Source organism: Xanthobacter variabilis, from assembly GCF_043831965.2.
GTDB lineage: Bacteria > Pseudomonadota > Alphaproteobacteria > Rhizobiales > Xanthobacteraceae > Xanthobacter.
Window position 1 is genome coordinate 2,212,313 of the sequence record NZ_CM195533.1, and the last position, 57,671, is coordinate 2,269,983.

Below are 57,671 nucleotides of genomic sequence, written 5' to 3' on the forward strand. Positions count from 1 at the left end.
AACAAACCGATGTATCAGCCCCGGGTGCCGAGCGCGCAAGGGGCGGGTGAAAGAGTGCCTGCGGCTGAGGGCGCCACCCCGCGCGCTGGCGCGGGGTGGCGGGCCGCCCGTCCCGGTCAGGGCTTGAGGCGGACGGCGTTCTGTGGCGCCTCGTTCACCGTCAGGGTGAACACGTCGGGCCGCGCATAGTGGCCGGCCACGTCGAAATCGAACTTGGCGCGGGCGAGGTCGTCGAGGTCGAGGGTGGCGGTGAGAAGGCCTTCCTCATCGAACAGCGGCCCCGCCAGCACCTGGCCCAGCGGATCGATGATGGCCGAGCCGCCGTGCATCAGCAGGGTGTCCGGATCATCCGATACCGCGCAGCGATAATCCTCCGGGAAGTCGCCGCGGCGCGCCACCTGGCACGAGGTGAGCACGAAGCAGCGGCCTTCCATGGCGATATGGCGCATGGTGGGCAGCCAGGTCTCGCGATCATCGGCGGTGGGGGCGCAATAGAGGGAGACGCCCTTGGCATACATGGTCATGCGCAACATGGGCATGTAGTTCTCCCAGCAGATCACCGCGCCGATCTTGCCGATGGGCGTGTCGATGACCGGCAAGGTGGAGCCGTCGCCGAAGCCCCAGGCTAGGCGCTCGCCGGCGGTGGGCATCAGCTTGCGGTGCTTGCCCAGAAGGGTGCCGTCGGGGCCGAAATAGAGGGCGGTGCAATACTGGGTGCCGAGCTCACGCTCCATCACCCCGATCACCACATAGGTGCCGGCGGCCGCGGCGGCTGCGCCCAGGCGCTCGGTTTCCGGGCCGGGCACGGTGATGGCGGCGTCCAGATAGCGGCGGAACTCGTCGCGCCCGCGGGTGGTGCGCACGCCGATGGAGATGTCGAAATCCGAGCCCTTGGGATAGCCGGACAGGAACGCCTCCGGGAACACCACGATCTGGCAGCCTGCCGCGCCGGCCTTGGCAATCCAGGCCTCGGCCTTGGCAAGGCTCGCTTCCACGTCATAGGGCACCGCACCCACCTGGGCGACGCCGGCTGTGATCTTCATCTTGTCTCTCCTTGGAAACGTTGCGGGCGGCTTGCGCGCTAGACCCCGAGATAGGCGCGGCGCACCGCCGGATCGGCCTTGAGGCTTTCGGAGCTGCCGGACAGCACCACGTGGCCGGCCTCCAGCACGTAGCCGCGATGGGCGACGTCGAGAGCCAGCACCGCGTTTTGCTCCACCAGCAGCACCGCCACGCCCTGCCGGTTGATCTCGCCGATGGCGGCATGCAGCTCGTCGACCACGATGGGCGCGAGGCCGTGGCTCGGCTCGTCGAGCAGCAGCAGCTTGGGATTGCCCATGAGCGCACGCCCGATGGACACCATCTGCTGCTCGCCGCCGGACATGGAGCCGGCCATCTGGGTGCGCCGCTCGCCGAGGCGCGGGAACAGCGTCAGCACCCGGTCGATGCGGGCCTGAAGGTCGCTGGCGCGGCGGTCGCCGAAGGCCCCCATCATCAGGTTGTCCATGGTGGACATGCGCGGGAACACGTGCCGGCCTTCCGGCACATGGCCGATGCCCAGGGCCGGGATGGTGTGGGCCGGCCGGCCGAGCAGGGGCGCGCCCTCGAACAGGATGGTGCCGCGCGCCTTGGCCACGAGGCCGGAGATGGTGCGCAAAAGCGTGGTCTTGCCGGCGGTGTTGGCGCCCAGCACCGCCACCGTCTCGCCCGCCTTCACCTCCAGCTCCACATGCTCCAGCACGTTGGGGCCGCCATAGGAGACGCTGAGATCACGCACCTCAAGCATGGCTGCCCTCCTGGCCTGCGGCGCCGTGGCCGAGATAGGCCTCGATGACGGTGGGGTGGGAGGCGACCTCCGCCGGGGTGCCGGCGGCGATGAGGCGGCCGAAATTCACGGCAATGAGCCGGTCGCACAGGGCCATGATGGCCCGCATGTGATGCTCCACCACCAGGAAGGTCAGGCCCTCGCCCTTGAGCGCGCGGATCACGTCCATCACCTCGTCCATCTCGCTGGGGGTCAGCGCCGCCATCACCTCGTCCAGCAGCACCACGCGGGGCTCGGTCGCGAGCGCGCGGGCCATCTCCACCATGGCCTTCTGGGGGAAGGTGAGGTCGGCCACGTCGGCGTCGGCGATGGGGCTGAGGTCGAGCCGCGCCAGCACCTCGGTGGCCTTGGCGCGGGCGCCCTTCAGGTCATGCCGCAGCAGGGCGGCGGTGGTGACGTTTTCCAGCACGCTCATGTCGGGGAACAAAGCCGCGTTCTGGAAGGTCTTGGTCATGCCCTTCGTGGCGATACGGTGGGGCTTGAGGCCCGATACCGTCTCGCCATCCAGGCGCACCGCGCCGCCGGAGAGCTTCTGCAGCCCCACGAGCGCGTTGAACAAGGTGGTCTTGCCGGCGCCGTTGGGGCCGATGAGGCCGACGATCTCGCCCTGATGCAGGCAGAAGGACACGCCATCCACCGCCTTCAGGCCGCCGAAGGTGACGCAGATATCGGCGGCTTCCAGCACCACTTTGGGGTTGGTGGGGGTCATCCGCGCGCTCCCTCGGTTGCCGGTTGCGCCTTGGGTGGCGTTTTCATTTTGGCCTTCGGGAAGAAGGCCATGATGCCACGCGGCTGGATCAGGATGGCGGCGATGAGGATGAGGCCGAACACCAGCTGCGAGAGGCCCGCCGCCCGCGACGACAGATAGGCATTGGCCACCTCCTCCAGCGGGATCAGGAACAGGGCACCGATGATGGGCCCGCCCAGCGTGCCCAGGCCGCCGACAATGGCGATCATGGCCATGCGCACCGAGATGCCGGACAAGGAGAAGATGGAGTCCGGATCGAAGAAGAAGGTGAACTGGGCGAACACCGTGCCGCACATGGCGGTGAGCGCCGCCGAGATCACGCTCGCCACCAGTTTCACCCGGAAGGTATTGACGCCGGCCACTTCCGCCGCCGCCTCATTCTCCCGCACCGCCCGCAGGCGATAGCCCATGGCGCCGTGGGCGAGCACGTAGAACACCACGCACACGATCACCAGCAAGGCGAGGATGATCCAGTAATAAGACGACACCGCGCGGAAGGCGAAGCTGAGCGGCTGGGTGCCGAGGAAGGGCACGGTGAGCCCCACCGGGCCACCGGACAGATCCGCCCAGCTGTTGGCGATCACCCGCAGCACTTCGGCGAAGGCGAGGGTCGCCAGCGCGAAATAATGGCCCTTCAGGCGGAAGGTGGGCACCGAGAGCAGCGCCGCAGCGATGCCCGCCACCATCGCCCCGGCCAGCATGCCGATCCACGGCGAGATGCCGAGCCGCAGGAACAGGAGGGTGGAGGTGTAGGCGCCGAGGCCGAAGAAGGCAGCATGGCCCAGCGAGATCTGGTTGGCGAGGCCGCCGACGATGTTCCACGACTGGGCCATGGCGGCGAAAAGCAAGGCCATGGCGGCCACCCGCAGCAGATGCCCGCGCGGGTCCACGAACAGCGGCAGGAGCGCCGCGGCGATGAAGAAGAGGAGCAGCACCACGTGCCCCGGCTTGAGTGCGAAGCGCAACGTTCAGGCCCCCTTGATGAGGCCCTGCGGGCGCAGGGCGAGCACGGCGATGAAGATGACGAACAGGAACAAATTCTGCAGCTGGATGGGGAAGAACAGCGCCGACATGGACTGGACGATGCCCACCACCAGGCCGCCCACCAAGGCGCCGGTGACGCTGCCGAGCCCGCCCAGCACCACCACCGTGAACATCAGCACCACGAACTGGCCGCCCACCGTGGGGCTGACCGTGATGTAGGGCAGGATGACGGCGCCCCCGAAGGCGGTGAGGCCGACGCCCAGGCCGAAGGCGAAGCCGTAGGTGCGCTTGGTATCCACGCCCACCAGCGTCGAGGCCATGGGGTCCTGCGCCACGGCGCGGATAGCCCGCCCGCTCCAGCTGCGCTCCAGGAACAGCCACAAGGCAAGGGAGAGCACCACGGCGGCGATGAAGGCGTAGAGATAGGGGGCGCTGATGAAGATGCCGGCGAGGCGATAGCCTTCCACCTGATAGGGCACGCTCACCGAGCGGAAATCAGAGCCGAAGGCGATGAGGGCGGCATTCTCGATGACGATCATGAGCCCCACGGTGAGGAACACCTGGGCCGCCGGCGGCGCTTTCAGCACCCGCTGGATGAGCAGGCGCTGCACGCCGTAGCCCACGGCGAACACGATGATGAAGGAGAGCACCGAGCCCAGCAGCGGATCGAGCCCCAGCATGCGCCAGGCGAACCACGCCACATACATGCCCAGCATGAGGAATTCCGCGTGGGCGAAGTTGACCACTCCGAGCACGCCGAACACCAGCGACAGTCCGGTGGAGATCACACCATAGACGCCGCCGAGCAGGATGCCGTCGACGAGAGCCTGAATCATGCCTTGATCCGTTGCTGGAGAAGAGGCCCTTCCCACGGAGCGGGAAGGGCGGGGATGTTCAATGGGGGATCAGCTGCCCCGCCTCACTCGACGGTCTTGCCGCGCCACATGGGCTTCTGCTTGGCGGCCTTGGGCGGGTAGACGGTGACCGGCTCATCGCCGCGCCACTGCACGAACACCGGGAAGGACGAGGTGTTGAGCCCGTTGGCGTCGAACTTGATGCAGCCGCCCGGCACGCCCTGGGCGAAGCCCTTGCAGTAATCGAGGGAGGCCAGCTCGGCGCGCACCTTCTCGGGGTCGGAAGACTTGGCCTTCTCCATGGCCTGCACCACCGCGTCCAGGGCGGCGGCGTGGATCAGAGCCTCATGGGTGATGAAGGTGCCGTACTTCTTCTTGTACTCGGCGGCCACCTCGGGGATCAGGTCGCCGGAAGCGGCGGCCACCGAGAGCACGCCTTCGGCATATTCACCGAGGCCCTTCTTGAAGTCGGGAATGATGTAGCCGGCCGCGCCGCCCACCACCGGAATGTCGATGTTCTGCTGGCGCAGGGCGCGGATGATCTGCAGGCCATCATTGAGGTAGGAGACCGGGAACGCCATCTGCGCGCCGGAGGCCTTCAGCTTGTTCACCAGCGGCGAGACGTCGGTGATGCCGAGCGGATAGGCCTCGTCCATCACCACCTCGACGCCGGCCGCCTTGGCCGCGTCGCGCAGGCCCTTGGCCTGGGCGGTGCCATAGGCGGTGTCTTCATAAAGGATGGCGATCTTGTCGATCTTCTCGCCGGCCGCCTTGGCGATCTCGGTGGCATAATCAAACTGCGCCTTGCCGAATACGGTGCCCTTGGGCGAGACCTGGAACACGTATTTGTAGCCGCGCCCGGTGATCTGGTCGGCGAAGGCGAAGGTCACCAGCGGAATGCCGGCGCGCTCGGTCACTTCAGAGGCCGCGAGCGTGGTGGAAGAGACGAAGGCGCCGATCACGGCGCTCACGCCGTTCTGAGAAATCAGCCGCTGGGTGGCGGCGGCGGCGGTGTTGGGGGTGGGCACGTCGGCCGTCACCAGCTTGATCTTGGCACCACCCAGGGCCTTGATGCCGCCCGCGGCATTGATGGTGTCGGCGGCAAGCTCGATGCCGCGCAGGGAGCCGATGCCGAACTGGGCGTTGGGCCCGCTCAAAGGCTGGATGACGCCAATCACCACATCATCCGCCGCCCGCGCCGCGATGGGCGCGCCCGCCGCGAAAAGTCCCGCTCCGAGAAGGGCCGCCAGAGCTCCGCGCCGGCCCAGGGTTGCCACAGTCATGTTTCCGCCTTTCCGCTCGTTTCCGGCTGAGATGACAGAACGCTACGACCTGTCACGATATTCCGTCAATCATAGCGATATGCGATATTTTGTGCAGCCGCCCAGATGGCTGCATGAAAATTGTATAATATGATGATTATATTATATTTTTTACGCACAAATTTCCGGCAAAAGGTCGCCATTGAGGTGCCGGTATGAAGTGTCGATAAAATCCGACGAGTGGTGTCTTGCGGCGGCGATGCAGCCTTGCGGGCATGGGCCGGAGAATGCTGCAGATGTCGGATATATCCGACGAATAGATGCCGTGGCATCGGCGCAACTTATAAGGGGTCTGTGGCAGTTTCTGCGGTTCGAGGGGGATTCGCGTCGGACAAGGCTGACGACAGTAGTTCCCTCGGGGATCGTTGCTGTCGTGGGGAACGGCACGCGGGCGCTTCGGGCCCGGGGGGCGTGGCCGGGGCGCTGGCTATGGTCGGGAGTGGTGCTGATCTCCGCACGCACCCATACGTCTACCGCCGAGCTCATGCGGCGCGGGGCGAGGGGCCTGTTTCTGTCGTCTGGGAGATGGAGCAGGGGCGGCCCCGCCGTGGGGCATGGCGCGAGCGGCGGATGTCCGTTGCCGTTCCGAGGGCGGCTTCCCACCTCGCAGCGCAGGGGCGTGGCGCGGCCGCTGGGTGGTTTCGCGCGCCGCGGTGCACGGTAACGCGCGCGCCGTCACGCGCACCGGCTGGCTGTCTGCGGCCTGTTCGTCCGGAGGTGCATCCCGCCGCCGTGGCCTTCAGCCCCTCCATGCCCTCTGGCTCGTTGCGGAGTCGCAAGTCACCAGGGGGCCGGAGGGGCTGGTTGCCATGGCTCTGTCAGCGGGGCCGCGCGTCGCCATTGCGGGCGAGCGCGTGCGGCGGGTGCCTCAGATGGCCGTCAGGGCGTTGCGCAGGTCGGCTTCCAGGTCGTCGGGATGCTCCAGGCCCACCGACAGGCGCAACAGGCCGTCGCTGATGCCCATTTCCGCGCGTGCCTCGGGCGTGAAGCGCTGGTGGGTGGTGGTGGCGGGATGGGTGATGAGGCTCTTAGCGTCGCCGAGATTGTTGGAGATGCGGATCACCCTGAGCGCATCCATGAAGCGGAAAGCGCCCTCCTTGCCGCCTTCCACCACGAAGGTCACGAGGGTGCCGCCGCCGCTCATCTGCCGGCGCGCGAGCGCCGCCTGCGGATGGTCGTCGCGGAAGGGATAAAGCGCCTTCTCCACGCCGGGCGCGCCGGCCAGCACGTCCGCCAGCCGCGCCGCGCTCGCCTGCATGCGCTCCACGCGGACGGACAGCGTCTCCAGCCCCTTCAGCATCACCCACGCATTGAAGGGGGAGATGGAAGGGCCGGTCTGGCGCAGGAACACCTGGAGCTCCTCATCGAGGAACTGGCGTGAGCACAGCACCATGCCGCCCAGGCAGCGGCCCTGGCCGTCCACATGCTTGGTGGTGGAATAAACCACCACGTCGGCGCCCAGCTTCAGCGGGTGCTGCAGGAGGGGGGTGGCGAACACATTGTCCACCACCAGCCGCGCGCCCACGGAATGGGCGATCTCGGCCACCGCCGCGATGTCGATGATGTCGAGGGTGGGGTTGGTGGGGCTTTCCAGCAGGCAGGCGCGGGTGTTGGAGCGGATGCCCCGGCGCCAGGCCTCGATGTCGGTGCCGTCCACGAGCGTCACCTCGACGCCGAAGCGCGGCAGCAGCTCTTCCAGGATCCAGCGGCTGGAGCCGAACAGGGCGCGGGCCGCCAGCACATGGTCGCCGGCCTTCACCTGGCAGAGCAGGGCCGCATTCACCGCCGCCATGCCCGATGCGGTGGCGCGCGCCACCTCAGCGCCCTCGATCAGCGCCATGCGCTCCTCGAACATGGAGGTGGTGGGGTTGGCGTAGCGGGAATAGACGAAGCCGGGATCCTCGCCCTTGAAGCGCGCCTCGCAGGCGGCCGCGCTGTCATAGACGAAGCCCTGGGTGAGAAAGAGGGCTTCCGAGGTTTCGCCGAACGGCGAACGGGTGGTGCCCGCATGCACGAGGCGCGTTTCCGGATGAAGCGCGCGCGCCTCCGCGGAACCGAGGAAGCTGGGACGGGGCTGGCCCGTTTCGGACGCCGACGACATGGCTGTCTCCACGGCGGAGGATGTGTTGCGGTCCCACGCTTGCATTTGTCCGCGACTTCACGGCACATGCGCGGCGGCGATCCGCTCATCCCCGGCCTTTTAGCAAGTGCGTTTTTAACGTGGCTGCAAGCCGGCCGGCTCAAATTGACCACGAGCGGGATCACTAATGCCGCCGTCCCCTTGGCGTCAAGGAATTCGTTCGTTAAATCGAACGGGGCGGATGGCAAAGCGGATGTGGGGATGCGCGTGGCCGATGTACTGAAGCCGGGAATCCTTCCCGCCGAAGCCATCTCGGAGCTGAAGGCGAAGGGGCTCATCGCCTGCCGGCATGCTCTTGATGCCGATCAGATCCAGCCGGCCAGCCTGGACCTGCGGCTGGGGCGCAGCGCCTGGCGCGTGCGGGCGAGCTTCCTGCCCGGCGCCGGCGTGAGCGTGAAGGAGCGGCTCGACACGCTGGCCCTTCACAAGCTCGACCTCTCCCAGGGGGCGGTGCTGGAGACGGGCTGCGTCTATCTGGTGGAGCTGTTCGAGCGGCTGAAGCTGCCGGCGGACCTCGCCGCCGCCGCCAATCCCAAGAGCTCCACCGGCCGACTGGACGTGTTCGTGCGCGTCATCACCGACGGGGCGCGGGCGTTCGACACCATTCCGCAGGGTTATCGGGGTCCGCTCTATCTGGAAATCTCGCCGCGCACCTTCCCCATCCTGGTGCGCACCGGCTCGCGTCTGTCGCAGCTGCGGTTCCGGCGCGGCGTGGCGCGGCTCTCGGATCTGGAACTCTTGAGCCTGCAGACCGCCGAATGCCTGGTGGACGCGCCCCAGCCGGATGTGGCCGCGGGCGGCATCGCGCTGGGGGTGGATCTGGCGGGCGAGGCGCTCGGTGGCCTCCAGGGGTTCCGGGCCAAACGCCACACCGGCGTCATCGACGTGGACCAGTCCGGCGCGCTGGACGTGGAGGACTTCTGGGAGCCGATCCGGGTGCGGGGGGACGGGCGCTCGCTCGTGCTCGACCCGGATGCCTTCTACATCCTCGCCTCCCGCGAGGCGGTGCATGTGCCGGCGGACTATGCGGCCGAGATGGTGCCCTTCGACCCGCTGGTAGGCGAGTTCCGCGTGCATTATGCGGGCTTCTTCGATCCCGGCTTCGGCAGCGCCGTGGCCGGCGGCCGCGGGGCCCGCGCGGTGCTGGAAGTGCGCTCGCGCGAGGTGCCCTTCATCCTGGAGCATGGGCAGACCGTGGGCCGGCTGGTCTATGAGCGGATGGCCGGGCGCCCCGGCACCCTCTACGGCGCCGACATGCGCTCCCACTACCAGGGGCAGGGCCTGAAGCTTTCCAAGCACTTCCGCCCATTCACGGGCGACTAGGGCGCTTCCCTGCGACGCATGAAGGCAAGCGGCCTGCCGGTCGTCAGGTGACGCGCATGGGCGTGTCGCCGGCGGCGAGGGTGCGTTCCTTCTGCCAGGGCGTCTCGTCCTGCATCGCGGTGCGCAGCTCGCGCAGCGGCCGCAACAGGGCATCCGAATAAGCCAGATAATCGGCGACCAAAGGCAGCAGATCCTTCACCGCCGGCTCGTCGGCCAGCTTGAGGGCGGTGGAAACGGCGGCCTCCACCGCCGGCGCCGCCGCGGCCAGGCCCGAGGCGCCGCCCTCGTGCAGGACAACGGCGAAGGCGGTGAGGCTGCGCGAGCGCGCGGCTTCCACCACCGCCACCATTTCCGGCCTGTCCGGCGCATCGCCGAGCCGCCCGGAAATGTCCTCGATCAGCGCGAGATAGGTCACCAGAACGTCGAGGGTGGAGACCACGTTGGCCGCGTCCCCGGCGGAATGGCCGAAGCTCTGCTCGGCGCCGAACTGGGGCAGGCGCATGCTCAATTGACGCACCGCCGCCACCTGCGAGGCGACCGACACGGCGGTGCCAGGGTGTGGCCACCAGCTCGCCAGCGCCTCGCGGCAGCGTTTGAGAATGCCTTCCACCTCGGGGCGGAACTGATCGGTCACGTAGACCGGCAGCACCACATAGGAAATGGCGAGGGCCGTCAGGGCACCAATGGCGGTTTCATAGATGCGCGCCAGCATGCCCGACGTGCCGAGCCCGTCGAGAATGTGGAGCCCCAGCACCACGGAGAAGCCGACCGCCGCCGAGGCCACGTCATAACGGTCCTTCTGGGTGACGATGGAGACGAGCTGGGCCGCCATGCAGAGAATGGCGAGCAGCCAGATGGTGTCACCCAGCACCAGGAAGAACAGGATGCCGATGAGCACGCCCACCAGGGTGCCCACCACCCGGTAGCGCACCCGCACATAGGTTTCGCCCACGCTGTTGCCGATGACGAACATCACCGTCATCGTCGCCCAATAGGCATGGCTGAGATGTAGACCCAGGTCGAGCGCGGTGGTGAGGCTGGTCGCCACCAGCCCCTGGCAGGCCACCTTGAGCGGCGCCGAGAGCTGCCGCGTGCCGTCCGCCGCCCGTTGCAGCCAGGCAATCGGCTTCACTGACGGCGGCGCCTCTTCCGCTTCCGAATGGGGGGATGGAAACGGGGCGAGCTCCGCCGTCTCGATGCCGTGGATCACGAGGGACAGGCGATCGAAGGCCGTGAGCGCGCGCAGCAGGGCGAATCGGTCTTCCGGCGGCAGATCCGGCGAGAAGGCCTGTTCCCGCAGCAAGGCGATGGCCCGTTCGAACCGCTCCTGGGAATGCACGTCGCGCACGTCGATGGCTTCGAGCCGCCGGGCAATGTGGTCGGCGGCGGTGGCGAACGGGCTGCGCCAGCCCGAGGGCCCCGTGGTGTTTTGCGGAATGCACCCCGCCAGCAGCTGCACGGCCACGCGCAGCCGATAGAACTTGGCGCGCAGCGCCTCGAACTCGACGCGCCCGCCGGGGTCCTCCGCCAGGGCGTTGCCGAGGGCGTTCCACACCCGCGCGCGCAGGCGCTCCACCGCGCGGGCGGCATCATCGGTGAAGGGCGCGCCGGTGCGCACCGCATCCGACATCTCGCGCAGGAAGGCGGCCACCGCCGCCTGCACATCGAGGGTGGATTGCACATAGGCAGCCACCGCCGAAGGCCGCCAGGGCGACAGGCGCAGCAGCGCCGACACCACTGCGCCCTGGCAGAAGGCGGCCAGCAGCAGCAGGGCCTGCAGCCGCGTCGGCGTCAGAATGGTGCCCACCGTCGCCACCACGATCAGAGCAAGGCCCAGGCGCTGCCCGTCCATGCCGTAGCGCCGCAGGATCAGGGCGCAGAAGGAGAGGGGGATCAGCAGCAGCTTTTGCGCCATGGCGTTCCCCGCCCCCTCGCCGGGCCCCACCACCGCCAGCAGAGCGAGGAAGGCCGCCGCCACCGCAAACAGCCGGACCATGGTCACCGCCTCCGTGCGGCGGCTGGCGGCGGGATTGAAGGAAATCATGGTGAGCGCGCCGGTGCCGGCCATCAGCGGGAAGGTGATGGTCATGTCGAGGCCGAACAGCTGGGAGGTGGTGACCCCCAGCAGGATGGCCCCCACCAGGGCGATGCCCAAGTGCAGCGCGCGCGTCGTGTCGATGCCGCCGGGGTCGTGATCGGCCAGCCAAATGCCGATGCGGCCCAGAAGGGGCGCCCGCGGGGGAGCCGGTGGGGGTGGGGCGGTGTCAGGGGCGCTCACAGCGGCTCCGGCTTGCGACAGGTGGCGGCGGTCAAATTTCACGGGTCGGCGACACTGTCCAGTGCGGCGGACGGCGGGAGGCGTTAATCTGGACCGGTCCTTGAGGGGAGCGTGCGCCGTGCATCCGATGAAGCTCTATTGTTTCGCCCAGTCCGGCAACGCCTATCGCGCCGCGCTGATGCTGCAATTTTGCGACGTGCCGTGGGAGCCCGTGTTCGTGGACTTCTTCAATGGCGAGACCCGCTCGGACGCCTTCCGCGCCAATGTGAACGAGATGGGCGAGGTGCCGGTGCTGGTGGATGGCGACCTGAAGCTCTCCCAATCGGGCGTGATTCTCGACTATCTCGCCCACAGGACCGGCCGCTTCCTGCCCGAGGGCGAGAGCGAGCGGCTGGAGGCGCTGCGCTGGATCCTGTTCGACAACCACAAGTTCACCAGCTACTTCGCCACCCTGCGCTTCATGGTGGGCCTGTCCGGTCACATGGAGGGCGATGTTACCGCCTTTCTGCGCCTGCGCGCCCTTGCCGCTTATGGCATCGTCGACGCCCATCTGGCGCAGCATGACTTCATGGTGGGAGGCCTGCCCACCATCGCCGACGTGTCCCTGGCCGGCTATGTCTATTATCCGGAGCGGGCGGGGGTGGAGCTGGAGCAATTCCCCCACATTGCCCGCTGGGCCGATCGCATCGCCGCCCTGCCGGGATGGGTGCACCCCTATGAGCTGATGCCCGGCCATCCCCTGCCGCCCCCCGCCGCGTGAGAGGCTTTCCGCGCGACCCCGGCGTTTCCTTGCGTGCCCCGGTATCCAACGCTGCGGAAAATGCTCTAAACCAGACCGCAACGGAGGGGGCATCCGGCCACCTTCCCCCAACAACGCGGTGAAGCCCCGGCTCGGCCGGGCGCAGGGGACACTCCATGGCGACTGAGACGACGGCGCGTGTGGCGGAGCTTTATGCGGCAAGGCTCGCCGCCGGCGATATCGAGGCCGACCCCGCCCAGGCCGAGGTGGTGAGCGAATTCGCCCGGCTGGAGCTGGAGCTGCGGCAGAAGGCGCTGGCGCAGAAGTCGTCCTCCCTCGGCTGGCTTTTCCAGCGCCGCGCGCCGGTTTCCGCGCCCAAGGGGCTCTATATCTATGGCGAGGTGGGCCGCGGCAAGAGCATGCTGATGGACCTCTTCTTCGAGGCCCTGCCGCCCAAGGGCAAGCGCCGCGCCCATTTCCACGCCTTCATGGGCGATGTGCACGAGCGCATCTTCAAGGAGCGCCAGGCGCAGAAGAATGGCGAGCGCAAGACGGCCGATCCCATCGCCCCGGTGGCGGCGGCGCTTGCCCAGGAAGCCAAGGTGCTGTGCTTCGACGAGTTCCACGTCACCGACATCGCCGACGCCATGATCCTGGGGCGGCTGTTCGAGAAGCTGTTCGCCGATGGCGTGGTGGTGGTGGCCACCTCCAACGTGGCGCCGCAGAACCTTTATGCCGGCGGCCTCAACCGCGCGCTGTTCCTGCCCTTCATCGCCATGATCCAGGAGCGCATGAAGGTGCTCTCCCTCGAATCACGGACCGATTACCGCATGGAGAAGCTGGAAGGCCTTTCCACCTGGTACACGCCCCTCGGCCCGCAGGCGGATGCCGCCATCAACGACGCCTGGAAGCGACTCGCCGGGCCGTCCGGCGGGGTGCCCAGCTCCATCGAGCTGAAGGGGCGGCATCTGGAGATCCCGGCCATGGCCCGCGGGGCGGCGCGCTTCTCCTTCGCCAATCTGTGCGAGGCGCCGCTGGGGCCGAACCCGGATTATCTGAGCCTCGCGCGCATGTTCCACACCTTGGTGCTGGAGCACATTCCGGTCATGGGGCCGGACCAGCGCAACGAGGCGAAGCGCTTCATCTCGCTGATCGACACGCTCTACGATGCCAATGTGAAGCTCGTCGCGTCCGCCGCGGCGCCGCCGGAGGGCCTCTATGTGGGCACCGACGGCACGGAGGCGTTCGAGTTCGCGCGCACGGTCTCGCGCCTGCACGAGATGCGTTCGAGCGAATATCTCGCCAAGCCCCATGGCCGCCCCGAGGCCATCGGCGGCGACAGCACCGGGCTGGTGGAGACCTGAGCGCGGGGGCCAAAAGCAAAAGGGGCCGCCGAGGCGACCCCTTTCCTCCACCGCCTGAAGGCGCGCCTTCAGGCGGCGCTGTCGTTGCGGGTGCCGGGCAGGCGCTTGTCGAGATAGGTGCCCACCACGCCCATCAGCTCTTCGGTCTTGCCATCGAAGAAGTGGTTGGCGCCGGGCACCACCTGCTGCTCGATGACGATGCCCTTCTGGGTCTTCAGCTTCTCCACCAGGGTCTGCACCGCGGTGGTGGGCACCACCGCATCCTTGTCGCCGTGCACGAACAGGCCGGACGAGGGGCAGGGGGCAAGGAAGGAGAAGTCATAAAGGTTCGCCGGTGCGGCGATGGAGATGAAGCCCTCCACCTCCGGGCGGCGCATCAGCAGCTGCATGCCGATCCAGGCGCCGAACGAGAAGCCGGCGATCCAGCACGCCCGCGCGTCCGGATTGACGGACTGGGCCCAGTCCAGCGCGGCGGCGGCATCGGACAGCTCGCCCTGGCCGTGGTCGAACGAGCCCTGGGAGCGGCCCACGCCCCGGAAATTGAAGCGCAGCACGGAGAAGCCGCGGTTCGCGAACTGGTAGTAAAGGTTGTAGACCACCGGATTGTTCATCGTTCCGCCGAATTGCGGATGGGGATGAAGAATGATGGCGATGGGGGCATTGCGGGTCTTGGCGGGCTGGTAGCGGCCTTCGAGGCGCCCCTTCTCGCCGGGGAAGATGACTTCTGGCATTGGACGTCCGCAACCTCTCAGAGCGTTCTCGGGCCAAGTGGGTACCGGGTCGCGTGAAGAAAAGGCGTCAACTCAACGATCTGGTGCATTTCCCCGATTCCGGGAAACTGGGACATGCGCCAATTGACGACCTCCAGGCGGCGACCTCTCAAGGGCCGGCCCACGCTTGTCATGCCCTGGGGCGCAACGCTCGCGGGTCGGATTTCAGGCGCATCTGGCGAAAGCGAGTTCACCGGATGGCTTCCAATCATGTGCCGTTTCACAATTCCTGGTGCCAACCCCTTGCGTAGGTTTCTGGAATTGCTCCCCGGGGGATGACCGGTCCGAAGGGGTGGCCTTCAACCGGCGGCGCCCTTACAGTCCTGCCGGACTGGCACTGTGGATGGCGAATCGGCGGAGGGCCGAGCCTGTGCCATGGGTGCCCGGTGCCGCGGGGGCCTTGACTTCGGGTGCCTTGACTTCACGACGGGGTCGACCCATCATTTTTAATCGTTCTAATGTGTTTCTGCTCGCGCGGCGGTGCTGAAAGGCTATGCTTTCAGGGGGTGCGCAGGGCAGGAACGGTTGGAATTTGACCTATGACCGAGATTCCTGGCAATTGCAAGCCTGCGGATGAGAAGATCATCCGGTGGATGCAAGGCGGATCGAGACGGCCATGAGCGAGCGGCAGCAGGCGGTGGAGACGGCGGAAGGCGGCGGCGGAACGCGTGACCGGGTGTATCTCGATCACAATGCCACCAGCCCGTTGCGGCCGGAGGCGCGCGACGCAATGCTGGCCGTGCTCGACGCGCCCGGCAATCCGTCCTCCGTGCATCAGGAGGGGCGCGGCGCCCGCGCGGTGGTGGAGCGGGCCCGGGGGGCGGTGGCGGCCCTGGTGGGCGGGGCCTCGCGCAGCGTGGTGTTCACCTCTGGCGCCACCGAGGCGGTGGCCCTTGCCCTGCACCCGGAAGTGGAGATCGACGGGCGCCCGCACCTTTGCGACGTTCTGCTGGCGAGCGCGGTGGAACACCCGGCGGTGCTGAAGGGCCATCGCTTTCCTCGGGTGGAGCGGGTGCCGGTGGACGTGGCCGGCCGTGTGGACCTCGACGCCCTTGAGGAACGGCTGCGCCACCATCGCGATTCCGGTCGTCGGGCCATGGTCGCCCTGATGGCGGCGAACAACGAGACCGGGGTGCTCCAGCCGCTGGAGCAGGCGGCGCACCTGGTTCACGCCTATGACGGCGTGATCTTCTGCGATGCGGTGCAGGCGGCGGGCCGCGTGCCGCTGGACATGGCGGACCTTGATATCGACTTCATGGCCCTGTCCGCCCACAAGCTGGGCGGGCCGCAGGGGGCGGGCGCCTTGGTGGGGCTGCGGCCGGACTTTCGCGTGGCGCCCCTGGTGGCAGGTGGCGGGCAGGAGCGGAACCGGCGGGCGGGAACCGAGAACGTGGCCGCCATTGCCGGCTTCGGCGCGGCCGCCGAGGTGGCGGCCCTCCATGCCGATGTGGTTCGGCTCCGGTCCGCGCGCGACCGTCTGGAAGACGAGGTGCTGGCGGGCATTTCCGGCGCGTCGGTCATCGGGGCGGCGGTGGAGCGGGTGCCCAATACCGCTTTGATCGCCTTTTCCGGATTGCGCGCGGAAACACTGGTGATTGCGCTCGATCTCGCCCACATAAGCGTCAGTGCCGGCTCGGCCTGTTCGTCGGGCAAGGTCGGCCCATCCCATGTGCTCCAGGCCATGGGGCTGGATGCGGAGCGGGCGGCGGGGGCCATTCGGCTTTCGCTCGGCTGGTCCAGCCGTGACGAGGATGTGGATAGGGCGGTGGAGGCCTTGCAAAAGGTCGTGCCGCAGGTGAGAGGCCGCTCTCCGCAGGCGGCATGAGAGGACCCGGCCGCCGCCGGGAGATGCACTTGACCCGCGGGCCTTGACCCCGCGCGGGAGAGGAGAAGTGAAGATGTCTGCCGTCCAGGAGACCGTCGCGCAGGTGCGCGCGATCGATGTGGATCAGTACAAATACGGTTTCGTGACCGACATTGAGAGCGAGAAGGCGCCCAAGGGCCTGTCCGAGGACACGGTGCGCTTTATCTCGGCTCAGAAGAACGAGCCGGAATGGATGCTGGAATGGCGGCTGGATGCCTATCGCCGCTGGCTCACCATGCCGGAGCCCACCTGGGCGCGGGTGAGCTATCCGAAGATCGATTTCCAGGACTATTACTATTTCGCGCGCCCCAAGGCCGCGCCCAAGTCCATCGACGAGATCGACCCCGAGATTCTCAAGACCTATGAGAAGCTCGGCATTCCCCTGCGCGAGCGTGACGCGCTGCTGGGCATCGAGAGCGCGGACAAGCCCAGGGTCGCGGTGGACGCAGTGTTCGACAGCGTCTCGGTGGCCACCACCTTCAAGGCGGAGCTGGCCAAGGCGGGCGTGATCTTCTGCTCGATCTCCGAAGCCATCCGCGAGCATCCCGAGCTGGTGCGAAAGTATCTCGGCTCCGTGGTGCCGGTGTCGGACAATTTCTACGCCACGCTGAACACCGCGGTGTTCTCCGACGGCTCGTTCGTCTATGTGCCGCCGGGCGTGCGCTGCCCCATGGAATTGTCCACCTACTTCCGCATCAACGAGAAGAATACGGGCCAGTTCGAGCGCACCCTCATCATCGCCGACGAGGGCTCCTATGTGAGCTATCTGGAAGGCTGCACCGCGCCCCAGCGCGACGAGAACCAGCTGCACGCCGCCGTGGTGGAGCTGGTGGCCCTGAAGGATGCGGAGATCAAATATTCCACCGTCCAGAACTGGTATCCCGGCGACAAGGACGGCAAGGGCGGCATCTATAATTTCGTCACCAAGCGCGGCGATTGCCGGGGCGACAATTCCAAGATCTCCTGGACCCAGGTGGAAACCGGCTCCGCCATCACCTGGAAGTATCCCAGCTGCATCCTGCGCGGCGACAATTCGCGGGGCGAGTTCTACTCCATCGCCATCTCGAACGGCCACCAGCAGGTGGATTCCGGCACCAAGATGATCCATCTCGGCAAGAACACGTCGAGCCGCATCATCTCCAAGGGCATCTCGGCGGGCCGCTCCAACAACACCTATCGCGGCCTGGTCTCTGCGCACAAGAAGGCGGCGGGCGCGCGCAACTTCACCAATTGCGATTCGCTGCTCATCGGCGACACCTGCGGCGCGCACACCGTGCCTTACATGGAGGCCAAGAACGCCTCCGCCGTGTTCGAGCACGAGGCCACCACCTCCAAGATCTCCGAGGATCAGCTGTTCTATTGCCTCCAGCGCGGCCTGTCGCAGGAAGAGGCGGTGGCGCTGATCGTGAACGGCTTCGTGCGCGACGTGCTGCAGCAGCTGCCCATGGAATTCGCCGTGGAGGCGCAAAAGCTCATCGCTGTGAGCCTCGAAGGCTCGGTGGGCTGAGCAGCGCCCGTCGCGGCGCTTTCGGAATGATGCGGGCCGCCCGAGGGGGCGGCGCGGCGCGGTTGGCGGGCGCAGGAGAGCGACCCCCGCGCTTTCAACGGTTCAAGGACGGCAAAATGCTCGACATCAGAAATCTTCACGCCCGGATCGGCGATAACGAGATCATCAAGGGGCTGGACCTCACCGTGCCGGCGGGCGAGGTGCACGCCATCATGGGGCCCAATGGCTCCGGCAAGTCCACCTTGTCCTATGTGCTGTCCGGCAAGGAGGACTATGAGGTGACGGAAGGTTCCGTGACCTTCAATGGCCAGGACCTGCTGGCCCTTTCCGCCAGCGAGCGCGCGGCGGCGGGGGTGTTCCTCGCCTTCCAGTATCCGGTGGAAGTGCCCGGCGTCGCCAACATGACCTTCCTGCGCGCCGCCCTCAACGCCCAGCGTCGCACCCGCGGGGAGGAGGAGATCTCCACCCCGGATTTCCTGCGGCTGGTGAAGCAGAAGGCGCCCGCGCTCGGCATCTCCCAGGACATGCTGCGGCGCGGCGTGAATGTGGGCTTCTCGGGCGGCGAGAAGAAGCGCAATGAAATCCTCCAGATGGCGCTTCTGGAGCCTAAGTTGTGCATCCTGGACGAGGCGGATTCCGGCCTCGACATCGATGCCCTGAAGGTGGTGGCGGAGGGGGTGAACGCCCTGCGCTCGCCCGAGCGCTCCATGCTGGTCATCACCCATTACCAGCGCTTGCTGGACCATATCGTGCCGGATGTGATCCATGTGATGCACAAGGGCCGCATCGTCCGCACGGGCGGCAAGGAGCTGGCGCTGGAGCTGGAAGAGACCGGCTACGCCGCCTATGGCGCCGACGCGGCGTGAGGGGCGCGTCATGAATGCCGAACCGAAAATGACCCCGCGCGCCACCCGCACGCCCACCGAGCAGGCCCTTGCGGACATGCTGTCGGCCGCGCCCGTTTCCGAGGCGGGGCGCCTGGGCGAGCTGCGCCGCGCTGCGGCCGCCGCCTTCGTTGAAAACGGCCTGCCCCACCGGCGGGTGGAGGAGTGGCACTATACCGACCTGCGCGCCTTGCTGCGCGCGGTGCCGGCCCGCGCCGCCGCCACGAGCGCGCCTGGAGCGGCCGTGTCCTTCCCCGATGCGATCCGCGTGACGCTCGCCAATGGCGAGGTCGGGCCGCTGCCGGCGGATCTGCCGCAGGGGGTGAGCCTTCTCACCCTTGCCGATGCCATTGCCAGCGACCATCCGCTGCTGCAGCGCCTCGGCGCCGCCGCGCCGGCGCTGTATGACGCCCCGCTTGCGCTCAACACCGCCCTCCTGGGGGCTGGCCTCGTGCTGCATGTGGCGGCGGGGGTGAAGGTGGCGCGCCCCATTCAGGTGGCGCAGCTGTTTGGCGGCGAGGCGGCCAGCGTCTTCACCCGGTTGCTGGTGGTGGTGGAGGAGGGGGCTTCCCTCTCCCTCATCGAGAGTTTCGAAGGGGACGGCGCCGCCTATCTCGACGACACGGTGAGCGAGCTGTTCATCGGCGATGGCGCCGCGCTCGATCATGTGCGCCTTCAGGCGGAAGGCGCGGCGGCGACCCATCTCGGCACGCTGGTGGCCGATCTGGGGCGTGATGCGCGCTATGACGCCTTCGTGCTGACCTTGGGGGCGGCGCTGTCGCGCCTCACCGTTTATGGCCGCTTCGGTGGGAGGGGAGGACATCTCGGTGTGCGCGGCGCAAGCCTGCTTTCGGACAAGTGCCATGCGGACGTGACCCTGTTCGTGGACCATGCGGTGGCGGGGTGCGAGAGCCGGGAGCTGTTCAAGACCGTGCTGGCGGATTCGGCGCGCGGCGTGTTCCAGGGCAAGATCATCGTGCGACCCGATGCCCAGAAAACCGACGGCCGCATGATGAGCCAGGCCCTGCTGCTCTCCGACGATGCGGAGATGGACAACAAGCCGGAGCTTGAGATCTTCGCCGACGACGTGCAGTGCGGCCACGGCGCCACGGCCGGGGCCCTCGATGGCAAGATGCTGTTTTACCTCATGTCTCGCGGCCTGCCCCGCGAGGAGGCCGAAATGCTGCTGATCCAGGCCTTTGCCGGAGAGGCCGTGGAATTCGTGGCGGACCTTGCCGTGCGCGAGGTGCTCACCGCCCACATGACGCGCTGGCTGGAGGAGCGGCACCGCTGAGGCGCCTGGGACGGGGCCCCGGGTGCGTCTGAGCAGCACAATGGGCGTGAAGGCGTTGCATGCACGCCCATTTAGGCTGATATGAAAGAAGGCTTCCGGCCGCGTGGCGTGCGCCTTTTCCAGGGGTACGATGCCGGCCGAAGCCAGGTGCCTGACTCCCAAGGCCGTGGTGCCCGAGGCCGTTACACCAAAGTTCGACGTTTGGTCCCACATTTGGAAAACAGCCATTCCGGCGCCCGGCCCATGGCACAGGATGTGTTCGCATGACTGAGACCAAGGCTCACGCGGCAGTTCAGGAGACTGCCAACCTGCCGCAGATCCACTCATCCATTCCCGAGGCCGAGCTGGCCCGCCTCACCGACGGCATTGTCGATGCGCTGAAGACGGTGTTCGACCCCGAGATCCCGGTGGACATTTATGAGCTGGGCCTCATCTACAAGGTCGATATCGGCGACGACCGCGCCGTCGCGGTGGAGATGACGCTGACCACCCCCAATTGCCCCGCCGCCGCAGAGCTCCCCAGCATGGTGGAGAATGCCATTTCGGCGGTGCCCGGCGTCTCGGGCGTGAAGGTCGAAATCACCTTCGATCCGCCGTGGGACCAGGGGCGCATGTCCGATGAAGCGCGCGCCACCCTGAACTTGTGGTGAGCTGAGGCGTTTCCTGCCGGGAGCGCAGTCGGCGTTCCTGGTGGGATCCACGCTGTGTGAGGAGGCCGCGCCTCTTGTGGCGCGGTCCGAAAAGCCGATGCCGTTGAATGACATGGAGCGGCCGCCCGCACTCTCCGGCGTGCTGGAAACCGGCCTTTATGTGGATGATCTGGCGCGCGCGGCCGCCTTCTATGAAGGCGTGATGGGCCTTCGCCCCATGCGCGCCGATGCCCGCTTCATTGCCTATCCGGTGGGGCAGACGGTGCTGCTGCTGTTCAAGCGCGGGACCACGGACGCCGTCGTGGAGCTGCCGTTCGGCGGCTCCATTCCGCCCCATGACGGGGCCGGACGGCTGCATTTCGCCTTCGCCGTAGACGATGTGGAACCCTGGCGGCGGCACCTGGAGGCCAACGGCGTGGCCATCGAAGGCGAGGCGCGCTGGCCCAGGGGCGGGGTGAGCCTCTATTTCCGCGACCCCGACGGCAATCTGGTGGAGATTGCGAGCCCCGGCCTCTGGGACAATTATTGAACGCGCAACCGCCTAGGCAACCGGGGGCCGGGAATGGGGGCGATGGGGGCCCTTGCCCGGTGCCGCGCCCAGTCCCGGCGGGGACCGCCCCTCACAGGGCGGTCACGACCCCGTTCTCATCCTGCCCCAACTTGACCCGCTTGCCGGCGAAGCGCGCCTCGATCTCCGCCACGGGCAGGGGGCGGCTGAACAGGAAGCCCTGGCCGAGATCGCAGGAGCGATCCCGCAGGAAGGCGAACTGGGCGTCGGTCTCGATGCCTTCCGCAACCACCTGCAGGCCCAGCGCCTTGGCCACCGCGATGATGGCGACCGTGATTTCCCCATCGGCCACCGATCGGGGCAGATCGCGCACGAAGCTGCGGTCCACCTTCAGCTTGGAAATGGGGAAGCGCTTGAGATAGCCCAGCGAGGAATAGCCGGTGCCGAAGTCGTCGAGCGCGATGTGCACGCCCATCTGCGAGAGCTTCAGGCACTTCTGCTCGGCGGCGGCGCGGGCTTCGAACAGCATGCCTTCGGTGATTTCCACCTCCAGCCGCTCGGGCGGCAGGCCGGTGAGGCGCAGCACTTCCGACACCCGGTCGCACACGGATTCGCGGCTGAACTGGCGCGGTGAGAGGTTCACGCCCACATAGTCGCAGACGATATCCTTGCGCAGCCATTCCGCCATCTGGCGGCAGGCTTCCTCCATCACCCAGTCGCCCAGCGGCACGATGAGGCCGGTTTCCTCGGCGAAGGGAATGAACTGGTCGGGCGGCACAAGACCGCGCGAGGGGCTGCGCCAGCGCACCAGGGCCTCGACCGAGCGGATATGGCCGGTGGAGAGGTCCACGCAGGGTTGGTAGTGCAGCTCGAACTCCTTGCGCGCCAAGGCGCGGCGCAGCTCGGCCTCCATCTCGATGCGGGCCTTGGCGGACTGCGTGAGCTCCTGCGTATAGAAAGCGTAGGTGCCGCGTCCGTTGTTCTTGGCCTCGAACAGGGCTGAGTTGGCGTGCTGCACCAGCTTCTGCGCGTTGTCGGCATCCTGCGGGTAGAGCGAAATGCCGACGCTGGCGCCGACATAGACCTCCTGCCCGTCGGGAAAGACATAGGGCGCGGCGAGGGCGGTGATGATGGCGCTGGCGGTGGCGGCCGCATCCTGCGGGCCCTTGACCTCGTCCAGGATCACCAGGAACTCGTCGGCGCCATAGCGCCCCAGGGTGCCCGTGCCACGCAGCACGCCGTGCATGCGCGCCGCGGACATCTGCAACACCTGATCGCCGGCCACGTGGCCATAACTTTCGTTCACGGTCTTGAACCGGTCCAGGTCCACGCACAGCACCGCGCAGTGGGCGGCTGGGCGGATCACCGCATGGTCGAGCAGCGAAGCCAGGAGGGTTCGATTCGGCAGGTCGGTGAGCAGGTCGTAATGGGCGATGTGGTCCAGCTCGAACTCGGACCGCTTCATGGCCGTGATGTCGTGGAAGGCGCCGATATAGCTCTGGGGTGCCCCGTTCGCGTCGTAGACGGTGCTGATGACGAGCTGCTGAAGGAAGATCTCGCCATTCCGGCGGCGGTTCCAGATCTCGCCCTGCCAGCTGCCGTTCTGCCGGATGGCGTTCCACATCTTCTGATAGAAGGCGGCGTCGTGCCGGCCGGAGCGCATGACATGCATGTTCCGGCCAACCACATCGGCTTCGTCATAGCCCGTAATGCGGGTGAAGGAGGGGTTGACGGCCGAGATGGTGCCCTTGAGGTCCGTGACCACCAGCCCTTCGTGGGAGCTGACGAAAACCGCGGCCGCCAGCCGCAGGTGGCGCTCGGTGCCCTTGTTCTCCGTCTCGTCCGCCAGCATGCCCACCAGGCGTTCAACGGTGCCGTTCAAGTCACGCTTGGCGGAGCCGCGCAGGCGGAAGTCATGATAGGTGCCGTCGGTGTGGAGGATGCGCACGTCGGCCTGGAACTGGTCGTCATCGCCCCCGCGCAGCCGCCGCCAGGCGGCGCGGAACAGGCTGCGATCCTCCGGATGCAGCAGGTCGCGCCAGAGCTGCAGGAGGTCCAGCGGGGAGTCGGGCTCGCGGCCGAGCAGGGTGTAGCAGCGTTCGGAAAGATAGAGGCCGGGGCCCCGGCGGCGCCAATCCCATACGCCCTGGTCGGTGCTGGCCACCGCGAGCTCGAAGCGTTCCTGGCTTTCCAGCAGGGCGACCTCCTGGGCGCGTCGCACCGACATGTCCTGGGCAACGGTGATGAAATAGTCCGGCTCGCCCTCCGGGGTGCGGGCGAGGGAGGTGGTGCAGGCCAGCCAGATCTCGCTGCCATCCTTGCGGATGTGGCGCAGCTCGGTGTGCACGTTCGGCACGGCGCCGGCGACCAGGGATTGCCAGATGCGGATGTCGTCCGCGACCTCGTCGGGGCGGCGGACACGGCCATAAGGCTGGCCGCGCAGCTCCTCCTTTGTGTAGCCGAGCAGATCACACAGTGTCTGGTTGACGTGGAGAAACCGGTCGTCGAGGCCCACATGGGCGATGCCCACGGCCGCCTGTTCAAACGTGGAGCGGAAGCGAATTTCGGCGTGATCAAGGGCGCGCGCCTGGGCGACGATGCGTGAGGCGGCGCGGCGCTTGGCGGCCTCGGTGGCGGCGTAGCCGATGGCGAATGCCAGCATCAGCGACAGGCCCGCGACGGCGGTGGACAGGGCCGCGACCGTCTGTGCGTCGCCGAGTACCTCCTGCAGGTCGATCTTGGCGATCAGTTCGGCCCGCGTTCCCTCAACCGCGCGGCGGAAGGCGAGAACCGGCTGGCCAAGGTGATCCGTGCCGATACCAGGCTGGCCGCCGCCGGGCGTGACAGCGAAGTCATACACATGCTTGTCAACGATCTGCGACAGGGGGGCGGCATCAGAGCCGCGCTGCGGCGAGGCGATGACCCAGCGCCCCTCTCCGGCCGGGCGAATGAGGAAGACGTCGGTCGTGCGTGAGCCGGCGAGGGCACCGGTGAGGACCGGGAACAGGAATTGCGGCGCCGACGTCTCGGAAATCAGCGCGCCACGCACCGGCGCGGCCTGATCCGAACCGTCGATGATCGGCGCGAGGATGCCGGTTCGGATATCGCCTTCCCCCGCCTTCCACAGCGGGATGAGCACGGGGCGGCGGGTCTCCACGGCCTCGCGCAGCGCCCCGGCGAGATCCGGTGGCGGAAGGCCGGGCTCGCCGGTGTGGAAGAGGACCTGGCCGCTTGCGTCCAGGACGTTGAAGGCCAGGAAGTCGGCGGTATTGGTGGCGCGCTGCAGCATCGTGCGGGCGGCCGCGATATCCGCGCCGCCCTGGCGCAGGCGAGCGACGTCGGCCAGCACCGGAGCCGAGGCCAGCGCCTCGGTGGTCGTCATCCGCATGGTGCGCTGGCGGTTCAGCGTTCGGCTTTGAACCTCGGTGAGGCTGGCCAGATAGCGGCGGTTGTCATTGATCAGCCGCCGCGAGGTCATGTCATAGGTATAGGCGATGCCCGCCACCACGGCGATGCTGAGGGCAAGGGCCAGGACGGCCGCGTGCACCAGCTTCGGCCGGAAGGCCCTCTCTCCGGGATTGGCGCCGCGTACGCGCTGCAGCACCAGCAGCAGCAGGGGAGCCGAGAAGGCCAGGAACAGCGCGTTGCGATACGGCGACATCACGGCGGCCGTGTCGGCGCCGATCATGCGGGCGAGGAACACCTCGGGAAACAGCAGCCAGATGCCGGCGATGGCCACATAGGCAATCGTCAGGCCCAGGTTTTGACTGCGAATAAGCATCTCGAACTCTCGAACGGGACGGTCGGCGCCCGACTGGTGAAAGTGGGCGCGGTAGGCCCGCGGGGGACAGGAAACGGGCCTTTTAGCGTGCCGGGCGGGGCGTCGTCACGCAGAAGGGCAGCCTTGTGGGAAGCTGCGGCAGGCCCCATGTACGGTCACAGAGGCGCCCCAACATGCGAGGCGCGAACCGGAGTGTGTTCATGACAGAGGTTTCTCCGCCAGCCGAGGGGCAAGCCCCGTCACTTGAAGCCAAGCGCTCACGTCCGCCCGTTCTCCGCATCACAGACGCCGCCGCCGCGCGCCTGAAAGAACTCTTGTCCAACGCCGAACGGCCCGGCGCGGCAGTACGACTCGGCGTTGCCAACGGTGGCTGCGCGGGCATGTCGTACACGATGGACTATACCAATGATATCGGCGCGTTGGATACCGTCGTCGAAGAGAAAGGCGTGCGCGTCGTGATCGATCCGAAGGCGCTGCTGTTCCTTCTGGGAACCGAAATGGACTTTAAAGTGGACAAGTTGTCCGCACAGTTTGTCTTCAACAACCCGAATCAGGTTTCTTCCTGTGGTTGTGGCGAATCGGTTTCTTTGACACCGGCAGACGTTTCGGCTTACACGCCGAGCTGATCCCGCTTTACGGATCTCGGTTCGGTTCAAGATCGTTCGCGCGGTGGGCGTGGCGAAACTGGTAGACGCAAGGGACTTAAAATCCCTCGCCTTTGAAAGGCTTACGGGTTCGATCCCCGTCGCCCACACCAGCCGGGAAACGACTGCCGCGCGGCGGCGCTGCTCGGCTGGCCTACTCTCATCGGCTTTAATGCAACGCGATCGGCGCGAGGCGAGTTTCGCCGCAGGGTTGTTCGGCGCGGGCAGACCTGCACGCGGCCAGCACGGCGGAACGCAGCGGATCGTGGTCTGAGGCATGCCGAATACGCAGGTCGGTTCTGCGTATTTCTGCCTGAAGAACAGCTGCGTACTGCGCCTTTGAACGCGCCTTCGTTTGCCGCCCCGCCGCTGCCGGCGGGCGCCCGCCGGCAGCGGCGGGAACCTCACGACACAGCTATGCGGATTCGCGATCAGCGCATCTGGTGGGCCCGGGCCACGTGGTCCCGCAGCTCCTGCAGGGAGGCGAAGCGGACCACGCCATCGGGCAGCTCGGCCTGGATCGAGCCATCGGAATAAAGGGTGTAGGCCATCCCTCCGACGATGCCCGACTTCAGGACCCGTGGTTCTTCCGAAGTGGCGGGTGCTTCCTGCTCGGCTTCGGGAGCCGGGGCCGAGGGGCCGCGCGCATCTGCCGCGCGCTGGGGAGGCTCATAGCCCGTCTGCGGCCGGGGCGGCGTTGCCGGCTGTTCCGGCTCAGCCGCCGGAGCTGCTTCGCCACGGCGTTCCAGACGTTCGCGGCGCGCCTGCTGCATGGGGTCGACCGGCTGCGGCCCGCGAGGCTGCGGTCCACGCGGGGGAATGGGCGCGCGAGCAGTGGGTTCCGCTGTCGCGGTTTCGGCCGGCGGGGCTGCCTCTTCCGAATGACGTGGCGCGCGCAGGTCCGGTGCGCGCAGGTCCGGCTTGCTCCGTTCGCGCACGGGGGGCAGTCGGGCCTCGCTCGGCGCCCGCGGCGCGTTCTCCGCGACGGGTTCTTCTTCGGCAGCGGGGCCCGGCTCGCTGGCGGGTGCCGGCTGCTCGGTGTTCCGGGCTGCCGGGAAGGGCAGGGGGCCGGCGCGGCGCTGACCGGGAAGGGGCGCTTCGGCCTCGGCCTCGCTCTCCATCTGCTCATCGGACGACTTTTCCTCGACGCGGCCCCGCTCGATGGCGGTCTCGATGCGCTGGGAAAGCCGCTCCATCTGCCGCAGCACCAGGCCCATGGCGGTGATGACGAAGCCGCCCGAGGCCGCCACCGCACCGGTGGTGATGAGGGTGTTGCCGAAGGTGGAGACAAAAATGGAAATGCCGAGCGCGATGACCGAAAGGCCGGCGAGCGCGATCAGTATGCCGAGAAGGACTAGAAACCACCACATCCCGCTACCCCATTACGCTGTGCCCGCTTCGAATCCTAAACGAGGATCCGGTGGCGGGCCGCCCCTTTTGCCATCCAACGCCATGTTACGCCAGAGCGGCGCCGCACCCAGAAAATTGGCGAGATCAAGGTTGTATGCAGCCCGACCCCGCCCTATCTATTCGCAGCTCGGTCGCTCCGCATCTTCCCGCGCTCCCGCGGGGACCTGCGATCTGGCGCCGAGTTCGTGCCGGATCGTTTGCGGAGATGTTTCATGTCCTTTACGCTGCCCGACCTGCCGTACTCCTACGACTCTCTCGCGCCCTACATGTCTCGCGAGACCCTGGAGTACCATCACGACAAGCACCATCTTGCTTATGTCAATAATGGCAACAATCTCCTAAAGGGAACTGAATTTGAAGGAAAATCCCTCGAGGAGGTGGTGAAGGGCGCCTACGGCAAGAATGCGGGCCTCTTCAACAATGCGGGTCAGCACTACAACCACCTGCATTTCTGGAACTGGATGAAGCCCAATGGCGGTGGCGCCATCCCCGGTGAGCTCGAGAAGAAGATCATCGAGGACATCGGCTCGGTCGAGAAGTTCAAGGAAGACTTCATCGCCGCCGGCACCACGCAGTTCGGCTCCGGCTGGGCCTGGCTTTCGCTGAAGGACGGCAAGCTCGAGGTCACCAAGAGCGCCAACGGCGAGAACCCGCTGATCCACGGCGCCACCCCCATTCTCGGCGTCGACGTGTGGGAGCACTCCTACTACATCGATTACCGGAACCGTCGGCCCGACTACCTGAAGGCCTTCATCGACCACATGGTCAACTGGGAGTATGTGGCCGAGCTTTACAGCAAGGCCGTCTGACCTCTCGGGACGATGGATGGGCGCGCTCTGGCCGGGAGCCGGGGCGCGCTGTTCCGTAGCCGGATACTTTATTCATTGCCGTCTCTCGTGGCCGATCTTCTGGGTCGGCTATTTTTTATGCGGCTAACGTTTCGTTGCGAGAATATTGTTTTAGATAACGTAACGGCTTGCCCCTGGGCGATGTGCAAAATGCCTTAATTGTGGCGCCGGTCGGCATAATCTTGTTGCAGTTCCAAGCTAGCCGTCTTTATCTGCGCTTGCATTCGCGACCGAGGCCGTGACCGCGCCGAGGGCTTGCCCGACGGCGAACATTGCTGCCGGTAGGCGGGTGGACGCTCCCTTCAGGTGTCTCGTTTGGGGTCCTCCGTTCATGTGGGTGTTGCCTGACAGCCGGCGGCCGGGCGCGATCGCCGACGCCTGCTCCATCGCTCTTCTGGTGCTGCTCGCGGCCATCGCCGCGCTGACCTTCTCCGACTACGGGCTGGGGTGGGACGACTTCACCCACTCGCAATATGGCGATCTGCTGTATCAGTATTTTGCGTCTGGCATGACGCAGCGGAAGGTCTTTTCCTTCGTCAACCTGTATTATTACGGCGGCGGCTTCGATCTGCTGTCGAACATGCTGTCGCGGGTGCTGCCGGTGGATGTGTTCGACATTCGCCGCTTCATGGGCGCCGTGGTGGGTGTGGCCGGGTTCGTGCTGGTGTGGCGCATCTCGCGCCGGCTCGCCGGGCCGGTGGCGGGATTTGCCGCCATCGCGCTTCTGGCTATCTGCCCGCTGTACTACGGCCATATGTTCATGAACGCGAAGGATGCCCCCTTCGCGGTGGCGGTGGCGGGCCTGATTTACGGCACGGTGCGGGCGTTCGACGAATTCCCCAATCCGACCCCGCGCACGGTGGGCCTGTTCGGCCTTTTCCTCGGCCTTGCCGTGGGCACCCGTGTGGTCGGCATCATGACCGGCATTTATATCCTGACCGCGATCTGCTTCCTGTTTGCCCTCACCTGGCGCCGGGAAGGGCTGAGCGCTAGCGCCAAGCAGGTCGGCCGCTTTGTGTTGCTGCTGTCGCTCGGGCTGCCGCTGGCCTATTTCGTGCTGGGCGTGGTGTGGCCGTGGGGCGTCGCGGAGCCGGCTAACCCCTTCTACGCGCTCAAATATTATTCGAAGTTCTGGGAAGTACCCTGGCGCGAGATGTTCGAGGGCCGGCCGATCCTGGTTCCGGACATGCCGCGCAGCTATGTGCCGACACTGTTTTCAGTGCAGATGCCGGAGCTGTTCCTCACCCTCACTCTGGCGGGTGCCGCCAGTGCGTTGGTGGCGGTGTTCGCCGGGCGTGATACGCCGGCGCGCCGGGCCCGGCTCATCGTGGTGCTGATGGCGGCGCTGTTCCCCATTCTGCTGGTCGTGACCACGCGGCCCGTCGTCTATAATGGCATCCGCCATTTCGTGTTCATTTCGCCGGCGCTCGCCATTCTCGGCAGCCTCGCGGCGGGGTGGGCCTGGGAGAAGGTGGGGCGGCTGGCGAAGGCGCGGCGGGTTGCCGTTGTCCGCGGCGCGCTCGCGACGGTGTTCGCGGTGGGCATTCTGCTGCCCGCCGCCAGTTTCTATCAGCTACACCCTTACGAATATACCTATTACAACCACATTGTCGGCGGCATCAAGGGCGCCGAGAAGATGTTCATGCTCGATTATTGGGGCCTGGCCTTCAAGCAGGCGACCGAGGAGCTGGACGAATATGTGGAGGCCCACCGCCACAGCCTGCCCCAGGGGCGCAAGCTGCGGGTGGCGGTGTGCGGCCCGCGCTTCGCGGCGGCGGCGGAGCTGGGGCCGCGGTACGAGGCCACCTATGACAGCCAGACCGCCGATTTCTATCTGGCGCTGGGTGAGTTCTACTGCGCCGATGTGAAGGCGCCGGTGCTGGTCAAGGTGGAGCGCGACGGCGTCACCTACGCCCGGGTGTTCGATGTGCGCGGGCGGCCGTTCCCAAGCGTGTTCGCGGCCGGCCAGTAACGTGTGGCACCGCGCCATCGCCCGCTGCGGAAAAAGGCGGGCGATGGCGCTAGCCGTTTGCTGATGCGCGCTCCGCCGGCTGGTTCGTGGAGGTTGGTTCTCAGATCCAGCGCAGGCGGCGGAAAGCCCAGAAAAAGAACATTCCGAGGGCGATCAGGATCACCGTGACGATCCAGAAGCCCTCGCCGTCCTGCGAGCCGGGTATACCGCCCACATTCATGCCGAACATGCCGGAAATGAGGGTGAGCGGGGCAAACACCACGGTCACCACCGCGAGCACCAGCATGGATTGGTTCATCTGCTCGGCCCGCCGGTCCACCATCTGGTCGCGGATGACGGCCGCACGCTCGCGCACGCTGTCCAGCTCTTCGGTGAAGCGGGTCACGCGGTCGGCGGCGTCGCGCAGGCGGTTGCGATCCTTGGGGCCGAGCCAGTCGTCGTCTTCCAGCGAAAAGTGGTTGAGCGCCTCGCGCTGGGGGGCGATGTGGCGGCGCAGCTTGATGGCCACGCGGCGCAGCACCGCCACCTTGGGCAGCAGCACGGAGCTTTCCGTCTTCTCGACACTGTCCTCAAGGTCGTCGGCTTCATCGATGAGGCTGTTCACCACCGCGTCCAGCCGGTCCACAAGGCGCATGGAAAGCTCGGCTACGAACTCGCCCTGGGTGCGCGGGCAGCGGCCGCGTTTCAGCATGTCCTCATAATCGGCGATGGCCGACAGCGGCTCGTGCTGCACGGAGATGATGCGCTTGACGTCCACCCAGAGATGGACGGTGATCAGCTCTTCCGGTAGCGCGTTGCGCTGGAGGTTGATGCCGCGCAGCGAGAGCAGGGCGCCATCCGCGAACACGGCGCAGCGCGGCCGGGCTTCCGCCTCCACCAGGGCCTCGACCGCGGAGGGGTCGATGCCGGAGGTCTGGCGCAGCCAGGTTTGGGGCATGCGCTCGATGTGCCGGAAATGGAGCCAGAGGAAGCCCCCCGCCGGCACGGGATTGGGCTGCTGCAGGTCGTGCCAGGAGATGGGCACTCCGGCCCCCTTGCCGTCGAAGGACCAAGCGGAGAGCAGGCCTTCAGCTTCAAGAGCGTTCATGGGCAATCCGTGTGGCAATCTGTGTCGGAGCGCGATGCTTCCGCCCTTCCTGGCACGATTGCGCGACGCAAGAAAGTCGCTCCCGCAAGGGAGGGGGCGGGCTTTGCCCGGATTTTCCCGCGCTGTGTCCTCGGGCCAAGGGCGCGCCGGACTGTTTCGGTGCCTCAAGGGCGCTCGGAAACAGCCGATCCCTTTGCGTTGATGGGTTTCCTTCGTGCGAGCCGGATCCCACCTCGCTCAAGAACACCCTATCGCGGCACGCCATTGATGACGAACAGCGCGTTCAGGAACTGGTCCGGCGGGAACTTGCCGAAGGTGCGCGCATAGATGTCGCGGATGCGCTCGGTGCGATAAAGGTCGGCCAGGGTGGTGTCCACCAGCAGGCGGAAGGCCTGATCGCCCCGCGGCAGGGCCAGGGCATAGGTCTCGAAGGTGAAATACTGGTCCGAAAGGGCCAGCTTGCCGGCATAGGGGCTGTTGGTGATGAGGTAATATAGGATGCCGCGATCACCGAAATAGGCGTCGAGCTTGCCGTCCGCCAGCATCTTCAGCCCCTCGGGGTGATCGTTCACGGCGACCACGTCGGCCTTCACATGCATTTGGCCGAGGGTGGTGCGCAGGGTTTCCTCGGTGGTGGTACCCTTGAGCACGCCCACCTTGCGCCCGGAAAGATCCTCCAGCCCCTTCACCGGCGTGCCACGGGTAACGACGCTGGCGCCGTCAATGAAGGTGGGGAGGGAGAAGTCGACCATGGCGCGGCGCGACATGGTCATGGAGCTGGGCTCGCACAGAATGTCCACCCGCCCGTCCCGCACGGCCTCGAATCGGTCGTCTGCGGAAACCTTCACATATTCGATGTTCAGCTTGGGCAGCTTGAGCGCCTTCTTCACACCGGCCGCGACCTCGCGGCAGAGGTCCACGATGTAGCCCGCGGGCTGGCCGTCGGCGGCGGAATAGGAATAAGGCGGGGCGAAGTGGCGGTAGCCGATGCGGAAGGTCTGGTTCTGCGTCACGCGCTCCAGCGTTTCCGCGGCCGCCGGAAACAGAGCCGCCGGTGCCAGCAGCGCCAGCGCAAGAGCCATCAGCCGCACACGAAGTGCCCGCATCCTTTTCCCCCCTCGTCCTGCCAGATCGAACAGCGGGGGGATGCTGCCATCGTACCGGCAAAAAGGCCACCCGTGTCGGCGCGACGGGCGCGACATCTCGCCGGGCTCGGCCTGCGTGAAGTCCCCGAGTGGCTCGTGTTATATTTACAGGTATATAGGATGCGCTCCAGCTTGAGCGGGACTTTTCAGGGGACGGGTTTCATGACCGCATTGCTTTCGCGCCGGCAGATGCTGAACGCCTTCGCTGCTTCCGGCCTGGCCGCCTTTGGTGCTGGCTCCCTGCCGCGCGCCTTCGCCAAGCCCGCCGAGGGGCTTGAGATTCTGGGCGCGCCCAATGGCTCCACCATCGTTCTGGTGCGCCTTTTGGCCTCGGGCGGCTTGAATGCCGCCGCGCCCGGCGCCACCTTCCGCCTCTGGCGCGATACGGATGATCTGCGCGCTGCCATCGTTTCCGGCCGCACCCGGCTTTTCACCACGCCCACCCATGTGCCGGCCAATCTGGCCAATCGCGGCATGCCGCTGAAGCTGTTCGCCATTCTGTCCATGGGCCATCTGTTCGTCGTCAGTGCCGATGCGGGCATCAAGAGCCTAAAGGATCTGGCCGGCAAGGAAGTGCTCGGCTTCTTCCGCAACGATATGCCGGACCTGGTGTTCCGGGCCTGCCTGAAGGGTGCGGGCATCGATCCGGACAAGGACCTCAAGCTCACCTATGTGCAGACGCCCATGGAGGCGGCCCAGCTGCTGGCCGCCGGGCGCGCGACCACCGCCGTGCTCTCCGAGCCGCCGGCCACCGCGGCCATCATGATGGCGAAGAAGGCCGGCAAGGACCTCTATCGCGCCGTGAACCTGCAGGAGGTTTGGCGCGAGCAGCACAACGGGCTCGGCCTGCCCATGGCGGGCATCGCCGTGCATGAAAAGCTGATTGAGGAAAATCCGGAGGTGATGGAGGCCATGCGCACCGGTCTCGTCCCGGCGAAGGACTGGGTGCTGGCGAACAAGGCCGCCGCCGGCGAGCTGGCCCAGGAAAAAATGGGCATGAAGGCCCCCATCTTTTCCGCCTCGCTCGACTATTTCAACGTGGTCGCCACCGGCGCGAAGGATCTGAAGCCGGGCCTCGTCGCCTTCTACGAGACCATTCTCTCCATGCAGCCGGAAGCCCTGGGCGGCAAGCTGCCGCCCGACGACTTCTACCTGAACATGTGAGGCGGCGGGCATGTGTGCCTCCTCCCTCAAGTCAGGCGCGGTGCGCTGGGGCTGGGGTGCCCTTGGCGTGCTGCTGCTGCTCGCGGCCTGGCAGTGGGGCTACTATGCGCTCGGGCCGTTCGTGCTTCCCTCGCTGCAGACGACGGGTGAGGCCATCGTGCGGCTGTTCGCGGAAGGGCTGGCGCTGCCGGCCCTGGCCGCCACCGCCGGCCACGCCCTCAGCGGCTTCCTCGTTGGAGGGGCCGTGGGGCTCACGCTGGGGCTGCTCGGCGGGCTGTTCGTCCCCATCGGCGCGATGACGGCGCCGGTGCTCACCATGATTCTTGGCACGCCGCCCATCGCCTGGGTGGTGCTGGCGCTGCTCTGGTTCGGCCCGGGCGGTGGCGCGCCGGCGTTCACGGTGGCGGTGACGGCCGCCCCCATCGTGTTCCTGGCGGCGGTGCAGGGCGTGCGTAGCCTTGATCCGCGCCTGCAGGAGATGGCGCGGGTGTATCGCGCCCCGGTGTGGCAGCGCGCCACCGATCTGATCCTCCCGTCGCTGGCGGACCATTTGGTGCCCGCCTTCGCCACGGCGCTCGCCTTTTCCTTCAAGGTCGCGGTGATGGCGGAGGTGCTGAGCGGCGCGGACGGTGTTGGCGGCGGCATTGCCGATGCGCGCGCCTATCTCGATCTCGGGGAAACCATGGCCTGGATCGTGCTGGTGGTGGTGTTCCTGCTCTGCGCCGATGCCGTGCTTCTGGCGCCGCTGCGGGGGTGGCTGGCCTCCCGCAACGGCTCGGGCGCGGCGGTTTCCGTGGCGGGAGGATGAACCATGCTGAGTCTTGAAGGGGTTCGCCTCGCCTTCGCCGATGGCGTGGTGCTGGAGCGCATTGATCTGCAGGTGCGTCCGGGCGAGCTGGTGGTGCTGATCGGCCGCTCGGGCTGCGGGAAAACCACGCTGCTGCGTCTGGCGGCCGGAGCCCAGATGCCGAGCGCGGGCATTTTGCGCAACGGTTTTTCCAACCCCACCATGGTGTTTCAGGAGCCGCGTCTGCTGCCCTGGGCCGACGCGCTGGACAATGCCGCCTTTGGCCTGAAGGCGCGCGGGGTGAGCCGGCTGGCGCGCCGCGCGGCGGCGGCGGAAATCCTGATGCGGTTCGGCTTCAGCGAAGCCGATCTCGGGAAGCGCCCCGCAGCTCTTTCGGGGGGCATGCAGCAGCGCGTTGCCATCGCACGTGCCTTGGCGGTGTCGCCGGACCTGGTGCTGATGGACGAGCCGTTTTCAGCCCTCGATGTGGGGTTGCGGCAGGAGCTGCAGGCGCTGGTGCGGCGCGAAGTGGAGCGGGCGGGCACGGCCGTCCTGTTCGTGACCCATGATCTGGCGGAGGCTGTGCGCCTGGCGGACCGCATCGTGGTGCTGTCCTCCCGCCCCTCGCGCGTGGCGGCGGAGATGGTGCAGGCCCCGGTGAGCGAGGCGGGCGACATCTATGCCGCCGCCGCCGCCCTCATGCGACAGCCCGAGGTGGCCGCCGCGCTCGCGGCTCCCATTCCTGCGGTGCGGACGACCCGTGAGCCGGAGCTGGCCGGGGATGCGGTGGCTGTCCCGGGAGAATAAAGCCTCTCCTGATCGCGCCTCTCTTGGCGCAGTGACCTGCTTCGCCTGAAGAGAATGCTTTCATCTCAACAGGCGACCGCGGTGGCCCGATCCCGCGATGTTGGGTGATGCGCAGGCCTGCTTCCGGCCCGCGCCCAGGGGCGGCCCATCTCTGGGAGGGGCTGACCGGGGGCGCCGGGACCGGGACGGCAGGACTGGCTTGGGGCAGGATTGGGTCGGCCGCTCTGGCTCGGGCGCTTGTCGGAAGAGGTCGCGCGCCTGATGGTCGAGGGGCGTTCGGGGATCCGCTTGCGGTGCGCGCAGGTCGCCTTCCGCAGCGATCGGCAGCCGGTCGGCACGGTGTGGTCGGCGGGATGAGGCGACGTGCTTCAGCGGACTTCAGTTTTCCGGGACATGCCGAAGCGCTCTATCCGTGTGTTTGTAAGGGCTTCCGCGCGACCCTGCTCCCGCTTCGCGCGGAAGCGGGTCATCTGCCGGCGTCAATCCAGGCGGCGGCTGGCGTGCACACGCTCCACGAAACGGGCGACGGCGTCTTCTTCCAGGCTGCGCTGGATGGCTTTTGCCGCAACCACGCCATCGGCCATGGAGGTCACACAGCACGGGTGCATGCGCTGGGCGATCTCGCCGACCGCATAGAGATTGGGGATGGAGGTCTGGCAGTCGGCATCGGTCTCGACGAAGCCGCGCGCGGTGCGGGCGAGGTCGAGATGGTGGGCGTAGGGCAGGTAGGGCTCCCAGCCATAGAGCACCACCAGCCGGTCATAGATGCGGTCCGCCACTGCGGGGCGCTCAGGCTCCACATGGTAGGTGCCGATGCGCACGTCGTTCGCGGGCACCTTTTCCAGAAACTCCCGGCGGGCGCGGATGGTGCGGGCATAGATGTGCACCGCTGCCGCGCCGCGCTTGCGCACGAAAATGTAGTTTTCGAAGGCGTTGTCGCCGCCGCCCAGAATGGCGATCTCCTGGCCGTCGAAGTCGGCATTGAACATGGTGCGGCCAGGACCGATCAGCACCTGGTCGGAGGCGGCAAGCCCGCCTTTCACCGGACGCACGCCGGTGGCGAGCACCGCGGACCGCGCGAAAATCATGGCGCCGCCGGTGGTGGTGACGCGGAAGCCGTCCTGGATCACATCGAGCGCGCTCACCGCCTCGCCGAGCCGGCAGACGATGTCCTGGGCCAGGATCTGGCGATGAATGTCCGCCGCCACCTCGTAGCCGGTGCGGTTGGGGGCGGAGGCGATCCACTCATTGGGATAGGGGTTGTCGTTCTGAAGGCCGCCCAGGGTGGGGCGGCGCTCCACGAGGCAGGGGCGGAAGCCCAGCATCTTCAGCCACAGGGCGCAGGAGGCGCCGGCCGGTCCGCCACCTATGATGACCGCATCAAACATGCCTGCCTTCGTCCCCGAGCCCCCGGGATTGTGGTGGACCGCCGCCGCCGGCCGCATGGCCCGCCGAAGCGCGCTGGCCCCTCGGCATTAGGGCGGCTCCGGCAGGCGAAGGCAAGGGCGGCCGGCAAGGGCGGCCGGCAAGGGCGGCCGGCAAGGGTGTGGCCGACAAGGGGGCCGACAGGGCCCCGGCCGCCTCAGCGCTCGACGAAGGCCTTCTCGATCACATAGTGACCGGGCTCCGACTGGCTGCCTTCCTTGAAGCCGCGCGCCTCCAGCAGGGCCACCGTGTCCTTCAGCATGGCCGGGCTGCCGCAGAGCATCATGCGGTCCTCTTCCGGCGAGATCACCGGCAGGCCGATATCGGAAAACAGCTTGCCGGAGGTGATGAGGTCCGTCAGCCGGCCCTGGTGGCGGAACGGCTCGCGCGTCACGGTGGGGTAATAGATGAGCTTCTTCTTCACCTCTTCGCCGATATATTCGTTGTTCGGCAGTTCCTTCGTGAAGAAGTCCTCGTAGGCGAGCTCGGCTACCGTGCGGGTGCCGTGAATGAGGATGATCTTCTCGAAACGCTCATAGGCGTCCGGATCCTTGGTCACGGAGAGGAACGGGGCGAGGCCGGTGCCGGTGGAAAGCAGATAAAGCCGCTTGCCGGGCAACAAATTGTCCTGGATCAGCGTGCCGGTGGGCTTGCGGCCGACCAGGATCTTGTCGCCCACCTTCAGATGCTGAAGGCGGGAGGTGAGGGGGCCGTCCTGCACCTTGATGGAGAAGAACTGAAGGTCTTCCTCATAATTGGCGCTGGCCATGGAATAGGCGCGCAGCAGCGGGCGACCGTCCACCATCAGGCCGATCATGGTGAACTGGCCATTGAGGAAACGGAATCCGGGATCGCGGGTGCAGGTGAAGGTGAAGAGCCGGTCCGTCCAGTGGTGGACGCTCTTCACGGTTTCCTCGTTGAAATTGCTGCTCATCTCAAAGTCCGGAACGGCGAGCCCGCAGAGGCCGCCACGCCGGCGGAGACCTGGGCTGCATCGATAAAATCGCGCCGCACCCTACAAGATGCGGGCGGTGCGAAAAAGTGCGACGGCGTGTCCGCGCCTCCCTCAGGAGGCGGCGGCCGGCGCGAGAAGGGTGTCCACCACCTCCGCCACACGCTGCTGCCAGGGCGCGGCCCTGAGGCCGAAGGTGCGCTGGAACAGGTCGCTGGCAAGCCGGGAATTGGCGGGCCGCTTGGCGGGGGTGGGGTAGTCTGCGGTGGTGATGGGCGCCACTTCGGGCACCTTGCCTAGGCGCGGGCCCGCCGCGCGCACGATCTCGGCCGCGAAATCATGCCAGGTGGTCGCCCCGTCCCCGGCGAAATGATAGGTGCCCCAGCGGGCATCCTCTCCCATGGCCGCCTGCGCCGCCGTCAGCAGCGCTTCCGCAAGGTCATATGTGGCGGTGGGGCAGCCGTGCTGGTCGGCGACGATGGTCAGCCGTTCGCGCTCGCGCGCAAGGCGCAGCACCGTCTTCAGGAAATTGTGGCCATGGGCGCCATAGACCCAGGAGGTGCGCACGATGATGTGCCGCTCCGCCGCCGAGCGCACGGCCGCCTCGCCGGCCGCCTTGGTGCGGCCATAGACGCCCAGCGGCGCCACCGGGTCCTGCTCCACATAGGGCGTGGCCTTGGTGCCGTCGAAAACATAATCGGTCGAAACATGGATGAGCGGCGTGCGATAGCGCGCGCAGCGCTCGGCGATGTGGCCGGGGGCGAAGGCATTGATGCGCGCCGCCAGCTCTGGCTCGCTCTCGGCCTTGTCCACGGCGGTATAAGCGGCGGTGTTTATCACCACGTCGGGGCGCTGCGCCTCCATGGCGCGGGCCACGGCCGCCGGGTCACAGATGTCGAGGGCGGTGTGGTCGAGCCCGATGAGCTCCACCTCCCTTTTGGCCGCGTGTTCCGTGATCTCGCGGCCGAGCTGGCCGCCGGCGCCGAGCAGCAGAATGCGCATCAGGAGGCCTTTTCCGCGGGAGTGAGACCGAGCCGCTGGCCCTGGTAGCGCTGGCGCAGCGGTTCCCACCAGGCGCGGTTGTCGAGGTACCATTGCACGGTGCTGGCAATGCCGCCCTCGAACGTGTGGCGCGGCGACCAGCCGAGCTCGCGCTGGAGCTTCGAGAAGTCGATGGCGTAGCGCGCATCATGGCCGGGTCGGTCGGTGACGAAGCGGATGAGCCGCTCACGCGGGCCGGCGGGGTCGGGCACGTTGGCGTCGAGGGTGGTGCAGATGGTGCGCACCACATCGATGTTCCGCCGCTCGCTGGCGCCGCCCACATTGTAGCTCTCGCCGGGCCGTCCGCGGGTGGCGATGATGAACAGCGCCTCCGCGTGGTCCTCCACATAGAGCCAGTCGCGCACATTCTCGCCGGTGCCGTAGACGGGCAGCTCCGCGCCGTCGAGCGCGTTGAGGATCACCAGCGGGATGAGCTTTTCCGGGAAGTGGTAGGGCCCGTAATTATTGGAGCAGTTGGACATCACCGCCGGCAGCCCATAGGTGTGGTGCCAGGCGCGGACCAGATGGTCCGAAGCCGCCTTGGAGGCGGAATAGGGCGAATTGGGCGCATAGGGCGTGTCCTCGCGGAACAGGCCCTCCGGTCCCAGGCTGCCGAACACTTCGTCCGTGGAAATGTGGTGGAAGCGAAAGGCCGCCTTGGCCGCCTCCGGCAGCGCGCGCCAGTAGTCCAGAACCTCCTGGAGCAGCGTGAAGGTGCCGACCACATTGGTATTGATGAAGGCGGCGGGCCCGTCGATGGAGCGGTCGACATGGGACTCGGCCGCCAGATGCATCACCAGATCCGGGCGGAACTCGGCAAGGGCGGCGCGCACGGCGGCCGCATCGCAGATGTCCGCCTTCAGGAAGCGGTGGCGCGGATTGTCCTTCACCGGCTCCAGTGAAGCAAGATTGCCGGCATAGGTCAGCTTGTCGAAGGTCAGCGCCTCGTGCCCGAGGCCCACCACATGCCGCACCACCGCCGAGCCGATGAAGCCCGCGCCACCCGTGATCAGAACCCGCATCTTGCCTTCACGTCCGTTGTTGGCTGGCGCTCCTATACATCATCGGCCCGCCAAAAGCATTTGCGCTTCGCGGGTGGCCCGTCAGGCCGGCTTGCGAGCCACCAGATAGGCGTCCACCGGCCGCGCCGTGGCGGGCATGGAGCGGAACCGGCTCACCACCCGCGCGCCGAGATAGGCCAGGGCGATGCTGGCGTGCCACGACCAGCGATGGGCGAAATAGCGCTCGTCCGGCGAATGATAGGTGCGGCGGAACAAGAGCTTGTGCATCCAGAAGAACATGTTCTGGTGCGGCGAGGGCGGCGTGGCATTGGCCTCCACCACCTCGAGCCCCAGACTCTCCGCCAGCGCGGTGAAGGCGCGCGCGTTCCACCAGGTCACGTGGTGGGGCGGCATGTTGATGGGCAGGTTGGGGATCTCGGTGAGCGGCGAGGGGAAGAGCGGCGCCGCCAGCACCACCAGGCCGCCGGGCTTCACCAGCTTCGCCATCAGCTCCGCATGGCGGCGCGGGTTCGGCACGTGCTCGATGACGTGAAAGCAGGTGGCCACGTCATAGGCGCCGGGATTTTTCTCCGCATGCTCCTCCAGCGTCTCGCGGATGACCACGTCGTCCACGTCCGGCCCCGCATAGGGGTCGAGGCCCACATAGGTGGCGTGGGGCACATGGCGGCGGAACACGCCGGGCCCGCAGCCAATGTCGATCACCTTGGCGCCGGCCGGCACATGCTTGGCCGTATGCATGAAGTCCACGCGCGTGTCGGACAGGTAGGTGAGTGCGTCATGCACCTCCCACTTGTCGTAATAGGTGCCGTAGAACTCCCCGTCGCCGACCACCATGGGGTCGAAATAGACGAGCCCGGTGGGCGATTCGTAGAGGCTGAAGCTCTTGATGTCCTTGAACAGATGGCTCACGTCCACGCCCTGTCCAAGCCGCCAGATGTCCTGAAGCAGCGCCTTCGACATGGTCTGGATGCGCCGCACCGGGGGAGCTCCGGTAATGGGGCAGGGCAGGGCCCCGGCCAGCTCCGGATCAATCTTCTTCTTGGGGGCCTTGGTCTTGGTGGTCGTGGAGGTATCGGACACGAGCGGTTCAGCTCCGTTGAGCGGATGACGGCGCCGCGGCGCGTGGCGTGACGGTGAGCACGATGTCTGGCTCGGGCCGCGAGGTCAGGTTTCCGAGAGGAAGGGGCGCGGCGCCGGCTGTCAAGCCGAACCGCAGGCGCGTGAGCATCAGCCGCGTGATTTCCGCCATCTCGATATTGGCGAACTGCGCCCCGGGGCACACCCGCGCGCCCATGCCGAAGGGGATAAAGGCGGTGCGCGCCGGCAGGTCATGGGCCTCAAGCCAGCGCTCGGGCCAGAAGACGTCGGGCTTCTTCCAGTATCCGCGATGGCGATGCAGCACCCGTGGCGCCACGGCAATGAAATTATCCTTGGGCAGGTTGCGGCCTTCCAGCGGTACTTCTTCCTTGTTCTCACGCAGGAAGAAGCCGATGGGCGGATAAAGCCGCAGCGCCTCCTGGGTGAGGGCGGAGAGCACCTCCGCGCCGGTGGCGCCCGCAAATCGGGGCGCATTGGAGGGCAGGCGCTCGCCCTCGGGCAGCGCGACCGCCGCGGCGGCGGCCTCCTGAAGGGCGGGGTCGCCCGCCAGCACATAAGCGAGCCAGCTCAGGGTGGAGGCGGTGGTTTCATGGCCCGCCAGCAGCATCACGGCGATCTCGTCGAGCGCCCGGTCGTCCTGCCCGAGCCGGGCATAGCCCGCATCCGCCAGGGCGTGGGCGAAGATGGCGTCGCCGTCCCGGCCGAGGGGCGTTGCGAGGAAGCGCTGGCGCATGAGCGCGCGCATCTCGGCCCCGACTTCCTCAAGCCCCAGCTCGCGGATGATGCGGCCGCGCGTGGCTTCGTCCTCATGGGCGAGCAGCAGCAGGGTGGCCTTGGCGCGCTCGTGGTAGAGCGAGAAAAGAGCAGTGAAGCGCTGGGATTCCTCGGGCGTGAAGCGCCGACCCATGGTGCAGAGCGAAACCACGTCCACCGTGAGGCGGGACAGGTCCACCCCCACGGGCGCCGGCGCGCCCGGATGCTTCAGCCAGCCTTCCATATATTCCAGGGTCATGGCGCGGGTGACCTCGGCGATCTGCGTCGCCGGGATGGCGGCGAGCGCGCGCGCCATGATGCGCCGCGTCTCCTTCACCGTGTCTCCGCCGGGCTGGCCGAAGACGCCCTCGCCGATGAGGGGCCTCAGCAAAGCGGTGATGACCGTGCTCTTGGGGAACTTGCCGGCGCGATCCAGCATCACCGCCTCGGCGGTGGCGTTGTCGTTCACCAGCGCCATGCGGCGGAACGGCAGGGTGAACACGGTCTGCCAGCCCACCAGCGGCTTGTGGCCGATGAGCAGCATGGGGTCGCCCAGAAAGCGTCCCGCGATCTTGGCGGCGAAGGGCAGCCGGCCGAAGGCGCCGGCGAAGGCCCGGATCAATGTGAGAATGGCCGTCTCCCTTTCACCCGGATGCGGTCAGGCCCCCGGACATCATAGGTCACATGCCCCCACTTTACGGTGCCGGTCCAGGCCGCGCCGAAAATGACGCTGAAGTGGAACAGGTCCGCCACAGGTTGCACGATCCCGAGGAGAAGCTGACCGAGGCGAACCGACGCAGGGTCCGGCAGCCCCACCCGCGCCGCCACCACGCCCACCAGATACTGCTTCACAAGGCCGAGCAGCGAGAGCGCGAGGAGCGCACCCAGGCCCCAGCCGGCCCAGGCCGACCCGGTGGCGACGGCCGCCGCCGCCACCGCGAAGGCCGCGAGCCGCAGGCCGATGACCGCGAGCGCCAGGCGCCACAGCCACGGCCGGTAGATGTTGCAGATCTGGTATTGGCGCCGCGCGAAGCGCCAGGCCGGGACCAAGCGCAGGTCCGAGGGCGAGGCGATGTAGAGCGCACCGCGCGTCACCACCCTGAGCCCGCGCTCGGCCGCCTGGATGGAGATGGAGAGGTCGTCGGACAAGGTGTGGTCGAGGCTGCCCGCAAGATCCATGCGGGCCGCGGCGTCGCGGGAAATGGCCATGCTGCCGCCCCACACCACGCGGGTGCTGTCGCGGTCGAGGCGGGGGGTGAGCGTCACCGCCCGGTCCACCGCCGCCACCAGATGGGCGCCCAGGCGCGGCGCCATCACCTGCTGCCAGCGATGCCCCGTCACCAGGTCGAAGCCCTCGTGGAGGATGGGCGCCACCAGGCCCGACAGCCAGTTGGAATGGGGCCGGATATCGCCATCCATGAGGACGATGATCTCATCCTCGCTATCGATCAGGGCGAGGGCCGCCTGCTGGTTGTGGCATTTCTGCGCCTGCTCGGTGGCCGGGCCGGCCACCACGATCTGAATGGGAAAGGGGGCCTCTTCCGCCACGGCGCGGGTGGCGGCGAAAGCGGGGTCCTCTTCCGCCTCCACGGTCACGATCAGGCGGCGCGGCTTGAGGGTCTGGCCGGCCAGCAGCACGATCATCTCGCGCAGATGGGGCGCCGCGCCGGTGAGCGGCAGGATGATGCTGACGCGCGCTGTCGCCTGCTCGTTGGGCAGGTGCATCCACAGCAGCTTGCGGGCCGCCGAGGCGAGCGACGCGACGCTGAAGGCAAGGCCCAGCGCCACCACGATGACGAGCAGAACGACCAAGGCGCAGACCCACTTGGTGGCGAGGTTTCCAATCTCCCGCCGTCAGGGCGGACGGCCGGGAGGCTTCTGGGGGCGCGCGCGCCGCGCCGCAATGGCGGGCCTAGCGGACACGGGCGCCGCGGGCAAGCCCGAGGAAACGCAGGGGAGCAATGAGGCCGCGCCGGCGATGCCGGTTTCGCGCGGGGCTGCCGCATGAAGGGCCAGCCCCAATGCCGTGCGTGGGGCCCTCCATCGCGATGGGCGTGAAGGCCGGGCAGGGATGTCCGCGTCGCCCCGCGTGGCGATTGGCGCGGAAGGGGACGGTGCCGCGCCTTGCTCCGTCTGCGGTTCTTTGCCGGCGAACGCCGGGCGGCGCCGAATTTGCGGGTTGACGGGGGGACCGCCGGCGGCTGAAACCCTGTCTGTCCCTGGGGAGCCGGCGCCGACTTCGTGTCCGCGGTGCCGGCCACAAAATCGGACCCAGGGCGGGTATATGTGGCGAACCGGGCCAGCGGAGCGAGGCGCACGCCTCTTTCCGTGCAGCGGGGGCGATGGCGGTATGATCCATTCCACAGTAACGGCTGGCCTCGCGGCCGGGGTGCTCGCCGTGCTGGTGTGCGACCTGATGGAGCGCGTGTTCGCGCCCGCGCCGAAGCGGGCGGGGGCGGCGGGCCGCTTCCTGGCACTGCGGCTGGCGGCCTTCGCGGTGCTGTTCCTGTTCTGGCTGGCGCTTTCGGCGCGCGCGGCGTTCGCGGCGACAGCCTCCATCATCACCACGGCGGTGTTCCTCGTGATTTCGGGGGAGAAGGCGCGGTATCTGAAAGAGCCGTTCGTGGTCACGGACTTCGCCTTCATCACCCATCTCGTGCAGCATCCCGACCTCTTCTATCTGGGCTGGCGCAAGACGCTGGGCATGCTCGCCGTCATTGCCGGGCTCGTGGGCCTTATCGTCGGCTGGATGATCCTGGAGCCGCGCACCCTGAGCTGGGCGGGGCAGGGCGTCGCGCTGGGGCTGCTGCTGCTTCTTTTCGGCCTGGCCTTCGCCACGCCGCGCCTTGTGCTGGCCCCCTGGCCGCAGGCGCTGGAGCTGGTGAGCCGCGAATCGGCGCGGGTTTTCGTCACCCGCCTCGGATTGGTGCCGTCCATCCTGGTGTCGGCGGTGGCGCTGCGCGCCGTGCCCGCGCCAGCCCCGCGGCCCGCGCGCGCCGCCGCCTCACCCCCGCCCGATGCCGGGACGGCTGCTGCCCCCGGCGTCTATGACGCGGTGGTGGTGATCCAGTCCGAGTCCTTCTACGACCTGCGGCGCCAGGGCGTCGGCCTTGAGCTGCCGGCCCTCGACGCCCTGCGGGAGCGGGCGCTGGCCCATGGGCGGCTGGTGGTGCCTTGTTATGGGGCCTATACGCTGCGGCCCGAGTTCGCGGTGTCCACGGGCCTTGCTTTCGCGGCCCAGGGGGTGGACCGGTTCCACCCCTATCTGCGCGCCCGCCGCTTCACCGGCCATGCCTTGCCGGGGGAGCTTCAGGCGGAGGGCTGGGAGACGGTGTTCGTCCATCCCTATGACCCGCATTTCTTTCGCCGTGCGCGGGCGGTGCCCGAGCTGGGCTTTCAGCGCTTCCTGACCGAGGCGGACTTTTCCGGCATGGAGCGTTTCGGGCCCTACGTGTCCGACGCTGCCGTGGGCCGGCGCCTGCGGGCGGAGATCGCTGCCGCGCGGGAGCGGGGGCACTCCATCTATATGATGGCGGTCACCATGGAGGCGCACGACCCCTACGGCGCGGGCCGCCTCTCGGAGACCGACGATCCGCTGGAGCAATATTGCCGGCACGCCGCCCATGCCGACGAACTCCTGGCGAGCATGGTGGAGGGTCTGGACGCCACCACCGAGCGCTCGCTGCTGGTTTTCTACGGTGATCACGCACCGCTCTTGCCAGGCTTCGACATGCTCGCAGACGATCCCCGCACCGATTACATCGTGATCGAGTGCGGCCGCCACGTCGCGGGCGGCGTCAGGGGGCAGGCGGCCGGCGCGGTGGCCGGCGATTGCGCGCCCGAAGGCCTCAACGCCATTTTGCGCCGCATGCTGGGGCGGGCATAGGGTGCTTCAGAACGGACGGGAACCGGTACGCGCGGAGAGATGCCGTAGAAACAAAGGGATAGACGGTTTCTCTGTTTCCATGAACCCTGAAGCCGTCTGGGCGCCGCGCCATCGCGTCGGTCGCGCAGCCGTCAGGTGAGGCTGTCGAGCAGCTCATCCGCCTTGGCGAAGTGGAGGGGCCAGGTGGGCACGCGGAAGTCCTTCAGCGCGGCCATCTGGCCTTGGCGCAGCGCGGAGTCCGGGCGGCAGAAGTCCTCGATGGCCGCGCTCCAGCCCAGCCCGTCAATGGCGTCCCGGTAGCAGGGGATGTCGCCCGCGATCTCGTGGAAGACCTCCAGCTCCGAGGCGATGACGGGCACGCCCAGGGCCAGGGCTTCCGCCAGCGGGAGGCCATAGCCCTCAGCGAAGGAGGGAAAGAGCATCGCCCGCGCGCCCCGCAGCAGCCGCGTCAATTGTTCATCGGCGAGGCGGTTGCATTCGAACACATGGGGCTTCAGCCCGCTGGCGCGATCCAGCAGATCGACGATGTTCTCGTTTTCCCACCCACGCCGGCCCACCAGCACCAGCTTGGGCGTGGCTTGCCCCCGCAGCTCGGCGAGCCGGCGCCACAGATGCAGCAGCAGCAGGTGGTTCTTGCGCGGCTCGATAGTGCTCACGGCGACGAAATAGGGGGGCGCCGTCGCTGTCGCCCCGGCCACGGCGGGCGGGTGAAGCCGCTGGAACTTTTCCTCGATCCCGAGCAGGCTCACAATGCCCGGTGGCATCGCCAAGCCCTTGCGCGCGGCGAAGTCGCGCATGGTCTGCTCGGTGTGGGCGGAATTGTAGATGATGGCGGCGGCCGTGTTCAGAACCTGCGTCATGCGCAAGTCGTGCTTGGCCTCGTCGCCCTCGCGCACATATTCCGGGTGGGTCAGCGGAATAAGGTCGTGGATCAGGTAGACCGGCTTCCAGCCGAGCTCGCGCACCAGCCGCTCCATGTCGCCCGGGAAGGTCAGCCCCTCATGGGAGACGTTGAGATAGATGGCACCACGGCCCACCGGCCGAGCCAGCGCGCCGGTCAGCCCATCGCCCGGCGAAAACAGGCTGGCATAGAGCGGCCAGATGTCCGCCACCGGCGCCGTCGTTCCGGAGGCCTGCGGTTCGGCCAGGGTGCCCGCCGGCAGCGCGAGGAACGCTTCCAGGCGCTCGGTCTCGCCTGAACGGGCGGCGGCGATCTTGGCCCCGTTCCAGCGGGCCTCGAGCGCCGACAGAAAGCGCGGCACCGCCTGCCGGCGCAGCGGCCAGACACGCTGGCGGTAGCGCACGATGTAGCGCACATCATCCCGCTTCAGCAGATGGAGGGCGTAGGCGAGCTCCACCCGGTCGATGCCCGTGGGCGTGAGCTGCGGCGCGCGCCGGAAGATGCGCGTGATGTCCATCAGGATCGTCATGGCACCGCCCCCCGAGCGGTGACGGGCGAGAGGCCCGCCCTTTCGTCCGCCGCTCCGGCGTCAGCCTTGTCCGGCGCCGCCTTCCAGCATGTCCGAGATGCCCGCGAAGGCGAGCTTGCGGATGAAGGCGTCGGTTTTCGGCAGTTCTTCCTTGAGGATGTTCACCGTCGCGTCGATCTGCTCGGGCGTGTGCGCGGCCGTCACGAAGAAGCGCAGCCGGGCGGCCTTGTTGGGCACCGCCGGATGGATGATGGGCAGCACGTTCACGCCCCGATCAAGCATCAGGTTCGACAACACCACCGCCTTGAGGGAGTCGCCCACGATGACGGGCAGAATGGCATGGCCGTCCGCTGCCCCGGTATCGAGCCCGGCGGCCTTGGCGGCGGCGAGGAAGCGGGCGCTGTTGGCCTGCAGGCGCGCCACCCGCTCGGGCTCCTGCAGCATCAGCCGCAGGGCGGTGAGGGCCGAAAGGGTCGCCGGCGCGGACAGGCCCACCGAATAGACGAAGCCGGGCGCCGACAGCTTCAGATAATCCACCAGGTCCTTGGAGCCGGCGATATAGCCGCCGCAGCTTGCCAGGGTCTTGGACAGGGTGCCCATCCAGATGTCGACCGACCTGGGGTCGATGCCCTGGGCCTCGAAAATGCCGAGGCCACGCGTGCCCAGGACGCCGAGGCTGTGGGCCTCGTCCACCATCAGCCAGGCGCCGTAACGCTGCTTGATGTCCACGAGGCGGGCGAGGTCGGGGGCGTCCCCGTCCATGGAATAGTTGCCCTCCACCACGATCAGCGCGCGGCCATAGCTGGCGCGGTCGGCGGCCAGCATGGCCTCCAGGGCGTCGAGATCGTTGTGGGCGAACCAGCGGCGATGCGCGCGCGAGAGCTGGGTGCCGACGATGGCGCTGTTGTGCATCAGCTCGTCGTGAAACACCACGTCGCGCGGGCCCACCAGCGTGCCGATGGTGGCGACATTGGCGGCATGGCCGCTCACATAGACAATGGCGTCGTCGGTGCCGTAGACGGCGGCGAGCTCGCGCTCGAAATCGCGGTGGAAGGCGCGCTCGCCGGCCACGATGCGGCTGGCCGAAACGCTGGTGCCATAGGCATCCACGGCGCCATGGGCGGCGGCCATCACCTCCGGCGCGCCGTTCAGGCCGAGATAGTCGTAAGAGGCGAAGTTGATCACCTCGTTGCCGCCGATGACGGAGGTGGCGCCGGCGCGCACGTCATGGGTGCGGAAGAACGGGTTCGGAATGCCGAAGGCGTTCGTGGCCGCGTGCATGAGCTTCAGCTGTTCGAAACCCGGAAGGGTTGCGAACGAGGTGTCGTAATGGGGCGTCGCGGCGGCGGCCACGGGGGCGGTGCCCCCGGGGGTGGTGCTGCGCATGCGGTTCAAAAGCGCGGCCTTGGCGTCGGCCGAAAGGCGACCCTGGGTGTTGTTGGCGCTCACATTATGCCTCCGCCCGTGTGCTCGCTCTCGCTGATCACCTTGGCGCTGAGCCGCGCGATGGCGTCCTTGTCGAGATCGAGATCCACGTGCTTGTCCATGATGCCGGCCTCGGCGATCAGCTGTTCCGGCGTGGCGGCCCCGGCATCGCCGCTGCCGCGCACCTGCTGGAGCACCTTTTCAGCCACGTCCATGAGGGTGGAGCCGGCGCCCAGCGCCAGCACCGGCAGTTCCACGCCAAACCGACGCTGCACTTCCATGTCGAGTTCCAGGCTCATCAGCGAATCCATGCCGATGTCCATGAGCGGACGCGTCAGGTCCACCGCCTCCACCGGCAGGCGCAGGATCTTGCCGATCTCCTCGGCCAGCAGGCGGGCGATGGTGAGGCGCGCCTCGGACTCGTTCTGCCCGGCGATGAGGCTTTCGAGGTCGGAGCTCTTGCCCAGCGTACGCTCGCTGCGCCCGTCGGTGAGCAGGGCGGCGAAGGTCTGCGCCTTCACCAGGGCCAGCTCGCCGGCGGTCGACCAGTCGATATAGGCGCAGGTCACGGCCGGCGGGTGGATGGCGTCGCCCTCCGAAAGGAAGGCGCCCAGATGCTTCAGCGCGGTGGCCGACGCCATGGCGTGGCGGCCGATGCGGCGCTTCAGCTTTTCGTTGATGGCGGTCTCGCGCGCCAGCACGCCCACATCCGAGATGGCACCCCACGACACGGCGAGCGCCGGGAGGCCGGCGGCGCGGCGGTCGCGGGCCAGGCCCTCAAGGAAGGCATTAGCGGCCACGTAATTGCCCTGCCCCGGATTGCCCACCAGCGTGGTGGCCGAGGAGAACATCACGAAATAATCGGGCGCGACGGTGAGCGTTCGCGTGGCGGCATCCAGATGGGCCGCGCCCTCAATCTTGGGGGCCAGCACCTTCTCGAAGCGCTCGGTAGTGAGGTCCCGCAGCAGGCCGTCATCCAGCACCATGGCCGCGTGCACCACGCCGCTGAGGCGCCCATAGCGCTCAACCAGCCCATCGACGAAGCGCTTCACGCCCTCGGCGTCGCGCACGTCAAGGCGCTCGGCGGTCAGCGTCACGCCACGGGCGGAGAGGGCGGCGGCGCGGGCGGCCGCCTCCGGCGTCAGGGCACCGCTGCGCGAAGCCACCACGATGGCGTTGGCCCCATGGTCCGCGAGCCATATGGCGGTTTCGAAGCCGAAGCCGCCGGTGCCGCCCACCACCAGGTGCACGCCTTCCGCGGCGGCCCGGAACGGGGCCGGCGTCTCGGCCACGGGAGGAGGCGTCACGGGCGGGGTGAGCAGGATCTTGCCCACATGGCCGGCGCCCTGCATGAGGCGGAACGCCTCCGGCGCGCTGTCGGCGGCGAACTCGCGATAGGGCAGGGGCGTGAACTCGCCCTCCGCCAGAAGCCGCACCAGATCGCCGAACAGCTCCTGCAGCGCGTCCGGCCGGGCGGCGATGAGCTGGTCGGTATCGACACCGAAATAGGACAGGTTACGGGCGAACGGGCGCAGGCCAATTTCGGTGTTGCCGATATAGTCGCGCTTGCCCAGCTCCACGAACCGGCCGAAGGGCTTCAGCACCTTGATGGAACGCTCCATGGCCTCGCCCGCCAGGGAGTTGAGCACCACGTCCACGCCGCCAATGGCGGAGCGGATGTCGTCCACGAAGGCCAGGGAGCGGGAATCGAGCACCAGGTCGGCCCCCGCGAGCGCCGCCAAAGCGCGCTTCTCGGGCGTTCCGGCGGTGGCGACGATGCGCGCGCCGAGCCACTTGGCGATCTGCAGGGCCGCAAGGCCCACGCCGCCGGCCGCGCCGTGCACCAGCACCCACTCACCGCGCTTCAGCCGGGCCTGGGTGACAAGGCCGTACCACGCGGTGAGGAAGGCCACCGGAATGGTGGCGGCCGCCTTCAGAGGCACATTGTCGGGCACCGGCATGGCCATGTTGGCCGGGACCACCACGTGGGAGGCGAAGGCCGCGGGGGCGAACGCCATGACGCGGTCGCCCACCTTCACGCTTGAGACCGCGGTACCGATCCGGGTGACGACGCCGGAGCATTCGAAGCCGAGGGAGGGGCCGGTAAAGCCGTTCTCCAGCATCTCGTCGCCGATCACGCCCTGGGCGAACATCACGTCGCGGAAATTGAGGGCGCTCGCGGCCACTTCGATTTCCACGGCATCGGCGGCAAGGGCGGGGCGCGGGGCGCCCACCCAGGTCAGCCGGTCCATGGAGCCGGGCTTCGCCTCCAGGCGGGCCATGGTGGTGGTCGGCTCGCCATCGGGCGCCACCTGCTCGCGCGCCGCGGCGCCGGTGGTGGTGCGCACGGCAGAAACCGGGCCATCGCCGATCACCAGTTCCCGCTCTTCCGGCGCAGCCAGCAGCAGCGCGGCGAGGCGCCCGGCGGCGGTGTCGGCGTCGAGGCTCGGCGCCACATCCACGAGACGCAGGTCGATATCCGCGAACTCGTTGACCGCAACGCGGCCGTAGCCCCAGCAGGCGCTGGCCAGTGGGCTGCCATTCACCGGCGCATTGCCGCGGGTGAGGAACCACACTTCGGCCTTGCCCGGATGGGCGCGCACCGCCTCCAGAAGGGCGGTGGCATGGGTGAACAGGCCGGCGAGGGCGGCCGGCTCGGCCGTGGTCGGCATGAGCGGATGCAGGACGAGGCTGCGCCCCTCGCCGTCGGCCAATGGCAGGTCGGCTCCGGGCGCGGCGCCGCTTTCCAGCCGGCGCAGGGCACTCAGGTGACCCGCCGCATCGATTGCCGCAACCAGGGTGGCGGGCGCGGTGCTGTGGGCAAATTCCAGGCTGATGGCCTCGGCCAGTGCAGCTTCGGCCTGCGGGGCGCCGTCCGCCTCGGGCAGGGGGGCGCGGGCCACAAGCACGTCCACCACGGCGTCGGCGAGAACGGCTCGGCGGGTCTTCACGCCCAGGAAGCCGGCCGTGGCTAGGCGTTGGGCCGTTTCCGCCATGGGACGGTGGCGGGCGGGGCTGTCCTCTTCCGCTCCAACCGCGTCGATCAGCGCGGCGAAGGGATGGCTTTCAAGCTGCAGCACGGCCAGCACGCCGCCGCCGCTGACCCGCTTGGCAAGGCGCGCGGCCAGGGGCTCGGTTTCCAGCACCAGCGGGTGGGGGTCGGCGGCCAGCACCACGTCATAGGTGCTGACCTCGCCATCGGCGGCCGGGGCGAGCAGGGGGGCAAGGGCCGGATGGCGCGCGGCGAGGGTCTCGCGCACGGAGGGCTCGCTGCCATCCACTGCGAGGCGGATGTGGCCCGCCTGCGCGAGCGGCAGCAGCGCCAGGGCCACGGCGCCGTGGCGCTCCACCACCAGGACACGGGCCGGAGCGGACTTGCGCCCGCCTTCCACCAGGGCACGGGCGACCTCCTGCAGGGCCCGCGCCGGCGGCGCGGAAGCCTCCCAGTGGTCCAGCAGCGCGCCGGTGATGCGCAGGGGCTCGCCGGTCGCCAGATGGGTCGGCAGCGCCGCGGCCAGATAGGAACCGATGGTGACTTCCGCAGCGCGCTCGGGCGCATCCCGCAACACCTCGGCCAGGATGCTGGCGCTGTCCGGAAGGCCGCTGTCGGCGATCACCGTCCACACCTGCCCCTCGCGGGCGGCGAGGGCACCGGCGGCGAGGATGGACAGCAGCGCGAGCAGGGTCGGGCGCGCCGCATCGTCGAGAATGCCCCGCTCCACCAGATCGTCCGGATTCACGGAGCTGAGGGCGGCGACATCGCCCTTCAGCAGGCCGGAAACCGCCTCATGGGCCAAAGCGGTGGCGAACGCGTTCAGCAGCACATGGGCGTCGCCGGCATCCACGCTGTCGTCGAGACCGCTGAAGGCGGCTTCCACCTGCTCCACGACGGAAATATCCGCCACGGAGGCAGGCAGGGCTTCCAGATGCTGGCGATAGTCGGTCTCGGTCGCCGCGGTGTTGGAGAGGGTCGCCGCCCGCAGGCGCGCACCGTCGAGCCGCGCCACAACATGGCCTTCGGCATCCAGGAGGCGGATGTCGAGCAGCAGCGAGCGGGCGCTGGCGCGCACCACCGCCAGCTCGGCCCGCGCCACCGAAGAGGCGGCGAAAACATGTAGCGCACCGAAGCGGGCCGGCAGATAGACGCGCCCATCCTCCAGCGCCGTCGGGTCAACCGCCAGCAGCAGGCCGTGCAGGCAGGCATCCAGAACGGTGGGGTGCAGCACGTGGGAAAGGCCAAACGCGCCCTGGTCGGCGTTTTCGGGCTTCAGTTCCAGGTCGATGCGGCGGCCACGGCGAACCGCTTCCGTCACGAGCCGGAACTGCGGGCCATATTGCAGGCCCATGCGCTCCGCGGCCGCGTAGAGATCGCTGGCGGTGACGGGCAGGGCCGGGGCGCTCGCATCCTGGTCCACCGGCGCGCGGCCGGCCGGCGTGGAGGACGACGGCGCCAGGTGGCCGCGGGCGTGAAGGGTCCAGTCCGTGGTAAGGCGCGGCCGGCTCAGGATTTCCACAAGGCCGGTGGGGGCGACGCGCACCAGGCTCTCGCGCCCGCCTTCCTCGCCCAGGGTGAGGGCGTGGAGGATGTCGAATTCCTCCAGGGCCAGCGGCACATCGCCATGGATCTCGCGGCCGGCGGCCAGCGCCATCTCGGCCAAGGCGGTGCCGGGCACCACCACCGTGTCGTTCACCTTGTGGTCGGCGAGATACGGCACCAGCTGGGGATCCAGGAGGCCATGCCATTCCTGGGAATCCTGCCGCAGGCGGGCGCCGAGCAGGGGATGCAGGCGATGGGTGCCGCCCACGTCCGCCGCTTCCACGCTCTCGGGCACCACAATGGTCTGGCGCTGCCACGGCGTCAGCGGCAGCGTGACCTCGCCCAGCGGGCGCCGCGCACCGAACAGGCGCTCGCGCGCCACCGGCGCGCCCTCGACGAAGCACGACAGCAGTGTCTGCAACACCGGGTCGCGATGGGCCGGCGCCTTTTCCTGCAGGGAGCCAAGCACTACATGGCTTCCCGGCAGCGGTTCCAGCGTCTCGCGCATGTGGCCGGTGAGCACCGGCCGCGGGCCCATTTCCAGGAAAATGTCGATCTTCTCGACCTCGGCGGCGCCGAGCACCGCATCGGCGAACAGCACCGGCTCACGCACATTGTGCCACCAGTATTCGCCGTCGAGGCGGGTGGTGTCGAACAGGCGGCCGGTGACGGTGGAGAAGAAGGGAATGCGGCTTGCGCGCGGGTGCAGCCCGCCGAGGGCCTCGCGCAGGGGGCCTTCCACCGGCGCCATCAGCGGCGAATGGAAGGGATAGTCCAGGTCCATGCGCTTGCCGGCGACGCCGCTCTTGCGGGCGCGCTTCAGCAGGGCATCAAGCTCGGCATGGGGGCCGGCGATGGTGACCACGCTCGGGCTGTTGACGGCGGCGATGACCACGCCGGACGCTTCCGGCGGGCCGATGAGGCCGGCTGCGTCGTCCTTGGAGGCCATGAGCACGGCCATGCCGCCGGTGCCGCGGGCGGGCTCCTGCAGCTTGGAACGCCAGTAGATGACCTCCACCGCTTCCTTCAGGTCGAGCGCGCCGCTGATATAGGCGGCCGGGATTTCGCCCACGCTGTGGCCGAGCACGGCGGAGGGCTGGCACCCTGCGGCCATCAGGCTCTCGGCAAGACCGACGCCGATGGCGAACAGCATGGGCTGGGCGATCTCGGTTGCCGCGATCCGCTCCAGGTCAGCCGGGGCCTCGAGAGCCTCGGCGATGGACCAGCCGGCGTGGGGCACGAAAAAGGCGTCGATACGCGCGATGGAGTCGCGGAAGGCCGGGCTCGCCAGCTGGGCGGTGCGCCCCATGCCCACATATTGCCCGCCATTGCCCGCGAACACGAAGGCAATGCGCTGGGGCCGGTCCGAGACGCCGGAGACGAGGCCGGGCTCCGGCTGATCGGCGGCGAAGCGGCGCAGGGCGTCCGCCGGCTTGAGAATGCCGTCGAGCGGCAGCGCCAGGCGATGTGCGAGCTGCGAACGGCCATGGGCCGCCCCATTGGCCAGCACCGCCGGATCCGCGCCGGCCTCGATGGCGGCGGCGTAGTCGGCGGCGAGATCGGCCAGGGCCTTGCGGCTGGAAGCCGAGATGGCGAGGGCAGCAGGTCGCGCGCTCTCGGCCGGGCTGGCGGGGGCTTCCCATTCGTCCGCGTGCGGCAGGCGCACGACCGCATGGGCGTTGGTTCCACCGAAGCCGAACGAAGACACCGCCGCCGCCTCGCGTCCCTCTTCAAGGGCCACGGGGGTGCGCGCGGGTGCGAGGTTCAGCTCGTCGAACGGGATGCTCTCATTGAGCTCATCGAGATGCAGCGACGCCGGCAGCAGCTTGTGTTGCAGCGCCAGCAGCGATTTCAAAAGGCCAGCGAGCCCGGACGCGGGCTCCAGATGGCCGAGGTTGGACTTGACCGAGCCGATGGGCAGCGGCGCCGAGCGCCGGCGGCCGATGGCATTGCCGATGGCGTTCGCCTCTGCCGGATCACCCACCCGCGTGCCGGTGCCGTGGGCCTCGACGAAGGCCAGGGCCTCCGGATCGATGCCCCGCGCGGCGTAGACATTCTCGATGAGGGCTTGCTGGGCGCTGGTGTTGGGCAGCGCGATGCCGACCGTGCGGCCATCGGAATTGGTGCCGGTGCCGAGCACCACTGCGCGCGGCGGTTGAAGCGTGCCGCGCGTCGCATCCAGGCGGCGCAGCACCATCACCACGGCGCCCTCGGAGCGCACATAGCCATCGGCCTGGGCGGAGAAGGGGCGGCAGCGCCCGGTGGGCGAGAGCATGCCCGCGCGCGCGAAGCCGACGAAATTATACGGCGCAGCGAGAATGTTCACGCCCGCCACCACCGCCACTTCGACTTCGCCGCTTTCAATGGCGCGCACCGCACGGTCGAACGCCACCAGGGAGGATGAGCAGGCGGTGTCGATGGTCAGGCTGGGGCCGGTGAAGCCAAACGCGAACGAAATGCGGTTCGAAATGATGGAAAGCGCGTTGCCGGTGACGAAATGCGGATCGATGGAGCACACGTCCGCCGCGAACCGCACCGAATAATCGAGGGACGAGGCGCCCACGAACACGCCCACCGAGCTGCCTTCCAGCTCGGACAGGGGAAGGTTCGCGTTCTCGAACGCCTCGCGGGTGAGCTCGAGCAGGATGCGCTGCTGGGGGTCGACCTGCTCCACCTCACGCGGGGAGAGGCCGAAGGCGCCGGGGTCGAAATCGTAGATGTCGTCGAGCACGCCGGCGGCGAAGGTATAGGTGCGGCCCGGCTCTCCGGAGCGCGGATGCAGGAAGCGCTCCTTGGCCCACCGCTCGGAGCTGATCTCGGTGATGGCGCAACGCCCCTGCGACAGCACGGACCAGAAAGCGTCCACGTTAGCAGCCCCCGGCAACCGGCAGGCATAGCCCAGAATTGCGGCGACGTGGTTCTGTCCAATCTCGGGCATCGGCGTCTGGGCACGGCTGATGCGGTTCGTCATTCATCCCCTCTTTGGCGTGGCTCCGCCGCCGCCCAACATCCTCCGTTCCGGCATCGCCCGCCGAAATGGAGGCCGGATGCTCCTTGCTCGCGCCGATCCGGCGGCGGGTGACAGCGCGGCTCGCCGTCCATCCCGTCCCGTGGCACGCCGCAGGAGCGCCCCTCATTCCTTACCGCATCACGGCTTCAGCCACCTTTTGTGGTGCGAGAGCGCCACTCTCGGCGGTGTAGCGTGATTCAAGACTGTCCCGTTACGATCTTCGTGGGCACTGCGTCAATCAAGTCGAAGCGTTTCGTTGGTCCGCCCCTTCAAGGGGAAGCCCAAGAGCATCGCCTGATTGCGACGACAAATGGACACGAACAGCGGAAATGAAACACAGCAGGTATGGCGCAGAGGCCCAGACTTCCTGATTTCCGCGGCCTTATCATACCTCCACTCAATATTGATGACGAAACGGCGCGCAATTGCGTTGGAAAGCGAGCTTGGCGGATCCGGTCGCGTAAGACGATAGTACCATCTCGACAGTCTGTTGACGGCTTGCGACAGTGTTGACCAAGTGCCTAGCACGAATGGCCCTGGTTCGCATTGCCGGCCTTGTGGTGTTCTGGGGGTATTCCTTCATCCGTTCGGCGCGAGCAGCTGATCGTAGAGGGCGCGGACACGGGCCTGATAGCGCTCGGGCGAGAACAGATCTGCCTGAATTTTCCCCTTGGCGCTGAGCGTCTCGCACAGGGCTGCGTCGGCGGAAAGGGTCTGGATTCCCTCGGCGATGGCGCGCGTGTCGTAGGGGTCGATCCGCAGCGCGGCGTCGCCGGTGATCTCGGGAATGGAGCTGCGATTCGAGGTGAGTACCGGCGTTCCGAGCAGCATGGCTTCCAGGATGGGCAGGCCAAAACCTTCATAAAGAGAGGGGAACAGCACCGCCTTCGCGCCGCGGATGAGGCTGACGAGGAACGGGAAGGAGACATATTCGAACCTGCGCACGCGCTCCCCGTGGGAGGTTTCAGCCAGCACGCGCAACTCGCGGTCCGCCTTCCAGGCGGGCTTGCCCACGAGCACCAGCGGCTCCTTCACCTGGCTCGACAGATAGCCCTCGATCATGCGGCCGACATTCTTCTTCGGTTCGATGGCGCCGAAGAACAGGAAATAGGACTTGTAGGGCAGATTGAAGACGCCTTCGACCTCCTGGCGCACCACATCGTCGCTTTTCTCGCGCAGGGGCTGCGGAATGGAGACGGCCTGATAGGTGTTGGTAATCTTTTCCTCTGGGTAGCCGAAGATCTCGACGATGTCCTTCTTCGAGGACTCGGAGACGGTAACGATATGGTCCGCCCGCTGCAGCAGGGCCTTGATGAGGCTGAAATAATATTTTCGATTATCCAGCGTCGTGTAGGGCAGGCGCAGCGGCACCAGGTCGTGGATGGTATAAATGTTCTTGGTATTCTTCAGCCGGATGGGCAGCGGATAGGTCCAATGCATGATGTCCGGCGTATCGGTGCCGACAACCGTGCTGAAGCGGCGGTACGCATAGTAAAGGGTGAAGGCCCGATCGAACAGGTTCGCCGCATTCCAGATGTGGTCGAAGTGCGGGAGCTGGCTCGCGAACTGGTCGATGATGACCCGCCCGCTGACGGGAATGGAAAGCGCCCGTGGATTCACGTGCGGCGTGGTCAGACTGTGAATGTCACGGGCGAGGCGCGTGGTCCATTTCGTCCGCTCGGGCTGGGTCGCGAAGAACGACACTTCGCGGAAGAAGGGGTCCTTCGTGGTGGCGGAGGGAATGCCGTAGAGGATATCCGTACGGTATCCGAGTGCTCCGCAGGCAAAGCTCAGATTGCGCGCATAGGTCGCAACGCCTGTCCCCCGTTCCAAAGCGAGGTTGTAGCCGTCGATCATGATGAAGCGGCGGGAGCGGCTGTCGGCGGCCATGGGGTGTCCTGTCAATGGAGGCCCGAAGTCTCGGATGAGGTGTCGGCGGCGGCCTCGTCCGCATCGCGCTTCATGAGCCGGCGGACCAGCCGCTTGAGGCCTTGCGGGGCGGTCTTCGCCACCATGTTGGCCCGCGTGAAACTGGTGTGTTGGAAGGGAAGGTCGCGAATCAGGGGATGCTCGAACACGCTTTGGCCCGGCAGCGGATGGAGCGGGGCCATCTCCAGTGGGAACGCCGACAGCAGGGGTTCGTAGTCGAACGCCTTTGGCTCCCAGAAGCGGTCGATGCTCTTCATCAGGTGGGCCCAGTTGGTGCGTGCGCGCCGCGACTGAACATAAACTGGCAGTTCTTTCAGGCCCAGGCCCTGGTAGAGGTCCGTGATGCGCAAATCCTGGCCGTTGTCCGGGGAAAGGTGTTGGCGCACCAAGCCGCGCTGGGTCCCGCGCGGGGAGAAATAGAGGCACGGAATGCCGTAGCTTTCCGCGAAAACCATGCCGTGCAG

The 57,671-nt window shown here is 67.7% G+C and carries 41 protein-coding genes, 1 tRNA gene and 1 riboswitch (1 of these 43 cut by a window edge); of the genes, 17 read left to right on the forward strand and 25 right to left on the reverse strand.

Translation table 11 applies throughout. The features are described 5' to 3' along the window. Window positions 1-116 precede the first annotated feature (116 nt). The 7 genes from V5F26_RS09575 to V5F26_RS09605 form a co-directional block, all read right to left on the reverse strand. Entirely contained in the window at window positions 117-1,043 is a 927-nt protein-coding gene (locus V5F26_RS09575; protein ID WP_394947902.1) for a carbon-nitrogen hydrolase family protein, read from the reverse strand. Window positions 1,044-1,081: 38 nt separating this feature from the next. After that, a complete protein-coding gene (locus V5F26_RS09580; RefSeq protein ID WP_234052507.1) occupies window positions 1,082-1,786 on the reverse strand; it encodes an ABC transporter ATP-binding protein in 705 nt (234 codons plus the stop codon). Then, on the reverse strand, window positions 1,779-2,534 hold the full coding sequence (locus V5F26_RS09585; RefSeq protein ID WP_394054533.1) for an ABC transporter ATP-binding protein: 756 nt from the start codon (window positions 2,532-2,534) through the stop codon (window positions 1,779-1,781). The genes V5F26_RS09580 and V5F26_RS09585 overlap by 8 nt, the downstream gene beginning before the upstream one ends. Continuing rightward, window positions 2,531-3,538, reverse strand: a complete 1,008-nt coding sequence (locus tag V5F26_RS09590) for a branched-chain amino acid ABC transporter permease (RefSeq protein ID WP_394947903.1) — start codon at window positions 3,536-3,538, stop codon at window positions 2,531-2,533. Before V5F26_RS09590 ends, V5F26_RS09585 begins: the two co-directional genes overlap by 4 nt. A gap of 3 nt (window positions 3,539-3,541) precedes the next feature. Further along, a complete protein-coding gene (locus tag V5F26_RS09595) occupies window positions 3,542-4,393 on the reverse strand; it encodes a branched-chain amino acid ABC transporter permease (RefSeq protein ID WP_234052504.1) in 852 nt (283 codons plus the stop codon). Window positions 4,394-4,476: 83 nt separating this feature from the next. Beyond that, complete coding sequence (locus V5F26_RS09600) at window positions 4,477-5,694, reverse strand: ABC transporter substrate-binding protein (RefSeq protein ID WP_394947904.1); 1,218 nt, start codon at window positions 5,692-5,694, stop codon at window positions 4,477-4,479. A 907-nt stretch (window positions 5,695-6,601) separates the two neighbouring features. Then, window positions 6,602-7,834: an O-succinylhomoserine sulfhydrylase gene (locus tag V5F26_RS09605; protein ID WP_394054525.1), complete on the reverse strand. Its 1,233-nt coding sequence runs from the start codon at window positions 7,832-7,834 to the stop codon at window positions 6,602-6,604. Between the two features lie 79 nt (window positions 7,835-7,913). Beyond that, window positions 7,914-7,996: riboswitch (SAM riboswitch) on the reverse strand. 78 nt (window positions 7,997-8,074) lie between these two features. Between V5F26_RS09605 and V5F26_RS09610 the strand changes: the two genes are divergently transcribed. Beyond that, the gene (locus V5F26_RS09610) at window positions 8,075-9,196 is read left to right on the forward strand and encodes a 2'-deoxycytidine 5'-triphosphate deaminase (protein ID WP_234052501.1); all 1,122 of its coding nucleotides are present in this window, start codon (window positions 8,075-8,077) and stop codon (window positions 9,194-9,196) included. 43 nt (window positions 9,197-9,239) lie between these two features. Here the strand turns inward: V5F26_RS09610 and V5F26_RS09615 are convergent, their stop codons facing one another. Further along, entirely contained in the window at window positions 9,240-11,474 is a 2,235-nt protein-coding gene (locus V5F26_RS09615; RefSeq protein ID WP_394947905.1) for an FUSC family protein, read from the reverse strand. A gap of 118 nt (window positions 11,475-11,592) precedes the next feature. Between V5F26_RS09615 and V5F26_RS09620 the strand changes: the two genes are divergently transcribed. Both V5F26_RS09620 and zapE read left to right on the forward strand, forming a co-directional pair. Continuing rightward, complete coding sequence (locus V5F26_RS09620) at window positions 11,593-12,234, forward strand: glutathione S-transferase family protein (protein ID WP_394947906.1); 642 nt, start codon at window positions 11,593-11,595, stop codon at window positions 12,232-12,234. Window positions 12,235-12,389: 155 nt separating this feature from the next. Next, a complete protein-coding gene (gene zapE, locus V5F26_RS09625) occupies window positions 12,390-13,577 on the forward strand; it encodes a cell division protein ZapE (protein WP_394947907.1) in 1,188 nt (395 codons plus the stop codon). A gap of 68 nt (window positions 13,578-13,645) precedes the next feature. On the opposite strand, the gene V5F26_RS09630 is transcribed toward zapE, so the two are convergent. Further along, window positions 13,646-14,308 (reverse strand): alpha/beta hydrolase, encoded by a 663-nt coding sequence (locus V5F26_RS09630; RefSeq protein WP_234052497.1) that lies wholly within the window; start codon window positions 14,306-14,308, stop codon window positions 13,646-13,648. Window positions 14,309-14,963: 655 nt separating this feature from the next. Here V5F26_RS09630 and V5F26_RS09635 point away from each other — a divergent pair. The 6 genes from V5F26_RS09635 to V5F26_RS09660 all read left to right on the forward strand — a co-directional run bounded on the left by V5F26_RS09635 (window position 14,964) and on the right by V5F26_RS09660 (window position 21,075). Next, on the forward strand, window positions 14,964-16,172 hold the full coding sequence (locus tag V5F26_RS09635; RefSeq protein WP_234052496.1) for a cysteine desulfurase family protein: 1,209 nt from the start codon (window positions 14,964-14,966) through the stop codon (window positions 16,170-16,172). Window positions 16,173-16,245: 73 nt separating this feature from the next. After that, window positions 16,246-17,718 carry a Fe-S cluster assembly protein SufB gene (gene sufB, locus V5F26_RS09640; RefSeq protein ID WP_394947908.1) on the forward strand — a complete coding sequence of 491 codons (1,473 nt, stop codon included), beginning with the start codon at window positions 16,246-16,248 and terminating at the stop codon, window positions 17,716-17,718. 116 nt (window positions 17,719-17,834) lie between these two features. Beyond that, window positions 17,835-18,584, forward strand: coding sequence for a Fe-S cluster assembly ATPase SufC (sufC, locus tag V5F26_RS09645; RefSeq protein ID WP_394054517.1), 750 nt, complete (start codon window positions 17,835-17,837; stop codon window positions 18,582-18,584). A 10-nt stretch (window positions 18,585-18,594) separates the two neighbouring features. Continuing rightward, the gene (gene sufD, locus V5F26_RS09650) at window positions 18,595-19,896 is read left to right on the forward strand and encodes a Fe-S cluster assembly protein SufD (RefSeq protein WP_394947909.1); all 1,302 of its coding nucleotides are present in this window, start codon (window positions 18,595-18,597) and stop codon (window positions 19,894-19,896) included. 263 nt (window positions 19,897-20,159) lie between these two features. Continuing rightward, on the forward strand, window positions 20,160-20,546 hold the full coding sequence (locus V5F26_RS09655) for an SUF system Fe-S cluster assembly protein (protein WP_234052492.1): 387 nt from the start codon (window positions 20,160-20,162) through the stop codon (window positions 20,544-20,546). A gap of 97 nt (window positions 20,547-20,643) precedes the next feature. Further along, window positions 20,644-21,075 carry a VOC family protein gene (locus tag V5F26_RS09660; RefSeq protein ID WP_394054513.1) on the forward strand — a complete coding sequence of 144 codons (432 nt, stop codon included), beginning with the start codon at window positions 20,644-20,646 and terminating at the stop codon, window positions 21,073-21,075. Window positions 21,076-21,166: 91 nt separating this feature from the next. On the opposite strand, the gene V5F26_RS09665 is transcribed toward V5F26_RS09660, so the two are convergent. After that, complete coding sequence (locus V5F26_RS09665; protein WP_394947910.1) at window positions 21,167-24,835, reverse strand: bifunctional diguanylate cyclase/phosphodiesterase; 3,669 nt, start codon at window positions 24,833-24,835, stop codon at window positions 21,167-21,169. 200 nt (window positions 24,836-25,035) lie between these two features. Between V5F26_RS09665 and V5F26_RS09670 the strand changes: the two genes are divergently transcribed. Both V5F26_RS09670 and V5F26_RS09675 read left to right on the forward strand, forming a co-directional pair. Continuing rightward, window positions 25,036-25,461: a HesB/IscA family protein gene (locus V5F26_RS09670; protein ID WP_394947911.1), complete on the forward strand. Its 426-nt coding sequence runs from the start codon at window positions 25,036-25,038 to the stop codon at window positions 25,459-25,461. A 43-nt stretch (window positions 25,462-25,504) separates the two neighbouring features. After that, window positions 25,505-25,592, forward strand: a tRNA-Leu gene (locus V5F26_RS09675). Window positions 25,593-25,910: 318 nt separating this feature from the next. Here the strand turns inward: V5F26_RS09675 and V5F26_RS09680 are convergent. Further along, window positions 25,911-26,849, reverse strand: coding sequence for a hypothetical protein (locus tag V5F26_RS09680; RefSeq protein ID WP_394947912.1), 939 nt, complete (start codon window positions 26,847-26,849; stop codon window positions 25,911-25,913). A 252-nt stretch (window positions 26,850-27,101) separates the two neighbouring features. Between V5F26_RS09680 and V5F26_RS09685 the strand changes: the two genes are divergently transcribed. Both V5F26_RS09685 and V5F26_RS09690 read left to right on the forward strand, forming a co-directional pair. After that, a complete protein-coding gene (locus V5F26_RS09685; RefSeq protein ID WP_234052489.1) occupies window positions 27,102-27,698 on the forward strand; it encodes a superoxide dismutase in 597 nt (198 codons plus the stop codon). 370 nt (window positions 27,699-28,068) lie between these two features. After that, on the forward strand, window positions 28,069-29,709 hold the full coding sequence (locus V5F26_RS09690) for an ArnT family glycosyltransferase (RefSeq protein ID WP_234052488.1): 1,641 nt from the start codon (window positions 28,069-28,071) through the stop codon (window positions 29,707-29,709). Window positions 29,710-29,809: 100 nt separating this feature from the next. Here V5F26_RS09690 and V5F26_RS09695 read toward each other — a convergent pair whose 3' ends face one another. Then, window positions 29,810-30,796 (reverse strand): zinc transporter ZntB, encoded by a 987-nt coding sequence (locus V5F26_RS09695; protein ID WP_234052487.1) that lies wholly within the window; start codon window positions 30,794-30,796, stop codon window positions 29,810-29,812. Window positions 30,797-31,044: 248 nt separating this feature from the next. Further along, the gene (locus V5F26_RS09700) at window positions 31,045-31,902 is read right to left on the reverse strand and encodes an amino acid ABC transporter substrate-binding protein (protein WP_234052486.1); all 858 of its coding nucleotides are present in this window, start codon (window positions 31,900-31,902) and stop codon (window positions 31,045-31,047) included. 201 nt (window positions 31,903-32,103) lie between these two features. Here V5F26_RS09700 and V5F26_RS09705 point away from each other — a divergent pair, with 201 nt between their 5' ends. From V5F26_RS09705 to V5F26_RS09715, 3 genes are read left to right on the forward strand one after another with little or no spacing between them, the layout of a single operon-like run. Beyond that, the gene (locus tag V5F26_RS09705; protein ID WP_394947913.1) at window positions 32,104-33,105 is read left to right on the forward strand and encodes an ABC transporter substrate-binding protein; all 1,002 of its coding nucleotides are present in this window, start codon (window positions 32,104-32,106) and stop codon (window positions 33,103-33,105) included. Between the two features lie 10 nt (window positions 33,106-33,115). Continuing rightward, a complete protein-coding gene (locus V5F26_RS09710; RefSeq protein ID WP_394947914.1) occupies window positions 33,116-33,913 on the forward strand; it encodes an ABC transporter permease in 798 nt (265 codons plus the stop codon). A 3-nt stretch (window positions 33,914-33,916) separates the two neighbouring features. Beyond that, window positions 33,917-34,699, forward strand: a complete 783-nt coding sequence (locus V5F26_RS09715) for an ABC transporter ATP-binding protein (protein WP_394947915.1) — start codon at window positions 33,917-33,919, stop codon at window positions 34,697-34,699. A 479-nt stretch (window positions 34,700-35,178) separates the two neighbouring features. On the opposite strand, the gene V5F26_RS09720 is transcribed toward V5F26_RS09715, so the two are convergent. The 7 genes from V5F26_RS09720 to V5F26_RS09750 form a co-directional block, all read right to left on the reverse strand. After that, on the reverse strand, window positions 35,179-36,087 hold the full coding sequence (locus V5F26_RS09720) for an NAD(P)/FAD-dependent oxidoreductase (RefSeq protein ID WP_234052482.1): 909 nt from the start codon (window positions 36,085-36,087) through the stop codon (window positions 35,179-35,181). Between the two features lie 194 nt (window positions 36,088-36,281). Beyond that, on the reverse strand, window positions 36,282-37,058 hold the full coding sequence (locus V5F26_RS09725) for a ferredoxin--NADP reductase (protein WP_394054500.1): 777 nt from the start codon (window positions 37,056-37,058) through the stop codon (window positions 36,282-36,284). Between the two features lie 132 nt (window positions 37,059-37,190). Continuing rightward, window positions 37,191-38,078 carry a dTDP-4-dehydrorhamnose reductase gene (rfbD, locus tag V5F26_RS09730; RefSeq protein ID WP_394947916.1) on the reverse strand — a complete coding sequence of 296 codons (888 nt, stop codon included), beginning with the start codon at window positions 38,076-38,078 and terminating at the stop codon, window positions 37,191-37,193. Continuing rightward, the gene (gene rfbB, locus V5F26_RS09735) at window positions 38,078-39,139 is read right to left on the reverse strand and encodes a dTDP-glucose 4,6-dehydratase (protein ID WP_394947917.1); all 1,062 of its coding nucleotides are present in this window, start codon (window positions 39,137-39,139) and stop codon (window positions 38,078-38,080) included. Before rfbB ends, rfbD begins: the two co-directional genes overlap by 1 nt. An 81-nt stretch (window positions 39,140-39,220) precedes the next feature. Further along, window positions 39,221-40,219, reverse strand: a complete 999-nt coding sequence (locus V5F26_RS09740) for a class I SAM-dependent methyltransferase (protein WP_394054495.1) — start codon at window positions 40,217-40,219, stop codon at window positions 39,221-39,223. A 7-nt stretch (window positions 40,220-40,226) separates the two neighbouring features. Next, the gene (locus V5F26_RS09745) at window positions 40,227-41,612 is read right to left on the reverse strand and encodes a cytochrome P450 (RefSeq protein WP_394947918.1); all 1,386 of its coding nucleotides are present in this window, start codon (window positions 41,610-41,612) and stop codon (window positions 40,227-40,229) included. Next, window positions 41,609-42,802: a glycosyltransferase family 2 protein gene (locus V5F26_RS09750; RefSeq protein ID WP_394947919.1), complete on the reverse strand. Its 1,194-nt coding sequence runs from the start codon at window positions 42,800-42,802 to the stop codon at window positions 41,609-41,611. Before V5F26_RS09750 ends, V5F26_RS09745 begins: the two co-directional genes overlap by 4 nt. Before the next feature lie 538 nt (window positions 42,803-43,340). Between V5F26_RS09750 and V5F26_RS09755 the strand changes: the two genes are divergently transcribed. Continuing rightward, a complete protein-coding gene (locus tag V5F26_RS09755; RefSeq protein WP_394947920.1) occupies window positions 43,341-44,876 on the forward strand; it encodes an LTA synthase family protein in 1,536 nt (511 codons plus the stop codon). Between the two features lie 131 nt (window positions 44,877-45,007). On the opposite strand, the gene V5F26_RS09760 is transcribed toward V5F26_RS09755, so the two are convergent. The 5 genes from V5F26_RS09760 to V5F26_RS09780 all read right to left on the reverse strand — a co-directional run. Continuing rightward, on the reverse strand, window positions 45,008-46,306 hold the full coding sequence (locus V5F26_RS09760) for a glycosyltransferase (RefSeq protein WP_394947921.1): 1,299 nt from the start codon (window positions 46,304-46,306) through the stop codon (window positions 45,008-45,010). Between the two features lie 60 nt (window positions 46,307-46,366). Then, entirely contained in the window at window positions 46,367-47,692 is a 1,326-nt protein-coding gene (locus tag V5F26_RS09765) for an aminotransferase class I/II-fold pyridoxal phosphate-dependent enzyme (protein ID WP_394947937.1), read from the reverse strand. Between the two features lie 59 nt (window positions 47,693-47,751). Next, window positions 47,752-55,239, reverse strand: a complete 7,488-nt coding sequence (locus tag V5F26_RS09770; RefSeq protein ID WP_394947922.1) for an SDR family NAD(P)-dependent oxidoreductase — start codon at window positions 55,237-55,239, stop codon at window positions 47,752-47,754. A 618-nt stretch (window positions 55,240-55,857) separates the two neighbouring features. Beyond that, window positions 55,858-57,168, reverse strand: coding sequence for a glycosyltransferase family 4 protein (locus V5F26_RS09775; RefSeq protein ID WP_394054483.1), 1,311 nt, complete (start codon window positions 57,166-57,168; stop codon window positions 55,858-55,860). An 11-nt stretch (window positions 57,169-57,179) separates the two neighbouring features. After that, window positions 57,180-57,671, reverse strand: partial view of a polysaccharide pyruvyl transferase family protein gene (locus V5F26_RS09780; protein ID WP_394054481.1) — the final stretch only. It continues 663 nt past the right edge of the window; only the last 492 of its 1,155 coding nucleotides appear in the window; its start codon lies off the right edge, out of view; its stop codon occupies window positions 57,180-57,182.

Excerpts from the sequence above, each read along its gene's own strand:
- sufC (WP_394054517.1), top strand. The coding sequence starts at position 17,835 with ATGCTCGACATCAGAAATCTTCACGCCCGGATCGGCGATAACGAGATC.
- V5F26_RS09775 (WP_394054483.1), bottom strand. The coding sequence starts at position 57,168 with ATGGCCGCCGACAGCCGCTCCCGCCGCTTCATCATGATCGACGGCTAC.
- V5F26_RS09630 (WP_234052497.1), bottom strand. The coding sequence starts at position 14,308 with ATGCCAGAAGTCATCTTCCCCGGCGAGAAGGGGCGCCTCGAAGGCCGC.
- rfbB (WP_394947917.1), bottom strand. The coding sequence starts at position 39,139 with ATGCGGGTTCTGATCACGGGTGGCGCGGGCTTCATCGGCTCGGCGGTG.
- V5F26_RS09580 (WP_234052507.1), bottom strand. The coding sequence starts at position 1,786 with ATGCTTGAGGTGCGTGATCTCAGCGTCTCCTATGGCGGCCCCAACGTG.
- V5F26_RS09695 (WP_234052487.1), bottom strand. The coding sequence starts at position 30,796 with ATGAACGCTCTTGAAGCTGAAGGCCTGCTCTCCGCTTGGTCCTTCGAC.
- V5F26_RS09715 (WP_394947915.1), top strand. The coding sequence starts at position 33,917 with ATGCTGAGTCTTGAAGGGGTTCGCCTCGCCTTCGCCGATGGCGTGGTG.
- V5F26_RS09575 (WP_394947902.1), bottom strand. The coding sequence starts at position 1,043 with ATGAAGATCACAGCCGGCGTCGCCCAGGTGGGTGCGGTGCCCTATGAC.
- rfbD (WP_394947916.1), bottom strand. The coding sequence starts at position 38,078 with ATGCGCATTCTGCTGCTCGGCGCCGGCGGCCAGCTCGGCCGCGAGATC.
- V5F26_RS09610 (WP_234052501.1), top strand. The coding sequence starts at position 8,075 with ATGCGCGTGGCCGATGTACTGAAGCCGGGAATCCTTCCCGCCGAAGCC.
- V5F26_RS09605 (WP_394054525.1), bottom strand. The coding sequence starts at position 7,834 with ATGTCGTCGGCGTCCGAAACGGGCCAGCCCCGTCCCAGCTTCCTCGGT.
- V5F26_RS09670 (WP_394947911.1), top strand. The coding sequence starts at position 25,036 with ATGACAGAGGTTTCTCCGCCAGCCGAGGGGCAAGCCCCGTCACTTGAA.
- V5F26_RS09665 (WP_394947910.1), bottom strand. The coding sequence starts at position 24,835 with ATGCTTATTCGCAGTCAAAACCTGGGCCTGACGATTGCCTATGTGGCC.
- V5F26_RS09755 (WP_394947920.1), top strand. The coding sequence starts at position 43,341 with ATGATCCATTCCACAGTAACGGCTGGCCTCGCGGCCGGGGTGCTCGCC.
- V5F26_RS09685 (WP_234052489.1), top strand. The coding sequence starts at position 27,102 with ATGTCCTTTACGCTGCCCGACCTGCCGTACTCCTACGACTCTCTCGCG.
- V5F26_RS09710 (WP_394947914.1), top strand. The coding sequence starts at position 33,116 with ATGTGTGCCTCCTCCCTCAAGTCAGGCGCGGTGCGCTGGGGCTGGGGT.
- V5F26_RS09680 (WP_394947912.1), bottom strand. The coding sequence starts at position 26,849 with ATGTGGTGGTTTCTAGTCCTTCTCGGCATACTGATCGCGCTCGCCGGC.
- V5F26_RS09660 (WP_394054513.1), top strand. The coding sequence starts at position 20,644 with ATGCCGTTGAATGACATGGAGCGGCCGCCCGCACTCTCCGGCGTGCTG.
- sufB (WP_394947908.1), top strand. The coding sequence starts at position 16,246 with ATGTCTGCCGTCCAGGAGACCGTCGCGCAGGTGCGCGCGATCGATGTG.
- V5F26_RS09760 (WP_394947921.1), bottom strand. The coding sequence starts at position 46,306 with ATGACGATCCTGATGGACATCACGCGCATCTTCCGGCGCGCGCCGCAG.
- V5F26_RS09595 (WP_234052504.1), bottom strand. The coding sequence starts at position 4,393 with ATGATTCAGGCTCTCGTCGACGGCATCCTGCTCGGCGGCGTCTATGGT.
- V5F26_RS09635 (WP_234052496.1), top strand. The coding sequence starts at position 14,964 with ATGAGCGAGCGGCAGCAGGCGGTGGAGACGGCGGAAGGCGGCGGCGGA.
- V5F26_RS09690 (WP_234052488.1), top strand. The coding sequence starts at position 28,069 with ATGTGGGTGTTGCCTGACAGCCGGCGGCCGGGCGCGATCGCCGACGCC.
- V5F26_RS09720 (WP_234052482.1), bottom strand. The coding sequence starts at position 36,087 with ATGTTTGATGCGGTCATCATAGGTGGCGGACCGGCCGGCGCCTCCTGC.
- V5F26_RS09585 (WP_394054533.1), bottom strand. The coding sequence starts at position 2,534 with ATGACCCCCACCAACCCCAAAGTGGTGCTGGAAGCCGCCGATATCTGC.
- V5F26_RS09770 (WP_394947922.1), bottom strand. The coding sequence starts at position 55,239 with ATGACGAACCGCATCAGCCGTGCCCAGACGCCGATGCCCGAGATTGGA.
- V5F26_RS09700 (WP_234052486.1), bottom strand. The coding sequence starts at position 31,902 with ATGCGGGCACTTCGTGTGCGGCTGATGGCTCTTGCGCTGGCGCTGCTG.
- V5F26_RS09655 (WP_234052492.1), top strand. The coding sequence starts at position 20,160 with ATGACTGAGACCAAGGCTCACGCGGCAGTTCAGGAGACTGCCAACCTG.
- sufD (WP_394947909.1), top strand. The coding sequence starts at position 18,595 with ATGAATGCCGAACCGAAAATGACCCCGCGCGCCACCCGCACGCCCACC.
- V5F26_RS09705 (WP_394947913.1), top strand. The coding sequence starts at position 32,104 with ATGACCGCATTGCTTTCGCGCCGGCAGATGCTGAACGCCTTCGCTGCT.
- zapE (WP_394947907.1), top strand. The coding sequence starts at position 12,390 with ATGGCGACTGAGACGACGGCGCGTGTGGCGGAGCTTTATGCGGCAAGG.
- V5F26_RS09765 (WP_394947937.1), bottom strand. The coding sequence starts at position 47,692 with ATGCGCAGCACCACCCCCGGGGGCACCGCCCCCGTGGCCGCCGCCGCG.
- V5F26_RS09725 (WP_394054500.1), bottom strand. The coding sequence starts at position 37,058 with ATGAGCAGCAATTTCAACGAGGAAACCGTGAAGAGCGTCCACCACTGG.
- V5F26_RS09600 (WP_394947904.1), bottom strand. The coding sequence starts at position 5,694 with ATGACTGTGGCAACCCTGGGCCGGCGCGGAGCTCTGGCGGCCCTTCTC.